At 37.1% G+C, this 47,371-nt stretch carries 45 protein-coding genes; 14 read left to right on the top strand and 31 right to left on the bottom strand.

Annotated features, from left to right (window positions below; genetic code table 11):
* On the top strand, positions 1 to 316 hold a 316-nt coding region (locus tag AWW78_RS10455; RefSeq protein ID WP_047133769.1), incomplete at its 5' end, for a hypothetical protein.
* A gap of 57 nt (positions 317 to 373) precedes the next feature.
* On the top strand, positions 374 to 1,171 hold the full coding sequence (locus tag AWW78_RS00650; protein WP_047133768.1) for a c-type cytochrome: 798 nt from the start codon (positions 374 to 376) through the stop codon (positions 1,169 to 1,171).
* Between the two features lie 16 nt (positions 1,172 to 1,187).
* Here AWW78_RS00650 and phoU read toward each other — a convergent pair whose 3' ends face one another.
* The 13 genes from phoU to tsaD form a co-directional block, all read right to left on the bottom strand.
* Positions 1,188 to 1,856 (bottom strand): phosphate signaling complex protein PhoU, encoded by a 669-nt coding sequence (gene phoU, locus AWW78_RS00645; RefSeq protein ID WP_047133767.1) that lies wholly within the window; start codon positions 1,854 to 1,856, stop codon positions 1,188 to 1,190.
* 21 nt (positions 1,857 to 1,877) lie between these two features.
* Positions 1,878 to 2,651, bottom strand: coding sequence for a phosphate ABC transporter ATP-binding protein PstB (gene pstB / locus AWW78_RS00640; RefSeq protein ID WP_047133766.1), 774 nt, complete (start codon positions 2,649 to 2,651; stop codon positions 1,878 to 1,880).
* A gap of 32 nt (positions 2,652 to 2,683) precedes the next feature.
* On the bottom strand, positions 2,684 to 3,511 hold the full coding sequence (gene pstA / locus AWW78_RS00635) for a phosphate ABC transporter permease PstA (protein WP_047133765.1): 828 nt from the start codon (positions 3,509 to 3,511) through the stop codon (positions 2,684 to 2,686).
* Positions 3,512 to 3,513: 2 nt separating this feature from the next.
* Positions 3,514 to 4,407 carry a phosphate ABC transporter permease subunit PstC gene (gene pstC / locus AWW78_RS00630; RefSeq protein WP_047133764.1) on the bottom strand — a complete coding sequence of 298 codons (894 nt, stop codon included), beginning with the start codon at positions 4,405 to 4,407 and terminating at the stop codon, positions 3,514 to 3,516.
* The gene (gene pstS / locus AWW78_RS00625) at positions 4,370 to 5,431 is read right to left on the bottom strand and encodes a phosphate ABC transporter substrate-binding protein PstS (RefSeq protein ID WP_075425995.1); all 1,062 of its coding nucleotides are present in this window, start codon (positions 5,429 to 5,431) and stop codon (positions 4,370 to 4,372) included. Before pstS ends, pstC begins: the two co-directional genes overlap by 38 nt.
* Positions 5,432 to 5,516: 85 nt before the next feature.
* The gene (locus AWW78_RS00620; protein ID WP_075425994.1) at positions 5,517 to 6,890 is read right to left on the bottom strand and encodes an ATP-binding protein; all 1,374 of its coding nucleotides are present in this window, start codon (positions 6,888 to 6,890) and stop codon (positions 5,517 to 5,519) included.
* 6 nt (positions 6,891 to 6,896) lie between these two features.
* Complete coding sequence (locus AWW78_RS00615) at positions 6,897 to 7,589, bottom strand: response regulator (protein ID WP_047133763.1); 693 nt, start codon at positions 7,587 to 7,589, stop codon at positions 6,897 to 6,899.
* A gap of 3 nt (positions 7,590 to 7,592) precedes the next feature.
* Entirely contained in the window at positions 7,593 to 8,756 is a 1,164-nt protein-coding gene (locus AWW78_RS00610) for a DmpA family aminopeptidase (protein ID WP_047133762.1), read from the bottom strand.
* Positions 8,753 to 9,367, bottom strand: a complete 615-nt coding sequence (locus AWW78_RS00605) for a UbiX family flavin prenyltransferase (protein ID WP_047133761.1) — start codon at positions 9,365 to 9,367, stop codon at positions 8,753 to 8,755. The genes AWW78_RS00610 and AWW78_RS00605 overlap by 4 nt, the downstream gene beginning before the upstream one ends.
* Positions 9,357 to 11,015: a hypothetical protein gene (locus AWW78_RS00600; RefSeq protein WP_047133760.1), complete on the bottom strand. Its 1,659-nt coding sequence runs from the start codon at positions 11,013 to 11,015 to the stop codon at positions 9,357 to 9,359. The genes AWW78_RS00605 and AWW78_RS00600 overlap by 11 nt, the downstream gene beginning before the upstream one ends.
* Before the next feature lie 17 nt (positions 11,016 to 11,032).
* Entirely contained in the window at positions 11,033 to 12,400 is a 1,368-nt protein-coding gene (mltG, locus tag AWW78_RS00595) for an endolytic transglycosylase MltG (protein WP_075425993.1), read from the bottom strand.
* Positions 12,375 to 13,172 carry a tryptophan synthase subunit alpha gene (gene trpA / locus AWW78_RS00590; protein WP_047133759.1) on the bottom strand — a complete coding sequence of 266 codons (798 nt, stop codon included), beginning with the start codon at positions 13,170 to 13,172 and terminating at the stop codon, positions 12,375 to 12,377. The genes mltG and trpA overlap by 26 nt, the downstream gene beginning before the upstream one ends.
* 12 nt (positions 13,173 to 13,184) lie before the next feature.
* Positions 13,185 to 14,216 carry a tRNA (adenosine(37)-N6)-threonylcarbamoyltransferase complex transferase subunit TsaD gene (gene tsaD, locus AWW78_RS00585; protein ID WP_047133758.1) on the bottom strand — a complete coding sequence of 344 codons (1,032 nt, stop codon included), beginning with the start codon at positions 14,214 to 14,216 and terminating at the stop codon, positions 13,185 to 13,187.
* Positions 14,217 to 14,365: 149 nt separating this feature from the next.
* On the opposite strand from tsaD, the gene AWW78_RS00580 reads away from it, so the two are divergent.
* The 6 genes from AWW78_RS00580 to AWW78_RS00555 are packed head-to-tail and all read left to right on the top strand — an operon-like array spanning position 14,366 to position 19,919.
* A complete protein-coding gene (locus tag AWW78_RS00580; protein WP_047133757.1) occupies positions 14,366 to 15,628 on the top strand; it encodes an aspartate kinase in 1,263 nt (420 codons plus the stop codon).
* Positions 15,629 to 15,635: 7 nt separating this feature from the next.
* Entirely contained in the window at positions 15,636 to 16,367 is a 732-nt protein-coding gene (dapB, locus tag AWW78_RS00575; RefSeq protein WP_047133756.1) for a 4-hydroxy-tetrahydrodipicolinate reductase, read from the top strand.
* 21 nt (positions 16,368 to 16,388) lie between these two features.
* A complete protein-coding gene (gene dapA / locus AWW78_RS00570) occupies positions 16,389 to 17,312 on the top strand; it encodes a 4-hydroxy-tetrahydrodipicolinate synthase (RefSeq protein WP_047133755.1) in 924 nt (307 codons plus the stop codon).
* 14 nt (positions 17,313 to 17,326) lie between these two features.
* The gene (locus tag AWW78_RS00565; protein ID WP_047133754.1) at positions 17,327 to 18,190 is read left to right on the top strand and encodes a 2,3,4,5-tetrahydropyridine-2,6-dicarboxylate N-succinyltransferase; all 864 of its coding nucleotides are present in this window, start codon (positions 17,327 to 17,329) and stop codon (positions 18,188 to 18,190) included.
* A 24-nt stretch (positions 18,191 to 18,214) separates the two neighbouring features.
* On the top strand, positions 18,215 to 19,204 hold the full coding sequence (locus AWW78_RS00560; RefSeq protein WP_047133753.1) for an aspartate-semialdehyde dehydrogenase: 990 nt from the start codon (positions 18,215 to 18,217) through the stop codon (positions 19,202 to 19,204).
* Positions 19,205 to 19,223: 19 nt separating this feature from the next.
* Entirely contained in the window at positions 19,224 to 19,919 is a 696-nt protein-coding gene (locus AWW78_RS00555; protein ID WP_075425992.1) for a ComF family protein, read from the top strand.
* 5 nt (positions 19,920 to 19,924) lie between these two features.
* On the opposite strand, the gene AWW78_RS00550 is transcribed toward AWW78_RS00555, so the two are convergent.
* The 7 genes from AWW78_RS00550 to AWW78_RS00520 form a co-directional block, all read right to left on the bottom strand.
* Positions 19,925 to 21,082 (bottom strand): acyl-CoA dehydrogenase, encoded by a 1,158-nt coding sequence (locus AWW78_RS00550; protein ID WP_047133752.1) that lies wholly within the window; start codon positions 21,080 to 21,082, stop codon positions 19,925 to 19,927.
* A gap of 44 nt (positions 21,083 to 21,126) precedes the next feature.
* The gene (meaB, locus tag AWW78_RS00545) at positions 21,127 to 22,113 is read right to left on the bottom strand and encodes a methylmalonyl Co-A mutase-associated GTPase MeaB (protein ID WP_234697336.1); all 987 of its coding nucleotides are present in this window, start codon (positions 22,111 to 22,113) and stop codon (positions 21,127 to 21,129) included.
* The gene (locus AWW78_RS00540; protein ID WP_047133750.1) at positions 22,070 to 23,008 is read right to left on the bottom strand and encodes an SDR family oxidoreductase; all 939 of its coding nucleotides are present in this window, start codon (positions 23,006 to 23,008) and stop codon (positions 22,070 to 22,072) included. Before AWW78_RS00540 ends, meaB begins: the two co-directional genes overlap by 44 nt.
* Positions 23,005 to 25,101, bottom strand: a complete 2,097-nt coding sequence (locus tag AWW78_RS00535; protein ID WP_047133749.1) for a M28 family metallopeptidase — start codon at positions 25,099 to 25,101, stop codon at positions 23,005 to 23,007. Before AWW78_RS00535 ends, AWW78_RS00540 begins: the two co-directional genes overlap by 4 nt.
* A gap of 91 nt (positions 25,102 to 25,192) precedes the next feature.
* Entirely contained in the window at positions 25,193 to 25,711 is a 519-nt protein-coding gene (locus tag AWW78_RS00530) for a nitroreductase family protein (protein ID WP_047133748.1), read from the bottom strand.
* Positions 25,712 to 25,728: 17 nt separating this feature from the next.
* Complete coding sequence (locus AWW78_RS00525; protein ID WP_047133747.1) at positions 25,729 to 26,664, bottom strand: radical SAM protein; 936 nt, start codon at positions 26,662 to 26,664, stop codon at positions 25,729 to 25,731.
* 57 nt (positions 26,665 to 26,721) lie between these two features.
* Positions 26,722 to 27,045: a hypothetical protein gene (locus tag AWW78_RS00520; protein WP_047133746.1), complete on the bottom strand. Its 324-nt coding sequence runs from the start codon at positions 27,043 to 27,045 to the stop codon at positions 26,722 to 26,724.
* Between the two features lie 255 nt (positions 27,046 to 27,300).
* On the opposite strand from AWW78_RS00520, the gene AWW78_RS00515 reads away from it, so the two are divergent.
* Genes AWW78_RS00515 through AWW78_RS00490 form a run of 6 tightly spaced genes read left to right on the top strand, consistent with a single transcriptional unit; the run spans position 27,301 to position 33,609 of the window.
* On the top strand, positions 27,301 to 28,254 hold the full coding sequence (locus tag AWW78_RS00515; protein WP_047133745.1) for a site-2 protease family protein: 954 nt from the start codon (positions 27,301 to 27,303) through the stop codon (positions 28,252 to 28,254).
* Between the two features lie 2 nt (positions 28,255 to 28,256).
* Positions 28,257 to 29,072 carry a choice-of-anchor X domain-containing protein gene (locus AWW78_RS00510; protein ID WP_075426406.1) on the top strand — a complete coding sequence of 272 codons (816 nt, stop codon included), beginning with the start codon at positions 28,257 to 28,259 and terminating at the stop codon, positions 29,070 to 29,072.
* Entirely contained in the window at positions 29,069 to 30,607 is a 1,539-nt protein-coding gene (locus AWW78_RS00505; RefSeq protein WP_047133743.1) for a WD40/YVTN/BNR-like repeat-containing protein, read from the top strand. The genes AWW78_RS00510 and AWW78_RS00505 overlap by 4 nt, the downstream gene beginning before the upstream one ends.
* Positions 30,608 to 30,656: 49 nt before the next feature.
* Positions 30,657 to 31,550, top strand: coding sequence for a hypothetical protein (locus AWW78_RS00500; protein WP_141652004.1), 894 nt, complete (start codon positions 30,657 to 30,659; stop codon positions 31,548 to 31,550).
* A 22-nt stretch (positions 31,551 to 31,572) separates the two neighbouring features.
* A complete protein-coding gene (locus AWW78_RS00495) occupies positions 31,573 to 32,478 on the top strand; it encodes a PorV/PorQ family protein (protein WP_176696210.1) in 906 nt (301 codons plus the stop codon).
* Positions 32,479 to 33,609, top strand: a complete 1,131-nt coding sequence (locus AWW78_RS00490; protein ID WP_047133740.1) for a glycosyltransferase — start codon at positions 32,479 to 32,481, stop codon at positions 33,607 to 33,609.
* Here AWW78_RS00490 and AWW78_RS00485 read toward each other — a convergent pair.
* From AWW78_RS00485 to AWW78_RS00435, 11 genes are all read right to left on the bottom strand, one after another.
* A complete protein-coding gene (locus AWW78_RS00485) occupies positions 33,585 to 33,809 on the bottom strand; it encodes a hypothetical protein (RefSeq protein WP_047133739.1) in 225 nt (74 codons plus the stop codon). The genes AWW78_RS00490 and AWW78_RS00485 overlap by 25 nt on opposite strands.
* Entirely contained in the window at positions 33,772 to 34,665 is an 894-nt protein-coding gene (gene lgt, locus AWW78_RS00480) for a prolipoprotein diacylglyceryl transferase (RefSeq protein ID WP_047133738.1), read from the bottom strand. Before lgt ends, AWW78_RS00485 begins: the two co-directional genes overlap by 38 nt.
* Before the next feature lie 5 nt (positions 34,666 to 34,670).
* Positions 34,671 to 35,084: a hypothetical protein gene (locus tag AWW78_RS00475; RefSeq protein WP_047133737.1), complete on the bottom strand. Its 414-nt coding sequence runs from the start codon at positions 35,082 to 35,084 to the stop codon at positions 34,671 to 34,673.
* A complete protein-coding gene (hisS, locus tag AWW78_RS00470) occupies positions 35,059 to 36,345 on the bottom strand; it encodes a histidine--tRNA ligase (RefSeq protein ID WP_047133736.1) in 1,287 nt (428 codons plus the stop codon). The genes AWW78_RS00475 and hisS overlap by 26 nt, the downstream gene beginning before the upstream one ends.
* Positions 36,342 to 36,809 (bottom strand): PTS sugar transporter subunit IIA, encoded by a 468-nt coding sequence (locus tag AWW78_RS00465; RefSeq protein ID WP_047133735.1) that lies wholly within the window; start codon positions 36,807 to 36,809, stop codon positions 36,342 to 36,344. Before AWW78_RS00465 ends, hisS begins: the two co-directional genes overlap by 4 nt.
* A 22-nt stretch (positions 36,810 to 36,831) precedes the next feature.
* On the bottom strand, positions 36,832 to 39,351 hold the full coding sequence (locus AWW78_RS00460; RefSeq protein WP_047133734.1) for a sugar phosphate nucleotidyltransferase: 2,520 nt from the start codon (positions 39,349 to 39,351) through the stop codon (positions 36,832 to 36,834).
* A gap of 84 nt (positions 39,352 to 39,435) precedes the next feature.
* Complete coding sequence (locus AWW78_RS00455; RefSeq protein WP_047133770.1) at positions 39,436 to 40,908, bottom strand: amino acid permease; 1,473 nt, start codon at positions 40,906 to 40,908, stop codon at positions 39,436 to 39,438.
* A gap of 22 nt (positions 40,909 to 40,930) precedes the next feature.
* Positions 40,931 to 42,313, bottom strand: coding sequence for a tryptophanase (locus tag AWW78_RS00450; RefSeq protein ID WP_047133733.1), 1,383 nt, complete (start codon positions 42,311 to 42,313; stop codon positions 40,931 to 40,933).
* Between the two features lie 13 nt (positions 42,314 to 42,326).
* Entirely contained in the window at positions 42,327 to 44,279 is a 1,953-nt protein-coding gene (locus tag AWW78_RS00445) for a M1 family aminopeptidase (protein WP_047133732.1), read from the bottom strand.
* Entirely contained in the window at positions 44,276 to 45,223 is a 948-nt protein-coding gene (locus tag AWW78_RS00440) for a DMT family transporter (protein WP_047133731.1), read from the bottom strand. The genes AWW78_RS00445 and AWW78_RS00440 overlap by 4 nt, the downstream gene beginning before the upstream one ends.
* A 15-nt stretch (positions 45,224 to 45,238) precedes the next feature.
* Positions 45,239 to 47,371 (bottom strand): M14 family metallopeptidase (locus tag AWW78_RS00435; RefSeq protein WP_047133730.1); only part of this gene is annotated, 2,133 nt, incomplete at its 5' end.

Raw genomic sequence — 47,371 nt, 5'->3', positions numbered from 1 at the left:
TGAACTTTACGACCCGTGGACGAAGAAAGTAAATATTAATTTCCAATATTTAACAGCAACTGATAAAATTGCTAATGAAGAGAAGAAAATGAGCGGTGGATTTATCGGGGCAAATGTTTTTATCTTGCCCGAAAAACTCGTCGGGTTTACGAGATATGATTTTATAAAGGTTGACCAAGAAAAAACAAATCAATTCACGATCGGATTAAGGTATCACTTGGCGCCGAATGTGTTTGTTACAGGTGAATTTACGAATTCAAAAACTGGTGATATGATGATGAACATGTTTATGTTTATGACGCATTTCTTGTTTTAAAAATTTAGCGTGATAAAAGTAACAAAAATTCTAAATAAAAAATTTAGGAGGCTAAAAATGAAGTCAAAAGCAATTTTAACTTTGCTTTCGCTTGGGCTTTTCATTTACGGTTTTACAGGAAATGACCAACCAAGCAAACCCTCGAAAGAAGTTATAGAGCGAGGTAAAAAGGTTTTTAACCATGTCTGTGCTCCTTGCCATGGGAAAGATGGAAAGGGAGATGGCGTTGTTAGTTCAACTATTTTTGTCAAACCGAGAAACTTTACAACTGGTGTGTTTAAGTTCAGATCCACTGAAAGTGGGAACTTGCCAACCGATGCAGATTTGTATGAATCGATTTCGCTTGGTTTCCATAATACAGCAATGCCTTCATTTACTGCGCTTTCCCCCGAAGATAGATATGCAGTGATGGAATACATCAAAACATTCTCAGAAAGATTCTCAAACCCAAATGAATATCCCTTGAAGGTAATTGAGCCAGCAAATCAAATACCTCTTTCGCCAGAGAGTATAGCTAAAGGGAGAGAAATTTATCTCAGGACGAAATGTTGGGAATGTCATGGTGTAAGTGGAAAAGGAGATGGTCCCGCTGCGAAGCGAGGATTCCAAGATGATTGGGGAAATAAAATATTGATACCGGACTTAACAAATCCAAACGAGGTTAAAAGAGCTCAAACAGTTGAGGAAATTTACCTTGTGTTTACAACTGGACTAAATGGTTCACCGATGCCTTCGTTTAAAGATGTTTTAACTGACGAAGAGAGATGGCATCTGGCAAACTATATTTACGCTTTGATTCATGGGATTGCGCTTTATGATGGGACGACAATTGAACAGTTAAAGGAAACGAGGTAAAGAAAAGCGAGGGGGTTTATGCCCCCTCCCCTTCTTTATATCTTCCATGCTTTATCACCTTGCCCTCAACGATATAGATGACATCCTCTCCAATGTTTGTGGCAAGATCTGCGATTCTCTCAAGATTTCTTGATATCCTTTCCAAGTGGAGTGCTCTTTCAATTGTCGTGGGGTCTGAAATCATATAAGTTACAAGTTCACGCAAAATCTGATCACGATAGGCATCAACTACATCATCCCTTTCACATACGCTTTTGGCAAGCTTTGGATCATTTTTAATAAAGGAATCAATGCTGTCCTTTAGCATTCGCATTGTTTCCTCTGCCATCTTAGGTAAATCGATCAATGGTTTCACCATAGGCCTTTCGATCAAAAACAAAGCGCTTTCGGATATATTCTCAGCCATGTCCGCAATTCTTTCAAGGTCATTGTTCATCTTTAAAATCATTATTATCGTTCTCAAATCCTGCGCCGTAGGCTGAAATCTTGCAATTAAATTGATACACATTTCATCTATCTCAATTTCAGCTTCATTTGTTCTCGGCTCATCAATTTGTATCACTTCAAGGAGAAGTGCTTTATCTTTGTTTATAAGCCCACGGATGCTTTTCTCAATCATGCTTTCGACGAGATTCCCTTGCTCAATGATTTTTTCTTTGAGTTTATTTAACTTTTCATAAAACATAAATTTTCACCCCACGTTATTTTATCCAATTTTACCGGTTAGAAACTCCTCCGTCTTTTCATGGGAGGGCCTTGTAAAGATGACATCGGTTGGGCCATATTCAACTAATTCACCAAGATACATAAAAGCGACATAATCAGAAATTCGTCCAGCTTGACCGACATTATGGGTTACGATTACTATCGTCACTGTATCTTTTAATTGTTCAATTAACTCTTCAATTTTTGCAGTTGCAACAGGATCAAGCGCCGATGTTGGCTCATCTAAAAGTATGATATCCGGCTTCATCGCCAAAGCTCTTGCAATGCACAATCTCTGCTGCTGTCCACCCGATAAAAATGTTCCTTTTTTGCGGAGACGATCTTTCACCTCATCCCAAAGCGAAACTTTTTTCAAACTTTCTTCAACTATTTCATCCGCCTCGCTTTTTTTAAGCTTTATCCCATTTAATATGTATCCAGCTATAACATTTTCATATATGCTCATAGTTGGAAAGGGATTTGGCTTCTGAAAAACCATTCCGATTTTCCTTCTCACCAACATCGGATCAACTGAATAAACATCGATTATCTCGTTCGAGTTCTCAATCAATAAAACTTTACCTTCGACTTTTGCCTTCGGGGATAATTCATGCATTCTATTGAAACAGCGTATGAGCGTAGTTTTACCGCAACCGGACGGACCCATAATTGCTGTTATCTTATTCCTGATAATTGAAAGGTTTACATTTTTCACAACGATGTGCTCATCATAAGAAGCGGTTAAATTTTCAGTTTTTAAAACTATATCGCTCATTTTTTAATTTTAAATTATTTTGGGTAAGTGCTTCACCTTCGGCTCAGCAATCTTGTGATTATATTTAAAGATAAAACAAAAAGAACCAATATGCAAGATGCACCCCATGCTTTTGCCCACCATTCCTCGTAAGGGCTCACAGCATAAGTGAAAATCAAAAGGGGCATCGCACTGATTGGCTTTAGGATGTCAAAGTTTAAAAATGGATTTCCAAAAGCAGTGAAAAGTAATGGCGCTGTTTCACCGGCTATCCTCGCAACCCCTGTAAGTATTCCAGTCAGTATACCGCTTAATCCAGCTGGAATTATCACTTTCAAAATTGTCCTGTAATAAGGGACACCAAGTGCAAGCGACGCTTCTTTTATCTCACGTGGGATTAATTTTAAAATTTCCTCGGTTGATTTTATGACCAAAGGCAACATCATTATTCCAAGTGCTACACCACCTGAAAGAGCTGAAAAATGTCCCATCGGTTTAACAACCCATAAATATGCAATTATTCCAATTACAATTGATGGAACACCCTGCAAAATTTCAGATACAAGCCGTGAGAAGAAAGCAATCCTACCCTCCGAACGCTCGGCAAGATACACACCAACTAAAATGCCGAATGGAACAGATAAAATTAAAGCCATAATAACCAGCATCGCTGTCCCAACGATGGCATTTAAAATTCCACCGCCGGGCTCACCAACTGGTTTTGGAAGCGAAGTCAAAAATTCCCAATTGATGACCGAAATGCCGTTTTTTATGATAAAGTAAAGAACAAGCAAAAATGGTATGGTTGAAAGTATAACTATCAATGTCAAAATGACTGAAATGATCTTGCTTTTGATTATCCTGAACAAATACCTTTTCATTTTTAATGTTGCAATTTCTTTAGAATAAATCTCCCGATCAAGTTTACAACTGTTGTGATTATAAACAGAGTCAATCCAAGATACATAAGGCTTGAGAGATAAACCTCACCTGTGGCTTCTGTGAACTCATTCGCTATCACGCTTGCTATCGTGTTTCCGGGGCTAAATATGTTTTCGGGGATGCCATGATAATTCCCTATGACCATTGTAACTGCCATTGTCTCACCGAGCGCACGACCCAACGATAAAATTATCCCAGCTGTGATCCCAGACCTTGCGTAAGGAAGCATAACCTTTTTTATCATCTCCCATCGTGTTGCCCCGAGGGCATAAGCAGCTTCTTTAAGTTCATTTGGGACAAGCCTCATCGCATCTTTACCAATTGAACCAGAATAAGGCAATATCATAAATGCAAGAATTAACGATGCAGTTAAGATGCCAACTCCATAAGGTGGGATTTCAAATTTCATCTCCACCTCGCGAACAATTGGAACAAGAAAAAATAAACCCCAAAAGCCAAGCACAACCGATGGAACGCCAGCGATCAACTCCGTCAAATATCTTAAAACTTCAGCGAAAAATCCCTTTTGAAAGTATTCACCAAGAACAATGCTTATCGCTATTGAAAATGGAAGAGAAATGGCAAGCGCTATAAATGATGTTAAAAGTGTCCCATAAATAAATGGCAATGCTCCAAATTCCTCTTGAACGGGATCCCACTCAGCTTTTGCGAAAAAAGATAAACCAAATTTTTTTAAAGACACTAATGACGCATTAAACAAACTTAAAAAGAAACCAACCCCAAGAATTATCAATAAAACAGCGGAAATAGTAAGGATCAGATTAAATAAAGTATCTTTACTTAATCCCAACTTCTTTATAAACTGGTTTGCCATTGTATGTGATTGATTTAATTATCTTTTCAGCCAATTTCACCGCATTATTGGGTAGTTTCGCGTAATCTAGCGGTTCAGTATATTTTTGTCCATCGTGTATCATCCACCAAAGTAGTTTAACAAGTTGCTTTGCTCTTTCAAGACTTCTGTTTTTGTAGTTTTGCTCTTTATAGACGAGTATCCAAGTATAACTGCTTATCGGATATCCATCTGGAGCATCTGTATCAGTGATTGAAACCCTCGTGTCTTCTGGAATATTTGCTGCGCCAGCGAGTGTAATACTGGATAAATCAGGCTTTATAAACTTACCACTCTTATTCTTTACTAAAGCCACTGGAAGTTTATTCTGTTTTGCGTAAATTAACTCGACATAACCTATGCTTCCAGGTATCTGTTTAACTAATCCCGTCACACCTTCATTTCCCTTTCCACCAAGTCCGACAGGCCATGCTACAGATGTGCCACGCCCCACTTTCGTCGCCCACTCTTGGCTTACCTTTGACAAGTAATCGACGAAAACAAAAGTAGTCCCACTGCCATCTGACCTGTGAACGACAGTTATATTTTTATCCGGTAACTTCACCCCAGGGTTTAAGCTTACAATCTTTGGATCATTCCATTTCTTTATCTTTCCAAGAAAAATATCAGCTATAACATCGGGTGTAAGCTTTAACTCGGGATTTCCGGGCAAATTATATGTTATAACAACAGCACCAAGACAAATCGGTATGTGAAGAACTGGAGAATCATATTCCTTAAGTTGTTCGTCAGAAAGAAAAGCATCAGATGCGCCGAAATCAACCGTCTTTTCCTTCAATTGCCTTATCCCGCCACCTGAACCAATTGACTGATAGTTTACCTTGATACCTGTTTCTTTATAGTAAGCGTCAAACATCTTCGAATACAGAACATATGGGAAAGTTGCTCCAGCACCAAGTAATTCTTTATCCTGGGATATTAAAAGTGATGGGGTTAAAAGGAGGGAAAAGATGAGGATAAAAAGAATTGATTTTAGGGTTTTCATTGAGTGAATTCGTTTGTTTTTAATTGTCTCATTCAAAATTAGCAAACAAAAGTTAAAACTTGGTTAAAGAAATGTTAAAAAATTGTTAAGGCAAAGGTTTAAAATTTTTATCTTTCTTTACAGGGAGTAAAATTTCAAACTTCGTTCCAACCCCCACTTTGCTTTCAACATTTATTTTCCCGTTATACATCAAAACTATATGCTTCACAATTGATAATCCAAGCCCCGTGCCACCACTTTGCCTTGACCTTGATTTATCCACGACATAGAATCTTTCAAATATCCTCGGCAGATGCTCTCTCGGAATGCCTATACCTGTGTCCTCAATTGTTATTTTTATTGCGTCGGGTTCTTTTTTAGAGAATTCGCTGTATGGTTCAACTTTAATTTTTATGCCCCCTTTTTCAGTATATTTTATCGCATTATCGATAAGATTTGAAAGCATCTGCTCAATTCTGTAAGGGTCAGCCCAGAATGTTGGAATCTCATCTGATATATCAACTTGACAATATAATTTTTTGTCTTTCAGATTTTTCTCGTACATTTTTAAAATTTCATTTACCATCTTTTTAAAGTCAATTCTTTCCTCCTCAAGTTTGATTCCGTATTCAACTTCGGAAAGGATTAAAAGGTCGTTTATAATTCTGATTAATCTATCGACATTTCTTTTCACTGGCTCAAGAAAGATCAAAATCTCTCGTGCCTGTTTCGACCTTCGTCCAAATTTTTCAAGTTCCTCTTCAATCGTTTCAATGTATCCCTTTATGTTTGAAAGCGGAGTTTTCAACTCATGTGAGATATTTTCAACCAACTCTTTTTTTATCTCCGCAAGCTCCTTAACAGAGCTCATATCGTTGAAGATGACAAAAATTTCATCCTCTTTATTTTTGAAAGCACTTGCCTGAAAAACTTTCCCATCAAACTTGATCTCCCGAGAAAATATTTCATGCTCCCTTGATTTACCAACCTCAAGGGCATTTTTTATAAAATCAATCAACTCAAAATCCCGAAGGATTTCCCAATAAAACTTTTCACTTTCTTTAAATTCATCCGTTTGAATTAAAACCCCAACTTTTGAAAAAGTTTCAACAAATCTATCGTTGTAAAATTTTACTTTCCCTTTATCATCAAGGATTAAAATAGCATTTGGTAAAAATTCGATGATATCCCTGAATTTTTTCTCACTTTCTTCAAACATCTTTTGAAGTTTTTCATATTCAGCGAGCAACTTTTCAAGACCTTTGGTTGGCTCGTATAAAGCAATTTCATCGATTGATAATTTTTTTTGAGTGAAAAACTTTCTGATTTTTTTATCAAGTTCATATATTGGTTTAACAAAATTCTTCAAGCACCACAGCAAGAATATAATCGTAAGTATCACTCCTACAGTTGGCTTGAGAATTAGCAAAGCTACCGTGAGCGTTCCAAATATTAAAAATGTTATCAAAAGGTTTTTCATTTGGGTCTATTCAATTTCAATTTTATATCCCATTCCACGAACGCTTTTTATTAACTTTCCCGCTTTTCCAAGTTTATCTCTTAACTTTTTTATGTGCACATCAACAGTCCGATCGATCACCGATTTTTTAACTCCCCATATAGCATCTAAAAGTTGCTCCCTGGAGAAAACCCAACCCGGCTTTTTTGCAAGATGTTTGAGTATCTTGAACTCAGTCAGCGTTAAATCAACTTTCTTACCTTCAACATACACCTCCATTTTGTTTACATCGATCACTATTTTATCCCCAACTTTAAGTATCTCTTCCTCTGTTGTTTCTTCCTCAGATGTTCTTCTCAAAACTGCCTTCACTCTTGCTATCAGTTCACGGGGTGAAAATGGCTTCGTTATATAATCATCTGCCCCCAGCTCAAGTCCAACGATCTTGTCCGTTTCTTCAATTTTCGCCGTCAAAATTATGATCGGAAGCTTTGCAGTTGATGGATTACTTCTTAACACTTTGCAAATTTCAAGGCCATCCATGTCAGGCAACATCAAGTCAAGGATTAAAACATCCGGCATATCGGTTGAGAGATACCTGAAGAAAGATTCGCCATCTGTAAATTTTTTTGGTTTAAATCCAGCCTTCTGAACATGAAGTGCTATCAGTTCAAGTATATCTTTATCATCTTCAATTATCGCTATTGTTTTTCCGTTCATATTTCACCTTAACTTAAATTTTTTATCATAATTAAGGACATTGTATTTCTTCAAAATTTCCATAACTTTGTCTATTGGTATCGCCTCAACTTTTCTGCCCTTGTATCCTGTCATTGTTTTGGCTTTTAACAATGAGTTGTAAATGGCTTCTTCCGTAGCTTCGACAACTGCCTGAAATAGCGGGGAAAGGGCGGGATTTGGTAAAACTTCTATCGTTTGCGGTCGATAATCATCGGTTGATTTAACTCTACAATTTGGATTTGTTGAAAAGGCTATAACATAGTCACCACTTCCATTTGTTGAAGGTGAACCCGTTCGTGCGAGCCCAAGCATTGCCCTTTTGGCAAGTCGTTTCAATTGGTGTGGCATAAGTGGAGCATCGGTGGCAACCACAATAATTATTGAACCATCCGCCTTTTCAAGCTCATCTTTCAAATAATATTTTCCAAGCTCAAGTCCAACGGGAGCGCCGTTTATAGTTAAAATTCCGCCGAAATTTGTCTGCACCAAAACCCCAACCGTCCATCCACCAAGGTTTTTCGGCAGAACCCTTGACGCAGTTCCAATCCCGCCCTTCCCACCAAATGCAATTGTCCCAGTTCCCGCCCCGACTGATCCCTCTTCAACCTCACCGGAACTAGCCGAGTTAATCGCATCAAGGACATCTTGATATGTTATCACCCTATCTTGAATTTTGTTCAAATGGCCATCGTTTGTCTCGCCGACGACGGGATTAACCGAGCGAATTTCACCCCCAGATTTTTCAAGCGTATATTGAATCAAAGCATCTGCAACTTTTGGAACTGCGAGCGTATTTGTCAGCGCAATTGGCGTCTCAAGCTCCCCAAGCTCTTCGATTTGCGTCGAACCTGCAAATTTCCCAAAGGCATTCCCAGCGTAAAAAGCGCACGGGACTTTATCTTTGAAGATGTCACCTTCATGTGGGATTATAACCGTGACCCCAGTTCTTATGCTGTCCCCCATTATTATCGTCTTGTGCCCAACTTTAACTCCCTTTACATCGGTGATGGCATTGTATTTTCCGGTCGGTAAAATCCCAACTACAATTCCAAGCTCCCTCGCCCTGAACCTTTTTTCAGTTTCCTGTGGGATCATGTTTGATGTAAAAATTTGTTGAAAAAGAATTAACAAAAATAAAATTCTCATTCTTCCTCACCCCATTTTTTGTAGAGGTTATGTTCAACTTTAAATAGGGACAAAACTTTACCGGCGATGAAGTCAGCAAGATCTTCAAATGTTTTAGGCTTTTGATAAAAAGCGGGAGAAGCTGGCAAGATCTTTGCGCCAGCTTGAGCAAGCGTGAGCATATTCTGGATGTGAATTAAGTTTAAAGGCGTCTCCCTGAAGACAAGGACAAGCAGGCGATTTTCCTTCAAACAAACATCTGCCGAGCGCTCTATCAAGTTTGAAGAAATTCCGCTGGCAACACCCGAAAGCGTCTTGACTGAACACGGAACTATGACCATCCCCTCGGTCTCAAATGATCCGCTTGATATCCTCGCCGTCAAATCCCTGAAGTTATACTTTATAATGGTTCCATTCCCAACATCAGAACCGAACATTGCACTGAAGACTTCCATTGGCTCTGTATTTTTTAAATCGATCCCACATTCATCCTTCAAAACGAAATTTCCATAATCGGAAACGATGAGATGAATTTCAAAACCGTGGATCAAAAATGCTCTTATAGTTCTTACAGCGTAAATTCCACCACTTGCGCCTGTGACGCCTATTATCACTCTTCGTTTACTGGACATTTAAAATTTTCTCCATTTTTTGTCTCGGTAACTTAGCACTGTACCTTTCGGCGACTAAAAGAAAAGTTAAAGTCAAGAAGAATAAAACATAACCATAATTCTCAAATTTTAAAAGAAATCCATAAATCATCTTTTCAAAGCTAAGGGCTATCATGACAGCGATAATTGTAAAAATCTGAGCTAAAATTTTATCGGATGAACTTAACTTTTCAACTGGCTGACTTAACGGCAAACCTGCGAAAATGAGAAAGATAAAGTTGAAAAATATCTTCAACAAAATCAAAGTCACCAAAAAATGAAGAAGAATTGGTACCAACTCACCCAACTTAATTAAATATACGAAGAAAAAAATTATAACGACGGGAAATAAAATATGATGCCACAAAACCATCAACCCCGAACGAGCCGAGATGTAAATTTCATTTGCGTTGATGTAATTGAAAACCCAATTGGCTTCATAATCTCTGTGATTTTGAATTGTTGTAACCCCGGCTGTGACATTGAAGAAAAGCGAAATTAACATCATAGCATTCGCCCTTGATATTGGCTCAAGGATTGGATTTTTGATATCTTCAAAAAATAAGAAGTAGACAGCTATGGCGATTGAAATTACAAACGCAGATAAAATTTTTACTTTGATCGATTTATCCCTTCTAAGATGAATGTAAACAAGCTCATAAACTGCAAGCGCTGACCCACTTTTGAAAAAGATATTCCTAAACCTTTTCAAAACTGTAAGTGCCAAGTACTTTTCAAGCTTATTTTTATCGGGCTGGAGCTCAGAAAGTATGTTCTGGATGTTTTCAATCCTCAACACAAATATCGGGCTGATCAGAAAAATTAAAAGCATAGCGCCAATCAGTATGCAATCAATAAACCCTAGAACATTTCTTCCCACACCAGACATAAAAACGAAAATTTTCGAAAATATATACTGCGGGAGAAAAGATATGAAGTAAGGCGTTTTATCGGAAAATAAATTAAACGCACCCTTCCCCTCATCTGTTGTAAAGTATCTATTTATTATTTGATATGCGAAAAATATTGCGAAAACGGACAAAATTTGGAATGGCAGGATGAATTTTTTAAGCTTGGTAATTTTAAATCCTCTCCCAAGGAAAATCATAACAAGAAGAACAAGATTTGAAATCGAGACGACATATAAAAGTGAAGTAATGAAATAAGCGATTGAAATTTTTGCGAACGAAAATCCATAGGCTTCTGGTATAAAAAACTTTGCGAGCAAAAGGACGATGGTTGGCGAAAAGTTAAATGAAAAACTCAACAAAAACACAAAGAACAGGAAATTCATATACTTCGCAAGGCTGTACATAATTGAATCAACAGGTAGGGCTGAAAAAAGTTCAACCTCAATCGGATTTAACACGATTGTATCAAATTCAACAAGAATTGTGAAAAAGATCAAAAGTAACTCAAGTGAAAAGATTATAAAAGAAAATCCAAAAAGAAAAGAAAATAAATTTTGTTTCCCCGCTTCAAAAACCGCAATAGAAAAACTTAACATCAAAAACCAGATAAAATTGGTCGTCAAAATCAGAATAATTCTCCCATACGATATTTTCCCCTCCTTCTTAGTGCGAAGGTCAAGCTTAATCAAAAACTTAAATATTTCTCGAGCTAATTGCACTGATGATTTTTAAGTTGTTAATTTTTCTCTCGATCTTTCCGTGAAAGGATAATTTTGCGATACTTTCTCACCGCTCTCAAGTGCTCATCATAGGTTCTGGAAAATATATGTCTTCCACTTCCATCGGAAACAAAATACAAAAACTTGTTCTTTTCTGGATATAGAACAGCAAGAATTGAACTTCTTCCAGGGTTATTGACTGGTCCAGGGGGCAAACCCTGCCTTAAATATGTGTTATATGGCGATTCAATTTTTAAATCTTTGTAAAACAATCTCCTTGGACCATCTGGAATTATGTATTGAATTGTTGGATCAGCTTCAAGTGGCATTTTAAGTCTTAAGCGATTGAAATATACTCCAGCAATTCTTGGTTTTTCATCGTCAAATCTCGCTTCACCCTCAACTATTGAAGCAAGCGTAACAACTTGATGCGTGTTTAACCCAACAACTTTTTCTCTTTTCTTCAAACTATCGTTGTAAAATTCTTTAAACTCCGAAACCATTTTCTCTATTATATTTTCCTCGTCATCTCCCCAAATGAAAATGTATGTATCCGGCATTAGATAACCCTCAAGCCCATTCGCTTCTATTCCGAGCTTGCGTGCAAAATCTGGGTCGTTCACAAGTTTCATGAATTTTGTTGAGTCAATTCCAACTTTTGCCTTCAATATCCCTGCTATCTTCTTTGCCATCGTTCCCTCTGGAATTGTAACGCTCACGGATAGAACATAGTTTGGATTTGTTATTTCTATAATCACGACAGCCATTGGCAAGTTATCAACGAAGATATATTTTCCAGCTTTCACCTTTTTATCAAAACCAAATACTTTCCCAACATAATAAAAAAGGGTTTTGCTTCTCAAAAGATTTTCAGAACTTAAAATGTTGACAACCTGTTTAAATGGCGTATTTTTGGGGATTTCAACAAGGACAAACCTAGTGGGTGGAAGTTCAAGCATAAAGAATTGACGATTAAAAAAATATATGAGCAAGAGAAACAATAATAGAACAAACTTTTTGATGAGATTTTTTCCGTTGTATAGTGCTGACGAATTTATATGCGTTGTGATTTTGTCTTTTAATTTTTGCCTTTGCTCAGCTGATTCTCTCTCAAGTCGTCTTGATTCATCAATTATCCTTTCATACAATCTTTTGATAGCCATATCGGATAAAGGTCCGTAATTGTGTTTTACAACATTTTGTATCACTTGAGCCTCCCTTTCAGGGGAGTATATAGGTAAATTTAACTCTTCTTTAATTTTTCCAATTTCGTTTGCATACCTTGCCCTTCTGTTCAATAGTTTAACTATCTTTACATCAATTTTATCAATTTTTCTTCTCCATTTTTCGATATCGTTTTTATCCTTTCGCTTCAACCAACCCATTTTTCAGTTCATTTATGAATTCATAAGCTATTTTCACGCACTTTGAGATATCTTCAACGCCAAAAAGTTGTTTGATCAACGCTGAGCCAACAACTACTCCATCTGCCCATTGCCAAGCCCTCATCACATGCTCCCTTTTTGATATTCCGAACCCAACTACATATGGTTTCTTTGAATTCGCTTTAACTCTTCGCATAAAATTTTCAAATTCTTCACCACCGAAATCCTCCCTTTCGCCCGTCACGCCCGTGACTGAAACACAGTAAACGAAATGAGTTGACTTTTCAGATATCATCTTTATTCTTTCATCGCTTGAAGTTGGGGCAACTAAGAAAATATTGCTAAATTTGAAATCTTGAGACACTCTGATTAACTCATCTGCCTCTTCAACGGGTAAGTCTGCAACTATTAAGCCATCAACGCCACTTGAAACCGCTTCGCAGATAAATTTTTCCAAACCCCAGGCTAAAATTGAATTAATGTACCCCATTAAGATCAAAGGCGTCGAATAATTTTTCCTAAATTCCGCAACAAGGCTGAAAATTTTCTTCAAATTTACGCCGTTTTTGAGCGCAACATAAGAAGAATGCTGGATGGTTGGTCCATCAGCTATTGGGTCGCTAAATGGAATCCCCATTTCAATCATATCGCTTCCAGCATCAACCAATGCCTCAAGAAGTGGCAAGGTTACTCCTTTAACTGGAAATTCAGGCGTGATATATGGGATGAATAGTTTTTTCTTTTGGTTTAAAACCTTTTCAATTCTGTTCATTTCAACTCAGTTTTAAATTTTTAGATTTGGAATTGGGGCTAACTCAAAATCACTTTTGATCCCATTTTTAAGTTTGATATATCCGACGAAAGCGATCATAGCTGCGTTATCGGTGCAATATGCGAGATCGGGGATAAAAAGTTTTAAACCTTCGCTTTCTGCTTTCTCTTTCATGGTTTTTCTCAGCTCAGAATTTGCTGCCACGCCACCAGCGATGGCTATGTTTTTAACATTGAAATCCTTCGCTGCTTTTATAGTTTGCTCAACAAGCGCATCTACAACCGCTCTTTGAAAGCTCGCACTCACATTTTTGACTATCTTATTTTTTTCTTCCTCATCAAGATTTTGAAAGTTTATCTTTTTCAAGTAATAAAGAACCGCCGTTTTTAAACCGCTAAAGCTAAATTCGTAGCTTTCATCTGTTTTTTCCGTCCCTTTTGCAGATGGAATTGGTTTTGGAAACTTCACAAAGTTGGGGTCTCCTTCACGAGCTAATTTATCAATAAACGGTCCACCTGGGTAGCCTAAACCCAAAAGCTTTGCGACTTTATCAAAGGCTTCACCAGCTGCATCATCGCGAGTTTGTCCAAGAAGTTTCATCTTTAAAAAATCATCAACAAGTATAAGCATCGTATGCCCACCTGAAACGACAAGCGATATAAAAGGGAAATCGGGATGCTCATCCATTAGAAAAGTCGAAAATATGTGACCTTCAATGTGGTTGACGCCAACTATCGGAATTTTTAAACCATAAGCCATCGCCTTTGCAAAGCTGACGCCGACAAGCAAAGAACCGATGAGCCCAGGTCCGTAGGTTACAGCGATCCCATCAAGTTCATCTTTTTTAACTCCTGCTGAATTTAACGCTTCGTCGACAACCCTAACAATGACTTTTTGATGTGCTCTTGATGCAAGCTCAGGGACGACACCACCATATTTTGAGTGAAAATATTGTGAAGAGACAATGCTTGAAAGCAGTTTCCCATCTTTAAGGACAGCAGCGGATGTTTCGTCGCAAGATGTTTCTATGCCAAGAATTATCACTTCCGTCTGCGGTTTTTGAAAAAATTAATCAAAATAGACAACTTATTCAAGTAAGAAAAATCTCAAAGATTCTCAAGCTCTCTTGACTTTTCAAATTTGGCTTGATATATTTATACTAAATTTTTTAACAAAATTCGCTTTGGCTTTATATGTTGATCGTTCAAAAATATGGTGGAACTTCCGTTGGAGATATAGAAAGAATAAAAAATGTTGCGAAGAGAATAGTTGAGACAAAAAGGGCTGGAAATGATGTTGTAGCTGTAGTTTCAGCGATGGCAGGAGAGACTGATCGATTAATTAACCTTGCTTATAAATTAACACCAGATCCTGATTTAAGGGAGCTTGATGTGCTTATTTCAACTGGGGAACAAGTGTCAACTGCTCTCGTTGCAATGGCTATCATTAGCCTTGGCTATAAAGCTGTTTCCCTTCAAAACCATCAAATAAAGATAGTGACGGATAGTTCGTTTACAAAAGCACGGATAAGAAAAATAGATGCATACAAATTAAACGCTTTACTAGATCAAGGTATTATACCTGTTATAGCTGGTTTTCAAGGTATAGATGAGGAGGGAAATATAACAACGCTTGGTCGTGGAGGCAGTGACACAACTGCAGTTGCTATAGCTGCCTCCCTTATGGATTACAGAAATGATATTATTTGCGAAATTTATACAGATGTGGACGGGGTTTACACAGCCGATCCCAATATAGTGCCTGATGCCAAAAAGCTTGATGAAATAAGCTATGAAGAAATGCTTGAGCTTGCAGTAAGTGGAGCAAAGGTTCTCCAAGCTCGCTCGGTTGGGCTTGCCATGAAGTATAATATCCCACTTTATGTTAAAAGTAGCTTCACAGATAGCGAAGGAACTTTAATAACAAAAGAAACTCAAAAAATGATTGAAGAGGTTGTAGTTCGAGGAATTGCGAGCGATAAAAATCAAGCGAAAATAACTTTACTTGGAATCCCCGACGATCCAATGGTTATAATTGAGCTTTTTAAAGCGATCGCCGATGCAAATATAGTTATTGATATGATAACTCAAACTTCAAGTGTTGAGGGTTTAACAGATATTGGATTTACAGTTTCAAAGCCGGATTTTAAAAAAGCTTTTGAGATTTCGAAAGACTTCGCTAAAAAGAATGGGCTCAGGAATGTTGAGGGAGATTTAAATGTAGGGAAAGTTTCCGTAATTGGAATTGGCATGGTAAGTCACGCTGGGATCGCATCAAGGATGTTTACAGCGCTTGCGAGGTCAGGTATAAAAGTTCAAATGATATCAACATCAGAAATAAAAATATCGTGCATCATAAAGGAAAGTGATGTTGAAAAAGCTGTTAAAGTTCTACATGAAGAATTTAAACTCTCTGAAACAGAACAGCGATCTCAACGCTCCAAAATAAAAAATTAACTCGTCAATGAACATAGGTTTAATAGGATACGGGAAAATGGGGAAAGAAGTTGAGAGAATCGCCAACGAGTATAATCACAATGTGCTATTAAAATTAAACTCAAAGTTTAACTTTGAAAATGTTGATGATCCAAACCTGGTAAATAACATAGATGTGTTCATTGACTTCTCAACTCCATCTGCGTTTTTAAAAAACATTAAGTATGTAGCGGAGTTAGGTAAAAATATTGTCGTTGGAACAACAGGGTGGTATGACAAACTCTCGGAAGTTAAAGAAATTGTAGAAAGAAGCGGGATCGGTTTTATCTATGGCTCAAATTTTTCGATCGGAATGAATATTGTTTTTAAACTGACTGAACTTGCAGGAAAATTTGTTAATAAATTTTCTGAATATGATGTATTTATTGAAGAAATTCATCACTCCCAAAAGCTCGACGCTCCAAGTGGAACCGCCTTGAGGCTTTTCGAAATTTTAATTAACGAAATCGAACGGAAGAGGGAAAAACTTATCGGGAAACCGAATGGCAAAATTTCACCTGAGGTAATTCAAATTGTCTCGGTTCGTTCTGGAAGCTTTTTTGGAAACCATAGCGTTGTTTTTGATTCGATCTTCGACACCATCGAAATAAGGCATAGTTCAAAGGGTAGAACTGGTTTTGCAATTGGGGCAATTAAAGCAGCCGAGTTTATCTTAGGAAAAAAAGGTTTTTTCAAATTTGAGGAAATTTTATTTAAATAAAAATTTTGTGTGGGAGGAGATATGAACAAAAATTTTAATTTCAGAGGACTTGCCACTGCCCTTGTCACACCATTTAATGAATCTGGTGAGGTTGATTATGAAAATTTAAAAAGGCTCGTGGAATGGCAAATTGAGAATAAAGTTGATGCTATTGTCCCAGTTGGAACAACTGGAGAAAGTGCGACTTTAACCGATGAAGAACAATATAAAATTATTGAAACTGTAATTGAACAGGCAAATGGCAGGATAACAATTATAGCAGGGGCTGGTAGTAATTCAACGAAGAAAACGATAAAACTTGCAAAACATGCTAAAGAACTTCAAGCAGATGCGATTTTGACTATCACACCATATTATAACAAGCCAACTCAACAAGGCCTTTATGCCCACTTTGCTGAAGTTGCAAGCGCCGTTGATATACCAATAATTATGTACAATGTTCCCGGAAGAACAGGGGTTAATATGACCGCAGAAACGACTTTAAAAATTGCGGAAGAAATACCAAATGTAGTTGGGATTAAAGAATCATCGGGAAACCTAATTCAAATTATGCAGATCATAAAAAATCGACCGGAGGGATTTAAGGTTTATTCAGGTGATGATTCATTTGCTTTTCCAGTAATACTTGCCGGCGGAGATGGTGTTATCTCCGTAGCTTCAAATGAAGTCCCCAGTCTAATGAAACAGCTTGTCAGCGCCTGTCTCGAGGGGCAACTTGAAAGAGCAAGAGAACTTCACTATAAACTCCTTCCCCTTATGGAAGCAAACTTCATTGAAACAAATCCAATTCCTGTAAAGGCAGCTATGGCTATGCTTGGATTAATTAAAGAGGTATATCGCCTTCCCCTTGTCAAAATGAATGAAAAGAACAAAGAGAAATTAAGAAACATACTTTTTGAAGTTCTCGAAAGAGAAAATGTGAGCATCGGTTTTATTGAAAAGTAATTGGCGATATCTTTATGAATTTCACAGAAAGGGAGTTATCAGTAGAGTTTATTGCTCGGAAAATTGTCGAATTTTATGAGCTCGATGCTTCTCATCTTCCAAAGGAAGCTGAGGAAATCTTCATCAAGTTTAGAGAACTTTTATCAACAGGCAAGATAAGAGCAGCTGAAAAGATAAATGATCAATGGGTTGTAAATCATTGGGTCAAAAAGGGAATTCTTCTTGGCTTCAAAATTGGCAAGCTTGTCGATATGTCAATTAATGAAAATTTTAAATTTTTTGATAAGCATACATATCCGTTAAAGAGAATCTCGCCTGATTCAGGGATTAGAATTGTCCCAGGAGGAACATCAATTAGAGAGGGAGCTTATATCGCAAAAGGTGTTGTGATTATGCCACCAGCATATATAAATGTCGGTGCTTATGTTGATGAGGGAACGATGATAGATTCGCATGTCCTTGTTGGTTCGTGTGCACAGATTGGGAAAAATGTACATATCAGTGCATCTGCACAAATTGGTGGGGTGCTTGAACCTATAGGCCAATTTCCAGTAATAATTGAGGATAATGTTTTCATCGGTGGAAATGCGGGAATTTACGAAGGGACAATTATAAGAAAAGGGGCAGTTATAGGGGCTGGTGTGATATTAACAGCATCAACTCAAGTTTATGATATTGTAAGAGAAAAAATTTATCAATCTGGAAATGGAAAGCCACTTGAAATTCCAGAAAATGCAATAGTTGTAATGGGCTCAAGGGCTATACAGAAAAACGACTTCGCAGTTGAAAACGCTCTTTCAATCTATACTCCAATAATTGTAAAATATAGGGATGAAAAAACTGATCTTAAAACTGCACTTGAAACTATTTTAAGGTAGTTTAAAAATAAATTCACCATGCAAATGAGCGAATATAATGTTGCAATAGTTGGAGCAACTGGACTTGTCGGCAGAAAAATAATTCAGGTTCTAGAAGAGCGAAGGTTCCCGGTTAAGAATTTAATTCTCCTTGCTTCGGAAAAATCAGCGGGAAGCAAGTTGAAATTTAATAGTGATGACATAAAGGTTGAAAAATTATCACCAGAAAAATTTAAAGGTGTTGAGATAGCTTTTTTCTCTGCAGGCACTGATGTGAGTTGTGAGTTTGTTCCTGAAGCAGTAAAAAGAAATTGCATTGTTATAGACAATAGTAGTGCGTTCAGATTAAGAGATGATGTCCCGCTCGTTGTTCCAGAAGTTAATAAAGGAAAAATCTCTGAACACAAAGGTATAATAGCAAACCCAAATTGCTCAACAATCCAGCTTGTTGTTGTTTTAAAGCCACTTCACGATAAATTTAAGGTAAAAAGAGTAGTGGTATCAACATATCAATCCGTTACTGGGGCTGGGAAAAGAGGAATAGATCAACTTTTTGCCGAGATCAAAGGGGATAAAATTTTAAACCCCAAATTTCCACATCAAATTGCTTTCAATTGCATTCCCCACATTGATAACTTTTATGAAGATGGTTATTCAAAGGAAGAACATAAAATTATGAAGGAAACGATAAAGATTATAGGTGACAATTCAATAAAAATTACCGCTACATGTGTTCGTGTTCCAGTCATAGGGGGACATAGTGAAGCCGTGAACATAGAGTTTGAGAAGGACTTTGAAATTGAGGAAATCAGAGATGTTTTAAATAACTCACCAGGTATAGTCTTATATGACGATCCATATAACAATGCATATCCAATGCCATTAATTTCACATGAGAAGGATGAAGTTTTTGTCGGAAGAATAAGGAGGGACTATAGCTCTGAAAACGCTTTGAACCTGTGGATCGTTGCTGATAACCTGCGAAAAGGAGCTGCAACTAACGCCGTCCAAATTGCGGAGGAATTAATTAAGTGAAAGTTAAATTTTTACGACGATGCTTAAGCTTTTGCTTGATTCAATCCTTGATTTCATCTTCATCTATGAATGTGAAATTTGCCATCGACACCTTGAGGATAAGAAAACAATAATTTGTCTTGATTGTCTCCATAAAATTGAAAAAGTAGAGCCAATTGATATGAAGCAAAGTTTTGAGTTGAAATTTGGAAACCATGGATATATAACAAAGGCTTTTTCTTGTTTTCATTTTAAAGAGGAAGGCATTGTTCAGATGTTAATTCATGAGCTTAAATATCAAAATAAAAGAACCATCGGTATATTGCTTGGGGAGATCGTTGGCAACGCAATTAAACATGATGTTGACTTCACCAGCGCAGATGCTCTCCTACCAGTTCCACTTCATAAGATTAGACTCAGGGAGAGAGGATACAACCAAAGCGAACTAATCGCTAAAGGGATAAGCAAAGTCACAGGAGTAAAAGTCATAAACGACATGCTTATTAGAAAAAAGAACACTCAAACCCAGACAAAGTTAAACTTTGAACAGCGCCTGGAAAATGTCAAGGATGCTTTCGTGCTTAACGAAAAATATAAAGATTTTGTTGTTGGCAAAAGATTTGCCATAGTTGATGATGTTATAACCACAGGCTCTACGCTGAATGAATGTGCGAAAGAACTTATTCGCTCAGGCGCTTCCCAAGTTTTAGCTTTGTCGGTGGCGGTCGCAAGTTAAAAAATTTAATCTAAATGTGATAACTCCTTCAAAATTTTGTTCGCTATGATAATTTTTTGAATTTCGCTCGTCCCTTCCCCTATCGTGAGAAGTTTTGCATCCCTGTAAAGTTTCTCAACTGGGTATTCTTTGATATAACCATAGCCACCGTAAATTTGAACTGCTTCATTTGCGCATTTAACGGCAACTTCACTTGCATAATATTTCGCCATTGAAGCATGAAGATGATAATCCTTCCCCTGATCTTTAAGGTAAGCTGCTTTGTAAGTAAGCAATCTTGCTGCTTCTATTTGCGTTGCCATATCCGCAATCTTCCATTGTATCGCTTGGAATTCAGCGATATATTTTCCAAACGCCTTCCTTTCCTTCGCATATTTTAAACTTAAATCCAAAGCACCTTGCGCAAGTCCAACTGAAAGAGCAGCTATCCCTATTCTGCCACCAGCAAGAATTTCCATTGCCTGCCTATAACCTTGCCCTTCTTCACCAATTAAATTTTCCACTGGAACTCTACAACCGTCAAAAGTCAAAGAGCATGTATCACTTGCACGCATCCCAAGTTTATCTTCTTTTTTCCCAACGATTACACCATCATAATTTTTCTCAACTATAAATGCAGAGATGCCATTTTTGCCCTTGCTCTTATCCGTTACAGCCATGACAACGATTATTTCACCAACCCCAGCATGCGTTGTAAAAACTTTGTTTCCGTTTAACACATAATGATCACCCTCTCGAACAGCTGATGTTAACAAATTTGCTGCATCGCTTCCAGCCTGCGGTTCCGTTAAAGCCCACGCCCCTATTTTTTTACCTGTACAAAGATCAGGGAGATATTTTTGCTTCTGCTCTTCGCTGCCAAACATAAAAATATGATTTGTGCAAAGCCCGTTATGCGCCGAAACACTCAAGCCTATCGATGGATCAACTCTGCTAATTTCTTCAATTATTACAACATAATCAAGATAAGATAAACCAGCACCGCCGTATTTCTCTGGAAATGTAATGCCGAGAAAACCAATTTCACCGAGTTTTTTCATTATTTCCGTTGGGAACTCCCCTGTGGCGTCAAATTTTCTAATATGTGGGGCAATTTCATTCTCGGCAAATTCTCGGGCAAGGTTTTTAACCTGTTTTTGAGTTTCGGTTAAATAAAAATCCATGGCTTTTTACCGTAAGTTATTTTTAAATAGAGCTTTTGGCTCTTTTATAGAGAGTTTTGCTGGTAAAAATGCGCAATTAATTCCTCAGCTATTTCAATTGGATTTATATGCGAGTTTGTAATGGAACTGATCCTCTCATCGAGCAATTTAACTCGATCCCGCGTCCAAAAGTTTTCACGAAGCCTTTCCTCAACTATTTCTTTAATCTTCGATTTTAATTTCTCCTTTCTCCTTTTTTCAAATTCACCAGTTCTGAACAAAAAATCACGATGTTTTTTTATCTGATTTAAAAGTGTATCAACCCCAAATCCAGCATTCCCAATTGTTTTTATAACTTCAACTTCCCATTCATCTTTTCTCATCCTGAAACTTAACACACTTTTAATTGCATTCGCCGCTATATCAGCTCCTTCCCTATCACTTTTATTCAAAACAAATATATCAGCTATCTCCATAAGACCAGCTTTCATCGCTTGAATTGAATCCCCCGATTCCGGGACGAGAACGACGACAACTGTATCAGCTGCTTTGACGATGTCAAGCTCCGATTGCCCAACCCCAACGGTTTCAAAAATAACATAATCAAAACCAGCCGCGTCAAGTATATCTCCAGCTTCAATTGCTTTCTTACTTAATCCTCCCAAACTTCCACGCGTAGCCATACTTCTTATAAAAACTCCATCATCAAGAGCTAATTCACTCATTCTTACCCTGTCGCCAAGAAGTGAACCGCCTGTAAATGGACTCGTTGGGTCAACCGCTATAATTCCAACTTTTTTACCCTCATTTCTTAAAAGTTTTGTAAGCTGAAAAACAAGCGTGCTTTTCCCAGCCCCAGGTGGACCCGTGATGCCAACTTTATAAGCTTTCCCCGTATATTTGTAAATTTTCTTGAGCAACTCCTTTGCTTCGTCGTGTTCATTTTCGACAAGCGATATTGCTTTTGAGATCGCCTTGAAATTTCCATCCGTTATTTTCTGAACGAACTCAAGCACCACCTTGAGATTTAAATTTGTTTTTGAAAAATTCAACAGTCAATCTCAAGCCTTCATCAAGAGATATCTCCGGTTTCCATCCGAGCGTTTTGTAAATTTTATCATAACTTATGACGCTTCTTCTTTGCTCACCAGGTTTTGGGGGCCCATGAACTTCATCGCAATTTGCCTTTGTCAAATTTTTCAATTTATGAAACAAAGTATTCACATCTGTTTCAATGCCAGTTCCAATATTAAAAACGTCGGATTTATCGTAATTAAGAGCAAGAACATTTGCTCTTACAACATCGCCAACGTATGTATAATCCCTCGTTTGAAGGCCATCACCGTTAATTATTGGCTGTTCCCCTTTTAACATTTTGCTTGTAAATATAGCGACGACACCGGCCTCACCATGTGGATTTTGCCTCGGTCCATAAATATTTGCGTATCTTAAAACAACATAATTTAATCCGTGAACCTCTTTGTAAAAGTATAGATATTTTTCAACTGTTAATTTCGCAACACCATATGGAGAAAGTGGCCTCGTCGGATGTTCCTCATCCGCTGGAAAATAATCCTGCTCCCCGTAAATTGCTCCACCAGTTGAGGCAAAGATAAATTTTTTTACCCCATATTTTATGCTAAATTGCAAAAGTTTTAAGCTTCCAATTATATTCACATCCGCATCATAAATTGGGTCTTCAACTGACTTTCTGACATCCATCTGCGCCGCATGATGATTTACGATATTGATTTTCTCATTTTTAAAAATTTCTTCGATCCTATCATCCCTTATGTCAAGCTGGTAAAACTTCGCCTTCGGGTTCAAATTTTCAAGTGAGCCAGTGGAAAGATTATCAACCACAATCACATTGTGTCCAAGCTCAATGTAAGAATCAACGACATGCGAACCGATGAAACCAGCTCCACCAGTTACAAGTATGTTCATTTAACCCCCAATTTTGGTTTCAAAAGATTTTGAGTTTCTTTTATGATATCTTCGAGTATTTCCTCAAATAATTTAATTTCTTTCAACGCAACATCAAAATTGTTAAAAGACAATGCCTCATTTATCCCTGGCAATACTTGCGTTCCATAACCAAGGTAATAACCCGGCGCATAAACTCTATGCTTGTACCAATTTCTATTTGGAAGCCCAACCTTTCGTGTGAACTTTCGTTCAAGTTTGGAAACATCAAGAGTTAAAAATGTTCTTTGCTTCATCTTCAGTGAATCAGCGTATAACTTCATGGTTTTAATCTTTTCTTTGATGTTGGTAAAATCAATCCCTTTCCCTTTTAGAAGGTCACCGTAATCTTTTTCGATTTCATTTATGTATCCCTCAATCTCATTTGCGTAATTAACATAGTCGAAAGGTAAATAATCACATGAGCTTAAGCGCATCAAAGCAATGCCAACTATTTTAACCATCGTTTCATGGTATTTAAAATCAGGATCACAAAAATTTTTCATCCAGTAAAAATTGTCAAGTTGAGAATGATAAACCCCATATGGTCCTGTGAACCTCATGTCAATCGATGGAATGCCAGCAAAATCAAGAAATGCAGTATAATCTGAACCGCTTCCCAATCTGCCAAATTTAATTCTTGCAGTATCGGGCGGATTTGAAATATTCTTTGAGATAGACTTGTTCTGTCTCTTCCACGCTTCAGCAAAAATTGTATTTCCTGTTTCGGGGTCAACCACAGACTTTATCAGCTCCTCAATAAATCGATCAAGCGAAGGCACTGAACTTGCGCTAAAATCTTTCCCTGATACCGCAACATCGACATTTATATAAGCAATCGCGTTTTTAACAAGATCATCATAATTTTCCTCAACCCATTCAGTTGAACCAATCAATCCATATTCCTCTGCATCCCACGCACAAAACAAAATAGTTCTCTTGGGCTTCCAACCCTGTTTCATTAACTCAGATAAAGCTCTTGCGGTCTCAAGCATCACCGAAGTTCCACTGTTTGGATCAACCGCTCCATAAACCCATGCGTCATGATGGTTACCAAAGATTATCTTCTTATCTGGTTCCTCATAGCCCCGAATTTCCGCTATAACATTTTTAATCTGTCTTATTTTCCATTCAGATTTAATCCTCATCTTAACTTTAGCTGGACCTGGACCAATGTGATAAGCAAAGGGCAATCCACCTTGCCATCCTTCGGGAACATTTGGACCAGAGAGATTTTCAAGGATTTCCTTTGCAATTTTGTATGAGATGGGCATGGTGGGAATCCTCGGCAAACTTTTTGCCTGCTCCGGTGCGATTCTTTTTGCCTCTTTAGTTGCTGGATAGCCCGGGGTCAATGGATCACCAGGATATTCAAACATATAATAAATGCTTCCCCTTTGCACCGCACCTTCAGGCCTCCAAGGACCTCGTGGATAAACATCCCCCTTCATATATCCATCATCCATTGGATCGGAGTAAATGATCAAACCAATGGCTCCGTTTTCCTCAGCTACTTTAGCTTTAACGCCTCTGAACGATTTCCCATATCTTGCTATGACGATCTTCCCTTTTACACTAATTCCCATTTCCTTAAGTTTTTCGTAGTCCTCAGGCAAACCGTAGTTAACATATACAACTTGAGCTTCAACCTCACCATCTGGGGAATAGGCATTAAAGAATGTGAAGATGTTATCATCATATGTATCTTTATCCCAGAGCCATGTCGGCTCTTTTAATTCGAATTTAACTTTATATGGTTGAACCAATTCAATTGAAACGTCTTGGGGATACGGGAGATAGACCCAATAATCAACAATTTTTGAGTTCAAACCATAGGATTTAAAAACGCTATCTATATACTCAGCTACTTTGTATCCCGCTTCACTTCCCGCAGGATGTGGTTCCTCTGTGAGCACAAATAAGTGTCTTTCACAATTGCTAGCTTTTGGAATTTTTAAAAACTTTTGTTCCCATTCGATCTGTTTTTCTAAATTGCCCCCAATAAATCCTGTTAATATCTGGGCACTTGCAACGATCGGAAGGATTATAAAAAATAATATCGCTTTCCTCCTCATTTTCACTTTTTTTGGAAAAATTTAAACAAACAAAAAATGAAAATCAAACTCTCCCGATAAATCCGCAGCTATGATGAAGTAAAACAGCGGTCTAACTAACCTCGTGTATCAAATCGCTTATCTTTCTTCTCGGCGTTGGTTCTGGAGATTCATCAGGATATCCGATTGGAAGAATTGCGATGGGAATTATGTCTTTGCCGACCCCAATTATTTTTCTGACTTTATCTTCATCAAAGGCGCCAACCCAAACGCTGCCAAGCCCCAGCGCTGTTACAGCAAGCTGTGCATAAGCACATGCGATCGTCGCATCCTGTAAAGAGTAAAGTTTTTCTCCCCTCGCTCCATATTTCCATCTTGACCTTGATGGATTTGCGCAAAAAACAAGAGCAATCGGAGCCTCACCTATGAATTCTTGTCCAAAAGCAGAATCAGCAAGTTTTTTAAGTTTATCTTTGTCCCTTACAACAAAAACCTCATACGCTTGTAAATCGCCAGCGGAAGGAGCTGAATTGATCGCCTCATAAATCAGCTGAAGCTTATCCTCAGGAATTGCATCAGGTTTAAATTTTCTTATCGATCTTCTTTTCTTTAAAACCTCAAAGAAATCCATAAATTTATTTGCTTTTGTTAATACCACGGACTTAACTCTATCCTCCTTAAACCAAACTTCTGTGCAGTTCTTACAGCTTCCCTATATTCTTGAATTGTTATCCTCCTTGCAAGCTCAGGTTTTAAAAAAGCGTTAAAGCATGGTCTATATTGTGCCATTATGTTAACATATGTATTTCTTGAAATTTCATTAGCAATAAATTCAAAAACCTTCTCGGAGCCAGCGATATTATTTGGCAAAACAAGATGCCTTATAAGTAAGCCCCTCACAGCAATTCCATCAACTATTTCAAGATCCCCAACCTGCCTCCACATCTCTTTAACGGCTGGTCTAACGACATCCCAATAATCTGGCACACCCGAATATTTCAACCCATTTGCGTTGTCAGAATATTTGATATCCGGCATATAAATGTCGATAATCCCGTCAAGCAATTTTAATGTATCGACGGATTCATATCCACCGCAATTATAAACAATCGGTATTTTTAATCCTTTGTTAACAGCGATCTCAATTGCTTCGACGATTTGGGGGACATAATGAGTTGGCGTTACAAGGTTTATATTGTGACAGCCTATCTTTTGAAGATACAACATTGAATCAGCAAGCGTATAAACGCTTACAATTTCACCTTGTTTAAATCTGCTTATCTCAAAATTTTGACAATATATGCAATTCATATTGCAACTTGCAAAGAAAATTGTCCCTGAACCGTGAGTTCCAACAAGACATGCTTCCTCCCCAAAGTGCGGATGCACCCCCGAAATTATGATCTCACTCCCAACTCTACATTTCCCCTTCTTTCCAGCATTTCTATTCACATGGCAGTTTCTGGGACAAAGTGTACAATCGTTCAATATCTGTTTTAAAATCCCAACCCGTTCTTTTAATATACCCTTACGGTGAAGTTCAATGTATCTTGGCTCGTATTCAATTGCGGTTTTATAACCCATCACATGTAGGTTAAATTTTTAAAAGCCCGAGGCAAGGCTGCCCCGGGCATTTTTCCCTTACGATGACGGTTTAGTTAAAGCTCCCCAGAATCCAAGAACGATGAATACAATCCCAACGATGATTGCGTTGGCAATCCCCTGAAGCCCAGAAATAAACGATGAAATGCCAAGCCAGATTCCACCAATTCCAATAATCGCAGAAAACACTTTCAACAAAGGTTTAACCGGTCCAACAAATACCCACAAACCAAGCACGAAAGCCAAGATACCCAAGATAAGATAAATAACATCAAAATCTTCCTTTTTAACAGCAACACCCATTATACCGGATCCCAAGAGGAGCCAAAGTCCCACCATTAAAGTTGCCCAAAATTGCCACATGGCAGGCCTCCCTTTTTAATTTTTTATTTTTTAACGCTCGCCTCTTTAGCGAGCTCAATCTTCAAATCCTCGTTGTCATAAAAAGCTACTTTCAAAACTTATGCCAAATAAAAATTAGAAAATTTTTAATTTTATTTCAAGTCCTTGACAAAAGATTTGTTGAAAATTTGCCATGCTTGGTCTAATAATTTCACATTTTTATAAACTTGCTTTTTTCGCTTTTTTTCTTCAAATTGAACAAAAAACAGGATATAGATGAGCGTTCCTGAGTATCAGTACCAGACCATTGAATACAAACCTAACTACTTTCTTCACATCTTTTTATTCATCATAACATTTTTCACAGTGACGATCGCCGGGGTTCAATGGGTTCTTAAAGACCCCTTTGAATTAACAAATTTACATTTTGGACTGCCTTACTCTTTTTCGATTCTTTTTATAATCGCATCACATGAATTTGGGCATTATTTTGCAGCAAGAAAACATAATGTTGTCACAACTCTCCCATATTTTATCCCATTTCCCCCATTTCCATTCATTCTAAATTTTGGAACTCTTGGGGCTGTAATAAGAATTAAATCATTTGTCCCAAATAGAAAAGCCCTTTTTGATATAGGTGTTGCTGGACCAATAGCTGGGTTTATAGCAACACTGCTTGTGTTAATCTACGGATTTGAAAATCTTCCCGATATAGAGTATCTCTACCAAATTCACCCGGAATATCGCTTTCTTCCCCAATTGCCCGAAGGCGATTTAACGTTTGGCGATACTCTTCTTTTCTTCCTATTTAGAAAAATTTTCTCATTATTAAATTCTGATGCTTTCATTCCACCTATGAATGAAATCTACCACTATCCTTACCTGTGCGCTGGATGGTTTGGATTACTTGTCACAGCGATGAACCTAATCCCAGTTGGTCAACTTGACGGAGGGCATATAATTTTCGCGATGTTTGGAGACAAGCATAGATATATTGCACGGGGTTTCTTCTTCAGCTTAATAGCATTTGGATTGTTTGGGGTCTTTGATCAAAACTTGGGCTGGCCAGGATGGCTTGTATGGGCGTTCGTTTTATACTTTATCGTTAAAATTGAACATCCACCTGTTGGAACTTTTGGAATGCTTGATAAAAAACGTAAAATAATTGGATGGGTAGCTATCGCCATATTCATTTTATCAATTTCACCTGTGCCAATAAAGATAAAGTAAAAATGCGAAAGATCCTTGCGTTTCTGATCATTATGCTGTTTTACTCATGCGAAAGGGAAAATTTAAATGTGATTGATATTAACTTTGCTAATCCACCAATTATAAAATTTGCTAAAATTGAACCAAATGAAATTAATCTTGATACGATTTTAGTAGGGGCAGAAAAAAATCCTGAAGATACTTTAAAAATAAAATTTAAAGCGACCGCAATTGTTTACGATAAAGATGGACAAGGTGACATTGACGAGACCTTTTGCTATGCTATAAATCCCTTGCGCGGGATCACATTAGTTCAGATAAAGCTTAACAAAATTAATGATTCAACTTTCTACGGTGAACCTGAGTTTAAAATCAAAAGAAAAGAATCTGGAATTTATCAGGTAAGAATCTTCTCAATTGACAAAAACAATTTCACAAGCAATGAATTTTACTTTAACTTAAACCTTTATCGCGGAAATCGCCCACCGATAATTTCTGACTTAAATGCACCTGACACAGTTATCCTTCAAACTCAAACCGTTCTCATAAAAATCACAGTAAAAGCCACAGACCTAGATGGTGATAATGATATAAAAGCTGTTTATTTTAGCTCCTTTAAACCGGATGGTTCTCCTTCATCGGGAAATCCATTTCAAATGTACGACGATGGAAATGCAAGCGGTATAAGTGGCGATGAAAGAGCTGGCGATGGGATTTACTCTATAATAATTCAACTTCCACCCAACACGCAAAAAGGCACTTATAGATTTGAATTTCAAGCGATCGATAAAGCTGGTGCTGTAAGCAATACCATAACACACTTTCTGAGCGTCATATGAGACTGAAACTGCTTGCACCTTTCATAATTTTGCTAAATTTTTCATATTCACAGCTTAAAACTACATATCAATTAAACCCTTTTGAAAACAAAGCTTCAGCATCAAACTTTTCCGATTTACCGGGTGGCAATATAGTGACAAACATCTGCGTTTGTAACGATACTGTATGGATTGGTACAAGCAAAGGCTTAAGCATGACAACTGATGGTGGTAAAACTTGGAAAAATTATTACAAAACACCCGAGTTCGGAGAAAGCAAAATCTCTGCGATCGCTTGTAGAGATGGAATAGTTTGGGTTGCCTTAGCTCGAACTGTTAAGATAGATAACAATTACTTCCCCGAAGGTTTGGGTCTTGTATATTCGACCGACGGTGGCAAAACATGGACAAAGGTGGAACAGCCAATCGATGATAAAAATGATACAGTTGAAGTGTATGGAATAAATCAAATTAAAGCTTTACCTGTAACGACCACAGTTAACAATATAATATACGATATTGCGTTGACCAACAATGCTATCTTCATAGCATCTTTTGCAGGTGGATTAAGGAAGTCAACTGACATGGGTAGAACTTGGCAAAGGGTTATCTTGCCCCCAGATAATCTAAATCAAGTTAATCCAAATGATTCGTTAAGTTTTGAACTTAACCCAGTTAAAAATTATAACCATCGTGTTTTCTCCGTCATCTCTGTTGATGATTCAATACTCTGGGTTGGCACAGCTGATGGAATAAATAAGTCAACAGATGGTGGAAGGAGCTGGGTGAAGTTTAATCATCAAAATCAATCTATGCCTATATCCGGTAATTTTGTTGTTGCACTTGGAAATCAAAAAATTAACACTGGCGATGAAACAAAAAACATAATCTGGGGTGCAACAATAAACGCAAACGATCCGGAGGAATATAAAGCTTTGAGCTTTTCAGAAGACGGTGGTAATACATGGCGGACAACACTATTAGGGGAATTCGTTCACAACATCGCTTTCAAAGATTCCATTGTTTACGCAGTAAGTGATAACGGGCTCTGGCGAACGAAGGATCTTGGGAAAAGTTGGGAAAAAGCTAGTAGAATAGTAGATCCATCTTCTCGACAAGTTATTTACACAAATATTTTTTATTCAATTGGGGTACAAAGAGATACAATCTGGGCTGGAAGCGCAGATGGGTTAGTTAAGTTCACAGATTCAATAACTTTTGGAGATAACTGGACGATTTATAGAACATATGAAAAAATTGAAGGACTTAACAAAACTTATGCGTATCCAAATCCATTTTCACCATGGCTTGAAGCATCCCGAATTCATTACAGCGTCGAAAATGCACAAAGCAAAGTGACGATAGAAATTTTCGATTTCTCTATGAGGAAAGTTAGGACTCTTATTTCAAACGCATCGAGAAGCGGTAAAAGAGAATATGATGAGATATGGGATGGGAAAGATGATGCTGGAAATGTCGTTCCAAATGGTGTATATTTTTACAGAATTAAAATAGATGATAAAGAAATGTATGGTAAAATACTCGTTGTTCAATAAAAAAATTATTGCGCTATTTCTGTGTTTCAACCTTTTTGCGATAAACGTTGTGTCGCAACATATTTCAACCGCTTCTTTCTCGAGGTTAGGTTTTGGCTCAAGAGGCATAGCACTTAGCAATGCTATGAATTCGGTTATCTATGGTGAGGTGACAGGTTACTATAATCCTGCGGTTTTACCTTTTTCAAACTTAAAAATGGCTTCGCTTACTTTCGGCATCTTATCGCTTGATAGAGAACTTGATTTTCTTCACTATACTCAATCTCTATATCCAACCGCTGGTTTTTCAATCTTTTTGATCAGGGCTGGCGTAAAAAATATTGATTCAAGAGATGTAGATGGACATCATATTGAAAACCTCAGCACAAGTGAATTTCAATTGGGCTTCGCGTTTTCAAATAGAATAATTGAAAAACTGTCCGCGGGATTATCTTTAAAATTTTATTACAATAAACTTTACCGCGAGATGAAAACACAAACTCTTGGGATTGACTTTGGTGTCCTATTTAAGTTTAACGATAACATCACGGTTGGCGCTTCCATTCACGACATCAACGCAAAATACAAATGGGATTCTTCAATAATTTATCAAGAAAAGGGACGGACAATTGTTGAAACCTTTCCCAAAACGATAAGCCTTGGTTTGACCTATGCAATCAAAGATATTTTCTTCACATCGATTGAATATGACAATATAGGTAGGGAAAAATTTTTCAACCTTGGTTCGGAATTATATCCGTTGTATTTTATAACGGATGGATTTAAACAGAGTTTAGCTATAAGGGGTGGAGTTCGGCTTTTTCAAAATTATTTAGACTTTTCCCTCGGTTTTGGCTTAAGTAGAAAAATAGGCAATTTTGTAGTATTTTTTGATTACGCATATAGATTTGAAAGATATTCCCCTTCAGGAATGCAATTGTTAACTCTTGGATTAAAATTATAAAGACAAATTTTGCACTCATATGATGAACAGTCTTAAAATAATTTTATTGTTGACTCTTATTTGGCTTCAAATTTCATCAGGGGGTGGTAAATCGGGATTTAACTTTTTATCAATCGGTGTTGACGCGAAGGTAGTTTCACTTGCAGATGCAGGGGTCGCTTTGCCACCTGAACTTGGAACAATTTATTATAATCCAGCGGGGCTTGGCACATTTAAACGAAGTTCGGTATTGATAACATATCGCAATTGGATGGTCGATGGCAAATTTCTTTATACATCAGTTTTAATTCCAACTAAGTTTCTCAATTTCGCTCTAAGTTTAACTTACATCAGTGCGACGGATATAGAGATAAGAGAACGCCCTGGTGAAGCGGAAGGTAAATTCACATCAAGAGATTTTGGAATTTCACTTTCAGCTTCCCCAAATTTAGGCACAAAGCTTAAAGTGGGGATGACAGCAAAATATATACTTGAAAAAATTTTTGTTGACGAGACAAATCTTGTTTCTTTTGATCTGGGCGTTCTGTATTCTTTTAAACTTTCACAATTTAATTTCCAAGCAGGAGCATCACTAAAAGATTTTGGCTCCAAAGGGAAATTCAGAACTGAGAGCATTAATCCTCCAACGACATTATCAATCGGAGCATCAATTAGTTATTCAATTGCTCCAGGTAGCATAGATATTTTGCTAAATATTGAAGCAAAGCGAAAGTTTTACGATTCGTTAAACTTGTTAAGTGTGGGGATTGGTTTTAAATTTCTATCCAACTTTAACTTAAATTTTGGCTATATTTTCGCTCATAACCCAGGGAACTTGAGATTTGGGGGAGGAATTGAATTAAGTAAATTTTCAGTTCATTATGCTTTTTCACCCTTGGGGTATAACTTCCCCGATTCTCACGTGTTCACAATTAATTTCAACCTTTAAATGAGCTTAAAAAGAATTTTAATTATTTTTCTGGGAAATATCTCACATGATTCAAGGAGTTTCAAGATGTATAATTCTTTTGTCAGCTTAGGCTATGATGTCAAGGTGCTTTGTGCAAAAGAACCGAATGAAAGATCTCTTGAAAACCCAGATGTCACCTATATTTCCTTAAAAAGACACAAAAGAGCAGTGACAAAAATTCTGATGTTTTATTTAAAATCAGTCCTTTCTATACCAAAAGTCAATCCAGATATAATAATTGCTTCAGATTTTTTCTCGCTTCCTATTGCATGGTTAATTTCCAAGATTAGAAAAACAAAATTGATATATGACTCACGAGAACTTTATTCCTCACTGGCCTCACTTTATGGGAGAAAGTTAAAACAAAATTTAATAATTAAACTTGAGCGATTTTTTACTTCAAAATGTAATCTAATTTTAACTGTTAGTCAGTCAATTTATGAGATTTTATCAACCCAATTCTATGATAAAAAAATTCAAATCCTACGGAATCTGCCATATCAAAAAAATCAATCTAAAATCTTTGCTTTACCCCAAAATTTGTTCACTTCTGATGATATATTGCTTGCCTACTTTGGTTTATTTCATCTGGGGCGCGGTTTGAAACTTTATTTTGATATATTGGAAAAGCTCTCGCCCGAATTTCCAACCATAAAACTTTTGCTTATAGGTAAAGGTGAGTTAAAGCAGGAAATTGAAAGAGAAATCAGAAATCGTAAGCTTGAAAATTTTGTTTTTATTTTCGGTCCATATGCTCCCGATCAATATATTTTGTTCCCGAATGTGAGAAAAGTTATTGGATTATGCATTATTGAGCCACTTTCATCAAGCTACATTTTCTCTCTTCCAAACAAAATTTTTGAATACATACAACATCAAATACCCTTCATCGCAAGCGATTTTCCAGAAATAAAAAAAGTTGTAGAAAAGTATAAAGTTGGCGTTTTAGTAAACCCTGAAGACCTCGAAGATATACTGGGAGCGATCAAAGAATTGATAGAAAATGACACGCTCTATGACAAATTGAAAGAAAATTGCAAGGTAGCACTAAATGAGCTAAATTGGGAAAAAGAGTTCAAAAAGCTTCACGAACTCATCGGTTCACTTTGAGACGAATCGCGATTTCTTCTCATCCCAGCTTTTTCAATTAGCCTGCCGATGATAAAAACAAGGATGCCAATTCCAGCAAAAATCATCTCTCGTGCCATGCTACCTTGTAAGCCCGCGATTAAACCTATCATCGTCTCAGCAATCCCAATTGCTTGTAAGATTTTACCGAGCGTTATCATTTTTGTTGGGTTTTTTAACATTCCTTAACTTTTTAAGAAAAAGAATCCCCGAAACAAAAAGAAGGATAGAAAGCACCTGTGCCTCAGACAAGCCCAAAAGCAAAGGTGGATTTAAACGAATAAATTCAATGAAAAACCTTTCAATAGATGAAAGAATTAAATATAAACCAAAGAGTTCCCCTGAAAACTTAATTCTTTTTCTATATATCCACAAGAAAATAAAAATCACAACCATTAGGAGAAATTCATATACGGGCGTTGGATGTAATTTAATAAAGGTATCAAATTCAGTAATTATTCCAAATCTATCCTCACCTATGACTTTTGAAGCTTTTTCCCAGTAGTTGTATTTTTCGGCAAGTTCGGGAAATCTCTCAAAATAACTGCGCAAAGCATATGTTGGTTTTAGTGTTCCGTTAGCATAAATTGTACCCCAAGGCAGTGATGTTGGAATGCCATAATCCCCATCGCCGGAAAGGTGGCATCCGATCCTGCCAATTCCATATCCAAGAGCAACTGCAGGAGCAATGGCATCAAGAACCTTAAGAATAGGTAACTTCCTTCGCTTTACATAAATGAGCAAAACTATAAAAGCAGCAATGAATCCCCCATACCAAGTCAAACCACCGGCTGAAAAAATCATTTCAAGAGGAGCTTTTAAAAAATCACTAAAGTTTTCAATCAAATATAAAAGCCTAGCTCCAGCAATCCCAGAAACAAGGGCTAAAATCAGCATTTCATTGGCGTAACTTACATTTAATCTCAATCTCTTAAACTCTCTCGCAAGGAGGTAGTCCGCTACTATAAACGCAAGCGCCATCATAAGACCATAACTGTAAATGGGAATTGGACCTATTTGAAATAAAATGGGACGCATGATTTTTAACTTTCAATTATGTTTAACTTGACAAATTTATTTTTCCTCGGTTCGCTTTTCAGCGTAATTTTGTCCCCAAAGATAAAAACGGCAAATGTATTTTTTAGTTTTTCTTTCTTAACCACCGTTAAAGAATATAAACCATCCTTGTAATCATAAAGATTATATTCGAATCTTGCTGGACCTGAACGAGATACAGGTGAACTGGGGGATTTGAAACCATGTATTTCAAAAGTTATTTCCCTGTCATTAACTGACACATCAATATCGAGCTCATAATTAAACGCAAGAAAATGCTGCGTTGTCTCAATTACAAATTTCAGAAATTTTTGTTTCCCTACCTCATCATATCCTTTTGAAAGATAAAGTATGAAATCATATTTAATTTTCGGTTCAATCCGTTGAAGCTTCCTGGGCATATTTTGAAGTGATAAATTCTAAAATTTGGTTTAATTTAACATCAAATTGTTCTCCACTTTTCATATCGCGAACTGTACATTTATCATTTTTTAGTTCATCTTCACCTACGATTATAACAAATTTAGCACCTTGTCTATCTGCTTCCTTCATCTGAGACTTTAGACTTCTGTTGAGAAGTTCCACTTCACAGGGGATCATCTTTTTCCTTAAACTAAAAACGATGTTGAAAGCAAATTTTTGTGAGTCTTGTCCAAGATAAGCAACATAGACAAATGGTTTTGGTATTTCGCCAAATTTATAGCCATTTTTTTCAAGTATTAACATCATTCGCTCAACCCCAAGCGCAAAGCCAACCCCAGGAACATCAGGACCACCAAGCTCTTTTGATAGGAGATCATACCTCCCACCACCAGCGATTGCATCTTGCGAACCGAGCTCTGGACTTATAACTTCAAAAGCCGTCTTCGTATAATAATCAAGTCCACGAACAAGATGTGGTTCAAGCTCGTATTTAATGCCAATTGTGTCGAGTATTTTCTTCAACTCATTAAAGTGTACTTCGCAGTCATCGCACAAATACTCATAAATCAAAGGTGCGTTTTCAATCACTGTTTTATCTCTTTCATCTTTTGAATCAAGCACTCGTAAAGGGTTTCGATCCAATCGATTTTTACTGTCCTCAGAAAGAAGATCATAAAATTTTCTCAAGTATTCTTTTAAGACTTCTTTATATGCTGGACGACAATTTTGACACCCAACTGTGTTAAGTTTCAAAGTGTAATTTTCTATATTGAAGCTTTCGATTATGTGAAGCACTAAAGCAATTATTTCAGCATCCACTTCTGGATTTTGGCTACCTATCGCTTCAGCGCCAACCTGATGAAATTGACGCAGTCTTCCAGCTTGGGGACGCTCTTGCCTGAACATTGGGGAAATATAATAAACTTTAAAAAGGGGAACTTGCTTGTTTATTTCATATTGAATATACGCCCTCATAACGGAAGCTGTCATCTCTGGTTTCAGGGTTAAACTTGTGCCACCTTTGTCAAAAAATGTGTACATTTCCTTGCTCACTATATCGGTAAGCTCCCCTATTCCCCGCGCAAATAATTCTGTTTCCTCAAAAATCGGCGTTCTTATTTCCCTGTAGTTATAAACTTCAAAGATTTTTCTTATCCTTTGCTCAACGTATTGCCATTTGTACGATTCATCTGGCAATATATCTTTGGTACCGCGAACATTTTTTAAAATTTTCTTCATCCAAGATATTTGTCTTCCTCTATTTTAAATAATTCAACGACCTCTTTTGGATCTTTAGCATTGATCAATTTATCGCGGAAGTTGTTATCATTCATGAGCTTTGAAATCCGGCTTAAAAGCTTTATATGGGGTCCGACCATGTTATCCCTTCCAACCAACAAAAATATAAGACGAACGGGCTCACCATCAAGTGAATCGTAATCAATTGGTTTCTTTGTAATGGCAAAAGCAGCAACAATATCAGTGACGGCATCCGTCTTCCCATGCGGGACAGCAAAACCTTTCCCAACACCTGTCGTCATTATCTTCTCCCTTTCAAAAACCGCTTCTCTCACCTTGTTTATATTTATCACTTTATCAGATTTAGCAATTAAATCAATAAGTGCGTTTATCGCATCTTCTTTTGATGAAACATCTAAACCAACAATTACAAAATCTTCTGTTAAAATATCACTGATTTTCACTTTCAACCTTAACTTTATTTTTCTACCGTGATTTCATCCAAAATTCAACTTTATTAGAGTAATCTTCAAGTAACTGTTCAACTCTCTTTTCATCGTCTGATTCTGCAAACAAATGAACCTCATTTCGTTGTCTATCAGGCAAAATTAAAATCCAGGTAATATCATCCATAAATATCTTAACACCATCGATGAGCTGTCTTTTATACCCTTCCGACTCAAGCGTTGCAAGCCGCATCACCTTCCCTTTCAAATCTCGCGGACAGGACACAAGTTTATGCTTGAAGAATAGCCTTGGTAATGATTTCTCAACCTCCCCTATCTTCATTCCAGTTATTGCCATCAGTTCAAGAATCTTCGATATTGAAAACATCCCATCGGAAGCGAAGAGAAACTCTGGGAATATGAAACCACCTTTTGTTCCTCCAACAAACTTTATATCTGGATCTTTTAAGACCGCCTCCATCATTCCATAATGCGAATCCTTTGTCCTTACAACTTCAACCCCGTATTCACTTGCGATCATGTCAACCTCAAGAGATGCAGTAATTGGAACAGCAATTTTCTTAACCCTATCGCGATTCGCTTCAAGATACAACTTTACAACTACAGAGAGAAGCCGATTATTTTCAATAAACTTTCCACGCTCATCGATAACCCAAATCCTTTCTGCTCCAGGGTTAAGCATGAAGCCAACATCATAGCGAATTGATGTAACGATTTGAGATAATTCACTCACCGCTTTTTTGAATTCTTCCTCATCTTTTGTCAGTTTTGATGGATCAAGGTATGCATTTAAAGAGATGACTTGACATCCAAGCTTTCCAAGTATGTTCGGAAAAATGGTGACAGCAACACCGTTTGAATAATCGATTACAATTTTAAAATTTCGCTTTTTGATGGCATCAACATTTAAAGCAGATAAAAACTCCTCAACATAACCCTCCGAAACTCTAACTGGAAAATTGATCGTCCCAACTTTACTATAGTGAACTCGTGGAAAGTCCTCACCAAAGAACAATCTCTCAATTGCTTTTGCCTTGCTCGCTGGCAGATCGCTACCGTTTGAGTCAAAGAAAATGATATCAGTTTGATGCTTGTCCACAGGCGATTTCCTGACATGTACTCCTCCAGCATATCTTCCGCTGCGAAGTTCGTGCCTAACCATTGGAATTGAAGCAATTCTTAAATCGTCAACATCAAGTCCAGCGGAAATGAGCCCACAGATCAAAGCACGATTCATCATCCTTGAAACATTATCAGCATCTCGACTTACAAGAACTGTTTTTCCCTGCCCAAGAAACGCCCCAAAAGCTGCACCAAGCTTTGCCCCAAATTCAGGAGTCATTTCAATATTAGAAATACCACTCACCCTTGATTCCGTAAAAAGCTCCTTAAGCCATTTATCTTCCCAAACCAAACTTTTTGATAAAACGGAATCATCTTCAACAACTTTCCATGGCCAAAGCTTTATGTTTGACATTAACTTTGCCCTATTTCCAATTGTGCAATGATCACTGATGAAAACATTCTCGTTTATCTCAACCCCTTCCCCTATTGTGCATTCATACCCAACAACATCGAGCGTCAACCTTGCTCGATCCTTAATCTTTGTCCCATTCCAGATGACAGAATTAATAATCTCACAATTATCCCCAATCTCACAATTGGAACCAATCACCGAATTAACTATCTTCACATTTTTCCCAATTTTTGCATTTTCACCGATGACAACAACCCCTTCAAATCTATCATAATTTTCAACCTGTGTATTTTTGCCAATGTATATACTTGCCTTTTCAATGTTTATTCTTTCACCATAAATTTCAACATTAACAACTCCAGAGAGACAATCAAGATGCGCCTCTAAATAATCTCCCAAAGTTCCGATATCACGCCAATAGCTATCCGTTGAAAAACCATAAAACGGAAGTTTTTTCTCAAGCAAAATTGGAAAAAGGTTTTTACTAAAGTCAAATTCTTGCTTATACGGAACGAATTCAAGCACTGATGGATTAAGAACATAAATTCCAGTGTTAATCGTATCACTGAAAACCTCACCCCAACTTGGCTTTTCAAGAAATCGAACAATTTCACCAGTATCCTTAACTATAACGATCCCATAAGGAAGTGGATTCTTAACCCTTGTGAGAACTATTGTCGCCATTGATTTTTTATCAAAATGATAATCTATCGCTTTTGAAATATCTATGTCCGTCAAAACATCACCACTTATCACGACAAATTCATCATTTCCTATTAAGTCACTTGCATTTCTAACGCTTCCAGCGGTCCCGAAATCAGCTTCAGCTTTTACATACGAAATTTTTACTCCAAAATCTTTCCCATCCTTAAAATAGTTCATTATTATTTCGGGATAATAGTAAACAAGAGCAATTATCTCGGTAATTCCGTGTTTTTTCAACAAGGTAATTATTCTATGCATAACTGGAATATTCACAATTGGAACCATTGGTTTAGGTGTGTTCATTGTCAAAGGTCTTAGCCGAGTTCCAAAGCCACCAGCCTTTATAACTGCTTTCATAACAATAAATGCCCAGATATAATTTTCACTTTTAGGTTAAATATAACATAAAGAAAGTAATTTAACAATCTCCTATAAGTTGACTCAACTTAAAGTTCGCAGTTTGCTGTGTCTATAACCATAAGTAAAGTAAATCAACAAACCGATGGAAAGCCATACAATAAAGCGAATCCATGTTATCAATGGCAGACTTAACATAAGGTAAAAACATGTTAAAATAGCAAGTATTGGGACAAATGGGACAAGCGGGGTTTTGAATTGTCTCGGTGCGTTTGGATTTGTATATCTTAATACGAGAACACCAGCAGAAGTTAAAACAAATGCAAAGAGAGTTCCAATATTTGTGAGTTCAGCAGCTTCACCAATATCTGCAAATCCAGCTGGTATAGCTACAAAGATGCCAGTTAAAATTGTTGTTACATGTGGCGTTTTAAATTTCGGATGAATTTTAGCAAACCATTTAGGCAAGAGCCCATCCCGTGCCATTGAGAAAAATATTCTCGGCTGACCAAGTTGAAACACAAGCAATACAGCGGTTGTCGATACAACAGCTCCGAAGGAAACAATTCCAGCTGCCCAATTTAACCCAATGCTATTAAAAGCTTTGGCAAGCGGTTCTGGAACATTTAACTCAGAATAGTGTATCATCCCAGTAAGCACAATTGCAACAGCGATGTAAAGTATTGTAGTTATAACAAGCGATGTTATTATCCCTATCGGCAGGTTTTTCTGCGGATTTTTTGTTTCTTCCGCCGCTGTTGAGATTGCATCAAAGCCAATATAAGCAAAAAATACGAGCGCTGCTCCAGTCATTATACCTTTCCATCCATTTGGTGCAAAAGGTTGCCAATTCTCAGGCTTGACATAAAAAGCACCAACCACAATGAAAAAAAGCAAAATGGCAAGTTTTATAAATACCATAATCGCATTAAAAGCAGAACTCTCCCTTATACCTATCACAAGTATAACTGTTATCAAAGCAACTATTCCAAATGCAGGCAGATTAAAAATTATAGGTATTGTTGTATTTAAAAACGGAATTGTTATATGCGGAGCTGAATTTAAAATCTCTGGCGTGTTCATCGCCCTGACATAATCTGTGGATAACCATGCTGGTATCGTAATTCCAAACCCTCTAAGTAATTCAACAAAATACGCCGACCAGCTGATAGCAACAGCAATGTTCCCAACCGCATATTCAAGAATTAAATCCCATCCAATTATCCAAGCGATAAACTCACCAAATGCCGCATATGAATATGTATAGGCGCTTCCTGAAATTGGGAGCATCGATGCAAATTCAGCGTAGCACAGTGCAGCAAAGCCACAGGCAAAAGCAGTTATAATAAAAGAGATCACAATCGCAGGGCCAGCACCGACATGATGTGCTCCACCTGCAGATGCGGTCCCAGTGAGCGCAAAAATTCCCGCCCCAATTATTGCTCCAATTCCCAAGGCAGTTAAATCAATAGCACTTAAAGCTCTCTTAAGGCGATTTTCCCCGCTTTCAGCTTCGCTTAAAATTTGTGCTATAGTTTTTTTGCGGAATAAATTCACCGTTTTCTCCAAAATTTTATTTTCAATTTATTGGTTCAAACTTCGCCGTGAAATGCCTTAAAAGTGGCGCCTCCCAAACAATTTTATAACCTTTCAATTTATCTCTGTTTCTATAAACCTCAGTTATAACTTCAATAACATAATCAATGTGACTTTGAGTATAAACCCTTCGGGGTATGGCAAGCCGTACAAGCTCCATTGTATGCGGGATAAACTTGCCAGTTTCTTTATCTTTTCTACCAAACATTACACTGCCAATTTCAACACTTCTTATGCCTCCAACTCTATAAAGTTCAACAACGACAGATTGACCAGGAAACTGCTCGGGTGGAATGTGGGGAGCAAACCTTTTAGCATCAAGATAAACCGCATGACCGCCTGGTGGAATTAAAACTGGAATACCACGATCTATTAATTTCTCAGCTAAATACTCAACTGACCTTATTCTGTAGATCAAATAATTCTCATCAAGTACCTCCTCGAGTCCTTGGGCTATTGCCTCAAGATCTCGCCCCGCAAGCCCACCATAAGTTGGAAATCCTTCTGTGACAATTAAAACATTTCTCGCCTTCAACGCAAGCTCATCATCGTTCATAGCGAGAAATCCACCTATATTTGCAAATGCATCTTTCTTCGCACTCATTGTGCAACCATCAGCATAAGAAAACATTTCCCTGACTATTTCAAGAATGCTTTTATTCTCATACCCTTTTTCCCTTTTCTTTATAAAATAAGCATTCTCGGCAAACCTACAGGCATCTAAAAAAAGCGGAATCCCATACTTATTGCAAACTTCTCTAACCTCTCGAATATTTTGCATCGAAACTGGCTGACCGCCGTTGGAATTATTTGTTACAGTTAACATAACAAGTGGAATATTTTCAGGCCCTTTTTCTCTTATAAAACTTTCAAGACGCTCAACATCCATATTTCCCTTAAACGGATGCCATACATCTGGTTGAATTCCTTCTGGAATTGGCAAATCAACCGCAGTACCACCAACAAATTCAATATTCGCTCGTGTTGTATCAAAGTGCGTATTATTTGGAATATACTTCCCTGGCCCAGCAACAATCGAAAATAAAATTTTCTCCGCTGCTCTTCCTTGATGTACAGGAATGATATGCTTAAATCCCATTATTTTCTTTATAACGCTTTCAAATCTGAAAAAGCTTTTCGAACCAGCATATGATTCATCGCCGTCCATAATCCCAGCCCACTGCTTCGAGCTCATCGCATTTGTCCCGCTATCTGTCAAAAGATCAATTATTACATCCTCAGCAGGGATATTAAAAACATTGTAGCCAGCCCTTTTCAGTATTTCCTCCCTTTCTTTCTCGGTCGTGAATTTAATAGGTTCAACAACTTTAATTTTGAAAGGTTCAATTATTGTTTTGAACTTCATGTTAGCACCTATTCTATTTTATTAAAACCATTTTTTTAAAGCCACGATAAACTAATTTACTGCCATCAGATACTCTCAATTCATAAAAGTATACACCAGACGAAATTTCATCAGCTACAAAGTGAATATTGTATTTCCCCGAACCAAGTTCACTACTAAAAGCCTTTCGTATCTCTCTGCCAAGAACATCAAAAATTTTAAGCTCACATAGATAAACCTTAGAGCCACCTGCGATTTCAAAAGAAATTGTGGTAGATGAATTAAACGGGTTTGGGTAGTTTTGATGCAAACTAAAGTCAAAGGGCAAAGGAAGATTAACTTCCTTGGATGGAAATGAAAGAACTTTCTTCAAAATTTTTCCATTGGGATCAATTTGAACTTTTATATCACCTAAAGCGCTCAAACGATTTAAAGTGATTATGTATACAGTATCTGCGGAATATGTCCAAAATGTTAAAATCGTATCTAAATTCTTCGCTTGAATTTTAAACTCAATTGGAAACCTAAAAATAATCGCATTTCTTTGTGTCTGTCGCAGATTTATAAAGAGGGTATCATAATTCGCAAAAGAAACTGAAAAATCAAGCACTGGATATCCAGCTTCGTAAACCCACTGATTAAAAAACCATGATAAATCTTCACCAGTGATGTCATTTACAACTTGAATAAACTTTTGCGTCGTCCCAGTTCCATAAGCATATCTTCTCCCCCACTCTTGAAGAACGGCGAAAAAAGCAGAATCACCAATTAAATTTCTTAACATATGCAAAACCCACGCACCCTTATAATAAACAGCCGTTCCAAAAAGTCTCCCAGAAGGTGGATTATAAATTGGATATCTAATAATTGAATCTTCCCAAAAGTAAGCTTTTGCCCAGTATTCCAGCTTTGATTTAAAAGCTTCGAAACCATATTTGTATTCTGTGTATAAAGCATCGCCGTAAGAAGCAAAACCCTCATTCAACCAAATCTCAGCCCAAGTTTCACATGTCACAAGGTCACCCCACCATTGATGAGCAAGCTCATGAGCTATACCGCCTTCGGAGTTACCGTCGAGCCATTTTCTATGAATCGTCGTCATCGTTTGATGTTCCATTCCACCATACCTGAAGGGATATACAGCAACCATTCCATATTTCTCAAACGGATATTCACCAAATTTCAATGAGAAAAATTTCATCATATCGACGACATTTTTAAACGCCGAAACCGCCTTGAGCGAATCCTCACGCCAAACATAATATTTAACTTCAATTGAGTCGGAAGGATTAGAAACCTTGTGATACCAATCTGAAAATGTTATATATTCTGAAACCGCAAAGGCAATTAAATATGTTGACATTGGATGTTTTGAACGCCAATGAAAGATTCTTTCGTTTCCATTAATTTCATCACGAATTAACAAACCATTTGACGCAACAAGATAGCTACTTCTAACTTTTATAATCAAATCGACCTTCGCTTTATCCCATGGTTCGTCATAACATGGCAACCAATACCTTGCATCGGATGGTTCGCTCATGGTATATGCTATGTCGGATGGGAGATTGGGAGATACCTCATCGCTTCTATAAAAGTAAAAGCCACGCTCCAAATCTGACCTGCGCTGAAAGTAAATTGCAACGATCAATGTTTCACCTTGAGAGATTAGGGATGGGAAAATTATTTTTAAATTTTCGTAGTTTTGTTGATAACCTAATTTATTCTCGGACAAAAAAACTGAATCAATTTGAATCACACCACTTGCTGAATGAATATTAATTTCGTTTGAGCTTTTATTCAGGACAAGTTTTATTTTAACATAGCCGTTATAATATCCATTTCGTTGCATAAGTCCCTCATAAAGGTCGATGAAAATCTCATAATGAAGGACATCAAATTCATTCCGCCCCTCTGAGATCAACGGGCTTGCAATTAAAATTAACAAAATAGCGTTCCAAAGGCAAAACCTTGAAAATTTATTCATTTCTTCTCTTTAAAATTTGTAATTTTTTTCACCAAAAAGTATGAGTTAACTAACAGCATCCCTATCAAAATCAACACAGCCCCTATTAAAATGTTCGCTGTTATATTCTCCTTTCCGATGAACACACCGATTAAGATCGCAAAAACAGGAGTTAAAAAAGCGGTCAAAGACATTATAATTGCTGGAACTTTTTTCAATAGCCAATAATAAACTGTAAATGTCACAATTGAACCAAAAATTCCAAGATAAATTACACTGCCTATCCCTTTAACTCCAAATTTAATCGTATCCCAATTTTCGAAAATACTTGATATGATGAAAAGGATCAACCCACTTAAAGTTAACGGAAGAAAATTAATTGCAAGTGGATGAATTGCACCGCCAAATCTTTTAACCATGATTAAAGATGAAGCATTAAAAAGAGCGCTGAAAATAACAGCTATCATACTTATTACAAATTTTTCAGACTCAAAAGACAAAACGCCACCGAAATGCTGAAGGTCAATGTTAAAAATAAACACAACTCCAGCGAAACCAATAAACAAGCCAATCCCTTGAATTAAATTTAAATCTTCCTTTAGAAAGATCTTTGAAAAAATTGCCGCAAAAAATGGCATCGTTGCAAAAAGTATACTTGCCAGATTGCTTGGGATGGTCATCTCAGCCCAGTAAACAAACGAAAATGGAAGTAGAAATGAAAAGAAAGTAAGATAAAAATAAAGGAAAAGTTGCTTTTCATTTACTGGAACTTGAATGTTAAGTTTCTTCAATAAAATCAGAAGAACAATTCCAGCAAGTAAAAAACGCATCGATAGAGAAAACAAAGTCGGCAGTTCCTGCAATCCGACTTTTATCGTAAACCATGTCGAACCCCATATGAAACATATCAAAACAAACAAAAAGATTTTAATTCCATTCTTTTCTAAGAGATTTTGAATCTTCATTAACTGATGTGCTTTTTAGTTTAACAATGCATTGAATATAAATCTAAAGGTTGCCCATGTCTGGGATCTATGCTGGGGTCTAAACGCAAACATTATAATTTTACCATTCTCATAGGGAACTTCACACAGTGCTGGTTTCCCTTTTATTTTATCCGACCCAAGAAGATAACCACTTAACAAAATATTGTTTTCATCAAAGCTTGCAATAACTGAAATCTTGTCAGCATAAACAGAAGTTGAAAAAGCAATTGGATTTATGATATACGCAGGGACATAATCGTTTAAACCATAAGCCAGCGGATTAGCGGGGTCGTTAATTTTTAACTTTACGATCGTTCCAGGTGCGAAAAATTCTTTGCTGCTTGTATTTCTCAAAACATTTCTTGTAGGAACATCAATTTGCTCAATTACAAAGTTGCTCGCCTCACCTAAAGCGATCAAAGTTCCACCTTTTTTAATGAATTCTTTTATGTTTTCAACCCCCTCTTTTCCGATTCCACCTCTGTATTCCTCTGGTATTTGTGGCAAATCAATCCTTTCTTGAGCTCTGAATCTAAAACCATCGACAATTGCATTTGTTCCCATGCTTGGTAAAATCAAAACATCAAGATCTTCAAATGTTTTCTTGTCTTTTATATCTTGGTTGTGAAGGACTTTGTAGGCAAAATAAAAACTATCAAGTACAAGTCGTGTCCATCCCTCATCCATACTTGTAACCCATGGTTGATAAATCCCTACTCTTTTCAGTTTTATCTCAACTAAATTTTCATTTGAAACTTCATCGGTTAACTCTATCACAAGACCGAGATTTTTTGAGTATGCTCGAACCTTATCAAGCGTTTTTTGATCATTTTTAACTAAAAATTCACCCTTGAACTTTTTATCCTTACTATAGTAAATTTTTATTCCGTCCTTCAAAAGCAAATTGACCAAGCGATACGAATTTATAAATCTTCTTTTGATAACAAAATAATTTCCCTTCCCGACAAACTTTGACTCACCAAAGTCAACGGTTTCAACTTTTTCAATCGGAATTTCAACTTTCTCAGAAAGTTCAAAGACATCAACACCCATTTGAAGTGGCAGAGTCCATGCGGTGACATCATAGGGTTGTTTCGGTGGTCCATCTGGATAAAGTCGAATATCAGGATAATTTTGAACTTCCATCACATCTTTAATAAATGGCCTACAGGGCTGTGAAAGTGGAATGACAAATGTGTTTTCAGAAAAGAAGGTACTCCCAACCTTAAAATCTTTCTTCGCTTTATAAACTTCGACACCAGCAAATTGCAGCCTCTTAATAAGTTCAATGGCTGAATTAGGATCATGTTGAGCGTTCAAATCGATCAAATAAGCAAACGGCGGTTCTGTTAATCCCTTTTCAATTGATTTTTTATTTGCAGTGTAAAATGTCCATAAAATTTTTTCTCTGTTAAGAGCTGAAAAATTTAAAATTGCATATGTCGCTGCCTTTTCATAATCAATTATGTCTCTAAGCCTCCACCATCCTTCCTCAAATGGATAAAGATTATTGTTGGATAAACTGTTATCTGGAATTTCATCGCCAAGCCCACCAATACTTCCATATGGAAGATAAATCGGTGTTGCAATTCTCACACTCGCCGCTTCCGAAAGGATGCCAACTCTATTGTGCCACAATGGCGTCTTTGACATCGTGCCCTGAAAATAAGCGTTGAACCTTCCTCCAGTTACAACGCCTTTAAATCCTTTTTGTATCATATCAAACACAACATATTTCCCGAAAAGATTTGTAAGCGCCATTATCTCTGGGAGAACATTGGGATTAACTGGATCTGAATAAGGTGGCACGAAAAAGCGTGGACCATCCGAGCCCATTTGATGTTGATCATAAACAACCTGCGGGAACCACTCGTGATATAAAACCTTCGCAGTCAGCCTAGTTTCAACCAAGCTGAAAAAGTGCCAATCTCGATTGTTATCATGACCAGCGTAATAATGATAAAGCCACGGCATTGGCGATGCTTCATACTTCGTTCCAACATATTTCTTGTACCAGTCAACGACCATCTGCTGCCCATCCGGATTAAGGGACGGAATTAAAAGTATGACACAATTATCAAGAATTGATCTCATTTCCTCATCATTTCTCGTTGCAAACTCATAAAC

The sequence above is a fragment of the Candidatus Kryptonium thompsonii genome (assembly GCF_001535985.1).
Taxonomy (GTDB): Bacteria; Bacteroidota; Ignavibacteria; order Kryptoniales; family Kryptoniaceae; genus Kryptonium; species Kryptonium thompsonii.
The sequence above is the reverse complement of the archived record's forward strand: the minus strand, read 5'-3'. Positions and strand labels throughout refer to the sequence as shown.

What these genes read in the sequence shown, in the direction of transcription:
- AWW78_RS00650 (WP_047133768.1), top strand. Translation starts at nt 374, where the DNA reads ATGAAGTCAAAAGCAATTTTAACTTTGCTTTCGCTTGGGCTTTTCATT.
- phoU (WP_047133767.1), bottom strand. Translation starts at nt 1,856, where the DNA reads ATGTTTTATGAAAAGTTAAATAAACTCAAAGAAAAAATCATTGAGCAA.
- pstB (WP_047133766.1), bottom strand. Translation starts at nt 2,651, where the DNA reads ATGAGCGATATAGTTTTAAAAACTGAAAATTTAACCGCTTCTTATGAT.
- pstA (WP_047133765.1), bottom strand. Translation starts at nt 3,511, where the DNA reads ATGAAAAGGTATTTGTTCAGGATAATCAAAAGCAAGATCATTTCAGTC.
- pstC (WP_047133764.1), bottom strand. Translation starts at nt 4,407, where the DNA reads ATGGCAAACCAGTTTATAAAGAAGTTGGGATTAAGTAAAGATACTTTA.
- pstS (WP_075425995.1), bottom strand. Translation starts at nt 5,431, where the DNA reads ATGAAAACCCTAAAATCAATTCTTTTTATCCTCATCTTTTCCCTCCTT.
- AWW78_RS00620 (WP_075425994.1), bottom strand. Translation starts at nt 6,890, where the DNA reads ATGAAAAACCTTTTGATAACATTTTTAATATTTGGAACGCTCACGGTA.
- AWW78_RS00615 (WP_047133763.1), bottom strand. Translation starts at nt 7,589, where the DNA reads ATGAACGGAAAAACAATAGCGATAATTGAAGATGATAAAGATATACTT.
- AWW78_RS00610 (WP_047133762.1), bottom strand. Translation starts at nt 8,756, where the DNA reads ATGAGAATTTTATTTTTGTTAATTCTTTTTCAACAAATTTTTACATCA.
- AWW78_RS00605 (WP_047133761.1), bottom strand. Translation starts at nt 9,367, where the DNA reads ATGTCCAGTAAACGAAGAGTGATAATAGGCGTCACAGGCGCAAGTGGT.
- mltG (WP_075425993.1), bottom strand. Translation starts at nt 12,400, where the DNA reads ATGGGTTGGTTGAAGCGAAAGGATAAAAACGATATCGAAAAATGGAGA.
- trpA (WP_047133759.1), bottom strand. Translation starts at nt 13,172, where the DNA reads ATGAACAGAATTGAAAAGGTTTTAAACCAAAAGAAAAAACTATTCATC.
- AWW78_RS00580 (WP_047133757.1), top strand. Translation starts at nt 14,366, where the DNA reads ATGTTGATCGTTCAAAAATATGGTGGAACTTCCGTTGGAGATATAGAA.
- dapB (WP_047133756.1), top strand. Translation starts at nt 15,636, where the DNA reads ATGAACATAGGTTTAATAGGATACGGGAAAATGGGGAAAGAAGTTGAG.
- dapA (WP_047133755.1), top strand. Translation starts at nt 16,389, where the DNA reads ATGAACAAAAATTTTAATTTCAGAGGACTTGCCACTGCCCTTGTCACA.
- AWW78_RS00565 (WP_047133754.1), top strand. Translation starts at nt 17,327, where the DNA reads ATGAATTTCACAGAAAGGGAGTTATCAGTAGAGTTTATTGCTCGGAAA.
- AWW78_RS00560 (WP_047133753.1), top strand. Translation starts at nt 18,215, where the DNA reads ATGAGCGAATATAATGTTGCAATAGTTGGAGCAACTGGACTTGTCGGC.
- AWW78_RS00555 (WP_075425992.1), top strand. Translation starts at nt 19,224, where the DNA reads ATGCTTAAGCTTTTGCTTGATTCAATCCTTGATTTCATCTTCATCTAT.
- AWW78_RS00550 (WP_047133752.1), bottom strand. Translation starts at nt 21,082, where the DNA reads ATGGATTTTTATTTAACCGAAACTCAAAAACAGGTTAAAAACCTTGCC.
- AWW78_RS00540 (WP_047133750.1), bottom strand. Translation starts at nt 23,008, where the DNA reads ATGAACATACTTGTAACTGGTGGAGCTGGTTTCATCGGTTCGCATGTC.
- AWW78_RS00535 (WP_047133749.1), bottom strand. Translation starts at nt 25,101, where the DNA reads ATGAGGAGGAAAGCGATATTATTTTTTATAATCCTTCCGATCGTTGCA.
- AWW78_RS00530 (WP_047133748.1), bottom strand. Translation starts at nt 25,711, where the DNA reads ATGGATTTCTTTGAGGTTTTAAAGAAAAGAAGATCGATAAGAAAATTT.
- AWW78_RS00525 (WP_047133747.1), bottom strand. Translation starts at nt 26,664, where the DNA reads ATGGGTTATAAAACCGCAATTGAATACGAGCCAAGATACATTGAACTT.
- AWW78_RS00520 (WP_047133746.1), bottom strand. Translation starts at nt 27,045, where the DNA reads ATGTGGCAATTTTGGGCAACTTTAATGGTGGGACTTTGGCTCCTCTTG.
- AWW78_RS00515 (WP_047133745.1), top strand. Translation starts at nt 27,301, where the DNA reads ATGAGCGTTCCTGAGTATCAGTACCAGACCATTGAATACAAACCTAAC.
- AWW78_RS00510 (WP_075426406.1), top strand. Translation starts at nt 28,257, where the DNA reads ATGCGAAAGATCCTTGCGTTTCTGATCATTATGCTGTTTTACTCATGC.
- AWW78_RS00505 (WP_047133743.1), top strand. Translation starts at nt 29,069, where the DNA reads ATGAGACTGAAACTGCTTGCACCTTTCATAATTTTGCTAAATTTTTCA.
- AWW78_RS00495 (WP_176696210.1), top strand. Translation starts at nt 31,573, where the DNA reads ATGAACAGTCTTAAAATAATTTTATTGTTGACTCTTATTTGGCTTCAA.
- AWW78_RS00490 (WP_047133740.1), top strand. Translation starts at nt 32,479, where the DNA reads ATGAGCTTAAAAAGAATTTTAATTATTTTTCTGGGAAATATCTCACAT.
- AWW78_RS00485 (WP_047133739.1), bottom strand. Translation starts at nt 33,809, where the DNA reads ATGTTAAAAAACCCAACAAAAATGATAACGCTCGGTAAAATCTTACAA.
- lgt (WP_047133738.1), bottom strand. Translation starts at nt 34,665, where the DNA reads ATGCGTCCCATTTTATTTCAAATAGGTCCAATTCCCATTTACAGTTAT.
- AWW78_RS00475 (WP_047133737.1), bottom strand. Translation starts at nt 35,084, where the DNA reads ATGCCCAGGAAGCTTCAACGGATTGAACCGAAAATTAAATATGATTTC.
- hisS (WP_047133736.1), bottom strand. Translation starts at nt 36,345, where the DNA reads ATGAAGAAAATTTTAAAAAATGTTCGCGGTACCAAAGATATATTGCCA.
- AWW78_RS00460 (WP_047133734.1), bottom strand. Translation starts at nt 39,351, where the DNA reads ATGAAAGCAGTTATAAAGGCTGGTGGCTTTGGAACTCGGCTAAGACCT.
- AWW78_RS00450 (WP_047133733.1), bottom strand. Translation starts at nt 42,313, where the DNA reads ATGAAGTTCAAAACAATAATTGAACCTTTCAAAATTAAAGTTGTTGAA.
- AWW78_RS00445 (WP_047133732.1), bottom strand. Translation starts at nt 44,279, where the DNA reads ATGAATAAATTTTCAAGGTTTTGCCTTTGGAACGCTATTTTGTTAATT.
- AWW78_RS00440 (WP_047133731.1), bottom strand. Translation starts at nt 45,223, where the DNA reads ATGAAGATTCAAAATCTCTTAGAAAAGAATGGAATTAAAATCTTTTTG.